Here is a 57,671-nt window from a genome sequence, read left to right on the forward strand (position 1 = left end):
CCTGGCCGCCGCCCTCCATGAGCGTGCCGTTCCAGGCGGTGCGTGCGGTGCGCGTGGGCATGCGGTCTCCTCGGTGTCGTGGCGGGGCGCGCCGGCCCGGCGCGCCGCGTCCCACGCTAGGAGGCCGGGCGACCCACCGCGCGCGCTCCCGCCCGCTGGGACGCCCGCGCAGGTCAGCGCGCGCGCTCGAGGTGCCCGGCGACGATCTGCGTCGGCGCCCCCGCCTCGCGCAGCGCCCACGCGGCGCGCGCGTGCATGGCCCGTCGGCGCGCCTCGTCGAGGCCCCCGTACAGCGCCGCGCGCACGACGTCGTGCCGGAAGACGAGGCGGTCCGCGCGCGCGTGCACGAGCCCCGCGGCGAGCGCGACGCGCAGCGTCCGCCAGCAGTCCGGCACCGGGCACCCGACGAGCGTCGCGAGGTCGGTGACCACGAACGACGTGCCGAGCACCGACGCGTGCGCGAGCAGGTCGAGGACGTCGGCGTCGAGGTACGCGAGCCGGGTGCGGACCACGGTGTCGAGCGCAGTGAGCCACGCCGCGCCCTGCACGTCGACGACGCCGTCGCGCGACTCCAGCGCGCCCGCGGACCGGGCGCAGCGCACGACGTCGGTGACGAACCGCGGGTTGCCGCCCGTCGTCGCGAGCGCGCCGCGCAGCGCGGGGCCGACCGACCCGCCCACGAGCCGTTGCGCGAGCTCGACGGTCGCCGCGGGGCCGAGCGGCCGCAGCTCGACGGAGCGGGCGCCGGCGCGGACCCACGCGTCGACGACGCGGGACAGGTCGGGCCGGCTCGGCACCGGGCGGAACGTGAGGACGACGAGCGCACCGGGCATCGGACCCTCGTGCGCGAGCGCGCGCAGGACGTCGAGCGAGGCGGGGTCGGCGTCGTGCACGTCCTCGAGCACGAGCACCCACGGGCCGCCGTCGCCCCGGCGGCGCAGCAGCGCGGCGAACAGCTCGACGGCTCGGGCCCGCCGCTCCTCGTCGAGCACGGCCCCGCGCAGGGTCGTCCGGCGGACGTCGGCGCGCAGGGCCTCAAGGAGGTCGGCGAGCTCGGACTCGACCGGTCCGCGCGCGACGCCGGGCGGGTGGACGAGCAGCGCGTCGTCGAGCAGGGCGTACGGCTCGGACCGCTCGGGGGTCGCACGCGCGGTCCGCAACGCGAGGCTGAGGAGGCGCGCGCTGGCCGAGAGCGCCTCGACGAGGCCCGTCCGGCCGATGCCGGCCTCCCCCTCGACGAGCACCGTGGCGCCGAGCCCGCCCGCCGCGGAGGACAGCAGGTCGTCGAGGTCGTCGAGCTCCGCGGCCCGCCCGACCAGTGGCCACGTGCGGCCAGGTTCGGCCGAGGTGCTCATGCGCCTGATCGTAGGGCGGGGTGGGCCGTCACGGCGGGACGGCGGCACGACGACGGCCCGGGTGCGCCAGGCGCCCGGGCCATCGTCGTGCGTGCTCGCGAGGGGGTCGGGGTCAGCCGACGTACTCCCAGTGCCACGCCTCGGGCTTGCTGCCACCGCGCTCGGCCCAGGACGGGTGCGTCCAGGAGAACTCGCCGGCGTTCGACTTCATCCAGGCGAACTGCTTGGTGCCGAAGGACTCGATGCCGCCACCGAAGTCGATCGCGACACCCGTGCCGTGGTTCGACGTGCCGGGCGCCGCGCAGAGCCAGCCCTTGGTGCGGCGGCACGCGACCTGGCCCGCGTAGGAGCGGTAGGAGTCGGAGATGCTGAGGTTGGTGCCGAACGCCGCGACGTAGGCGGTGTTGAGCTGCTCGAGCGCCTCCGCGGCGTCGCAGCGCAGCTGGACCGCGGAGTCCCACGAGACGCCGCACAGCGCCGACGCGGGGATCTTGCCGTTGGCGTAGCCGAGAAGCGACTGCTTCCACGCGGCGCGCTGGGCCGCCTGCTGGGCGGCCTGCTCGGCCGCGACGCGTGCCGCCTCGGCAGCGGCCGCGGCCTCGGCGTCGGCCTGCGCCTGCGCGGCGGCGGCGGCGGTGCGGTTGGCCTCGGCGGTCGCACGGATCTCGTCCGTCAGGGCCGCCACCTCGGCGGCTGCGTCCCGGATGGTCGCCGGGCTCGCGTCGTCGGGCTCGGCCCGCTCGACGGGGGCCGCGGTCGTGGGCTGCGGGGCGGGGCTCGCGGTGGTGCCCGGCGTGGCCTGCGCCGCGGGGTCGCTCGCGGTGGGCGTCGGCTCGGCGGCCTCGTCCGTCGTGGCGGGTGCCTCGGTCTCGGAGCGGTCCGCCGCGCGCGACGTGCGCTCCCGCTCGGGCCGGACGTCCTCCGGGAGCGCGTCCACGAGGGCCTCGAGGCGGTCGGTCGCGGCCTGGAGCGCGGCGATCCGCGCGGTGTCGACAGCGGCCTGCTGACCCTCCGTCTGCGCGACCGTGCTGGCCTCGATCGCGTCGTCCGCGACGTCGACGGCCTGCGTGACGGCCTTCGCGTGCGCGGCGGCCTGCGCCTGGTCGGCGGCCTGGGTCGCCTGGGCGGCCCGCTCCTCGCCCTGGGCGGACGCGGCGGCGGTCACCGTGCCGCCGAGCGCGATCGCGAGCACGGCGACGACAGCTCCCTGCGCGACGCGCGCCGACATGTGGCCGCCGCGCGGCAGCAGGTGCGCGCGGGTGCGGGAGGAGCGGTGCAGGACGGCGCGGGTCGCGCCGGTGTCCGCGGACACGCGCTCGGTCGTACCGGTGACGACGGGGGTGTGGTCGGTCCGGGCAGCGGTGCGGTCGTCCCGGGGACCGGAGGGGACGACGGGGGTCGCGGCAGTGCGCGGGGCGACATGCTTGCCTCCCCGCGACCGACGCGCCGGGATCGGCAATCTGTCACTCACGCGCTTCACGTTAAGTGAGTCGGACGGCCGCCCCGGACACTTGAGACGTAGATCATGTGGTGATCCCGTCACGCCTTCGTCACAGAATTCACAGGGAGGTCCTCGGGACGCATGTTCCCGCTGGTCAGAGCGTCGCCACACACCGTTCCGGACACTCCGGACACACCCGTTCGGCCGCTGTGCGGTTCGTCACGCAAGCGCGACACAAGTCCGCCGGGGCGCGACCGCTACGCTTCCGAGCGTGCCAGCCGACGACCACTCGACGACCCCCGCCCCGCGCGGGCTCGACGACCTCTACGACATCAGCCGGCTGGCCGCACGGCTCGGCGTCGAGCACTCCACGATCCGCGTCTGGCTGTCCCGCAAGGTGCCGTGGCTGCCCGCCCCCGACGGCCGCCTCAACGGGGGAGCCGTCTGGCGCGCGACCACCCTCGAGGGCATCGAGCAGCGCCGCACCCCGGGCCGCCCCGGCCGCAAGCCCGGCTTCGTGCCGTCGCGCGCCGCCGCCGACGTCGCCCGCACCAGCCCGTCCGTCCCGACCACGACGGGCGCGCTGCCCGTCGTCACCGGCACCAGCGAGCTGCCCGTCGTCGCCACCACGACCGGCGCCCTGCCGCTCGTCGCGACCGGCACGACCGCCGTCGTCGCCACCACGACCGGCCCGCTACCGGTCGTCGCCACGACCACGGGGGCGCTGCCGCTGCTCGTCACCGGCGCGCTGCCCGTCGTCGCACCCGCCGTCGACGCCCTCGCCGCCGCAGCCGTCACCGACGCCGCCCCGCACGCCCCCGCAGCGCCCGGCGAGCCCGCCGGGCGCGTGGACGCACCGGCCGTCGCGGCCGCGGCCGCCGCCCCCTCCGCGTAGCCGCCGCCGGTCCGCCGACGCGCCGGCCTCCCCCACGCGTCCGCAGCCACGACGCCGCCGCAGCCCGACGCCGCCGAGCCCGCCGCCGTAGGCTCGGACGATGGGCGCCACCACCGGCCCCGACCCCGAGCGCGCCGCCGACGTCGCCGAGGCGATGCAGACCGTCGCGCGCGTGCACTTCCTGCCGCCCGAGCAGCAGGCCCGCGCGGCCGAGGACCACCCGCTCCCCCTGTGGCACGGCCAGACCAGCTCGCAGCCCAGCACCGTCGCCGCCATGCTGCGGCTGCTCCAGGTGCCCGTCGGCGCACGCGTGCTCGACGTCGGCAGCGGGTCCGGGTGGACGACCGCGCTGCTCGGGCGGCTCGTCGGCCCCCAGGGCACCGTGCTCGGCCTCGAGCTCGACCCGCAGCTCGCGGACTGGGGCCGCGCCAACGTCGACGCGTACGGCATGCCGTGGGTCTCCGTCGAGCGCGCGGACCCGCACACCCTCGGGCGGCCCGTCGACGGCGGCTGGGACCGGGTGCTCGTGTCCGCGGCACCCCGCGCGCTCCCCCAGGCCCTCGTGGACCAGGTTGCGGAGGGGGGCCGCATGGTCATCCCCGTCCGCTCGACCATGCACCTCGTGCGTCGCGTGGACGGGCGCGTGCTCGTCACGACGCACGGCTCCTACACGTTCGTGCCGCTGCGCTGACGCAGGTCGTGAGCGCAGCCGACGTCGGGCACCGGGACGCGCGTCCGAATCCGGCGAAAAAGACGACCTGCACGGGGGTGACGAATGTCGTGACTCGTCAGTAACGTGCACGAGGCACCCGGGTGCGCGAGCCAGGAAGCGGCTCGTCGGCCGGGTGCACGCCGGTCCTCCTCAGTCAGGGATGTGCACATGTCACGTCGTCCGTTGCTCGCCGGGCTCACCGCCCTGTCCGTCACCCTCGGAACCGCCGTCCTCGGCGCGCAGCCCGCCACCGCGGCACCGCCCCCGGACACCCCGAGCGCCGCCGACCGCGGCACGCTCGACCCCCGCGCCGCCGCCCGCGTCTCCCGTGACCTGCAGGACGCCACCGGCCGCGTGACCGCGTTCGTCCAGCTCGACGCGAAGTCCGGCGCCGACGTCGTCGCCGACGGCGGCTCCCCCGCCCAGGTCCGCGCGCAGGCCGAGGTCACCGAGGACCTCGCCGAGGACGTCGTCCCGCAGGAGCAGACCGCCCGGACCGCCAAGGCCGCCGAGCCGCAGCGCATCGCCACCCTGACCAACCTCGTCGCGGGCACGCTCGTCACGGGTGACGCCGCCGAGGTCCGCGCGCTCGCGGAGAACCCCGACGTCGTGGCCGTCTACCGCGTCGCCCGCAAGACCGTCGACAACAGCCACCAGGTCGAGTTCACGCGCGCGCTCGCGACCTGGCAGAGCACCGGCCAGACCGGCGAGGGCGTCCGCGTGGGCGTCATCGACACGGGCCTCGACTACACGCACGCCGACTTCGGCGGCCCCGGCACCGTCGCGGCCTACGAGGAGGCGTACGGCGAGGACGGCACGCAGCCCGTCCCCGCCGGCCTGTTCGACCGCGAGAAGTTCCTCGGCGGGTACGACTTCGCCGGGCCGCTCTACGACGGCAGCACCGACGACCCGCTGCCCGGCTCGTCGCCCGTCCCGCAGCCCGACGAGAACCCGATCGACGCGACCTACCTGTCCGACAACGTCGGGCACGGCACGCACGTCGCCGGTACCGCCGCGGGCTACGGCGTCCTGCCCGACGGCACGACGTTCGAGGGCGACTACACGTCGCTGACGTCGGTCGCCGACTGGCAGGTCGGCCCGGGCACCGCACCCGAGGCGGGGCTGTACGCGTTCAAGGTGTTCGGCGACATCGGCGGCTCGACCGAGCTCACCGGTCTCGCGCTCGACCGCGCGGCCGACCCGAACGCCGACGGCGACTTCGGCGACCGGCTCGACGTCGTCAACCTGTCGCTCGGTGCCGCCGGTGCCCCCGCCGACGACCCCGACACGATGCTCGTCGACGCGCTCGTCGCGCTCGGCACGGTCGTCGTGAACTCCGCGGGCAACTCCGGCGACGTCACCGACATCGGCGGCTCCCCGGGCAACGCCGCGGGCGCGCTGACCGTCGCCAACTCCGTCGGCGCCCCGCAGACGTACGACGGCATCGAGGTCACCGCGGCGTCGAACGCCTCGCTCGTCGGCCTGCACTCCGGCCAGAACTCGATCGCGTACGCCGGAGCCGACGTGACCGCCCCGGTCGCGTACGTCGGCGCGACCTTCGACGGCTGCACCGCGTTCACCGCAGCGCAGGCCGCGACCGTGGCCGGCAAGATCGCCTACCTCTGGTGGGACGACGACGACGCGACCCGCCGCTGCGGCTCCGTCGCCCGGTTCACCAACGCCGCCGCCGCGGGCGCCGTCGGCGTCCTGCTGCCGACCGAGCAGACCGTCTTCTCCGCCGGCATCTCCGGCACCGCCACGATCCCCGGCGCGCAGATGACGGCCTCCACGACCGACGCGCTGCTGCCGGAGATCCAGGCCGGCACGCTCACGGTCCACATCGGCCCGTCGCTCGCCGGCGCGGTCGTCGCCGACCTCGCGGGCGACGCGCTCAACCCGGGCTCGTCGCGCGGCGAGCACGGCTCGCTCGGGCACGCCAAGCCCGACGTCGCCGCGCCCGGCACGCTGATCTTCTCGGCGGCGTCCGGCACCGGCAACGAGCCGCAGTCGCTGTCCGGCACGTCGATGGCGTCACCGCACGTCGCCGGCATCGCCGCCCTGGTCCGCAGCGCGCACCCGAGCTGGGACGCGACGCAGGTCAAGGCCGCCGTGGTCAACACCGCGACGCACGACGTGTGGACCGGTCAGAACCGCACGGGCGACGCCTACGGGCCGCGCCGGGTCGGCTCGGGCCGCGTCGACGCGCTCCAGGCCGTCAACACGAACGTGATCGCGTACAACACGCAGGACCCGAAGCAGACGTCGGTGTCCTTCGGCGTCGTCGAGGTCGGCGCGCAGCCCGTCGTGCAGAAGAAGACGGTCACCGTGAAGAACCTCGGCACGGCGAGCGCCCGCTACAGCACGTCGGTCACCACCTCGACGACCACCGGGGACGCGTCCATCACCGCGTCGCCCGCGTCGTTCACGCTGCCGGCCGGCGGCTCGGCGATCGTCACGCTGACGCTCACCGCCGACCCGTCGACCCTCAGCCGCGACCTCGACCCGACGTCCGAGGCCGTCACCGCGGGCGTCCCGCGTGAGTACGTCTCCGAGGTCTCGGGCCGGCTCGTGCTCACGTCGGGCTCGCAGGAGCTGCGCGTGCCCGTCCAGGCCGCGCCGCGCCTCGTCAGCGAGCTGACCGCGGCCCCGGTCGCGTTCGCCGACCCCGCCGCCACCACCGCACCGCTCACGCTCTCGGGCCGCGGCGTCGCAGAGGGCGGCTGGTACTCGCTCACGACCCCGCTCGTGCTCGGTGCGACCGACGCACGCCGTGAGGCCACGCCCGACGGCTTCCTCACCTCGGAGTCGACGCTGGCGGCCGGTGACATCCGGTACGTCGGCTGGGCGTCGGACGCGCCGCAGGTGGCCGCCGCCGGCGGTGACCCCGCCGCGGAGGGTGTGATCGGCCTCGGTCTGGCGACCGACGGGGAGTGGAACTCGCTCGGCCTCGCGTGGCTGCCGGTCTTCGACATCGACGTGGACGGCGACGGCGAGCTCGACTTCCAGACGGTGGTCCAGAAGCTGCCGGACACCGACATCACGCTCGCCACCACCTACGACGCCGAGACGGACGACGCGGTCTCGCAGTGGCCCGTCAACGGGTTCTTCGGCGACGTCGAGGCCGGTGTCTTCGACAGCAACGTCCTGGTCGCGCCGGTCGACATCGCCGGGCTCGGCCTCGAGCCCGGTGCGACGCCGAGCGTCCGGGCGTGGACGTACTCGCCCGACTACGCGGTCGCGCCGCCGGTCATCGACGAGGCCGACCCGTTCACGATCGACCCGTTCGACCCGCCGTTCTGGTTCGAGCCGGACATCGCGGGCTCGTTCTCCTCGCTCGGTGAGGACGGCACGCAGATCCCGGTCCACCGGTCCGCCGACGCGACGTCCGGCCGGCTGCTCGTCCTGCACCACCTCAACGCCGACCCGGCCGCTCGCGCGCAGGTCGTCGACGTCACGGTGCCGGAGCCGACGGCCACGACCACGACGCTCAAGGCGAGCGGCGCGTCGAAGGCCGGCCAGGAGCTCACGCTCACGGCCACGGTCGTCCCGGCCGAGGCGACGGGCACGGTGAGGTTCCTCGACGGTGAGACGGAGGTCGCCTCGGCGGCCGTGAGCGGTGGCACGGCCAGCGCCAAGGTCCGTCTCGGCGCCGGCTCGCACGCGCTCACGGCGGTGTTCACGCCCGACAGCGCGCTGTACGCGTCGTCGACGTCCGCCGTCGTCACGGTCGACCTGAAGAAGTCGGGGTCGTCCACGGCGCTCACGCTGTCGCGCAACTCCGGCCCCTACGGCGCCGCGGTCACCGCGACGGTGACCGTGACGGGTCAGACGGCGGCGCCTGCGGGCACCGTCGAGATCCGCGAGGGCAGCAAGGTCCTCGGCACGGGCACGCTCGCCGTGACGAACCTGGTCGGCACGGCGACGGTCGCCCTGCCGCGGGACCTCACCGTCGGGACGCACCAGCTCACGGCGGTGTACACGGGCAGCGCGGACGTCTCCTCGTCGAAGTCGCAGCGGTCCTACCGCGTGACGCCGGCGCTCGCCAAGGCGACGCTCTCGACCGGCTCGTGGACCGTCCCGGCGGGCGCGAAGCCGGCCGTCACCGTGACGGTCTCGGGCGCCGCGGGCGCCCCGGCCCCGACCGGCAAGGTGACGGTGCTGTACAACCTGCGCACCGTCGCCGTCACGCAGCTGAAGGACGGCACCGCGACGGTCACGCTCCCCGCCGTGAAGGTCGGTGGCTACGTCACCGCCCTGTACGCGGGCGACAAGGGGTACCTGCCCACGATCGCCACGCACGCCATCACGGTGACGCGGTCCTGACCCGGTCGCGACCGCCCACGCGGTCCCGACCGAGGCCCTGACCTGGGCTTCTCCTCACGAGGGCGGGTCTCCCGACCGGCACGACGCACGTCGTCCGGACGGGGGACCCGCCCTCGTCGTCCGTCAAGTCCTGTCCCGGACGCGTCGATCAGGTCCGTATGCCGCTGTTCCGTCGCACGCCCAGGCCCACGGACGGGTCCGTGGTGCCCACGCCGCACGGACCCGTCGGGGCCGAGCACGTGGACACCGAGCCGGACCTCGCGCCGCTCAACGCCGCCGAGCTCGTCTGGACCGCGCAGCAGCGTGCGCTCGTCGAGGAGCTGTGCGACGGGTCGCTCGACGCGCAGGCCGTCGGCGACCTGTTCGACCGCGTGCAGGCGACGTGGCGTGCGACCGAGGACCGCCCGGACCCGGAGCCGCTCGTCAACGCGTTCGGCGTCGCGCTCGGCGACCTGCTCGTGCAGCGGGTTCCCGGGCTCGCGTGGGCGTCGCACACCGACGCGTCGGGTACCCGCCTGGTGCTGACCCACCCGACCGGCGGCCTGCTGCTGTTCCCCATGGGGACCGTCGGCGAGGAGTGGGGCTCGGCGCCCGAGCGCTGGTTCGTCGCCACGGTGCACCGCACCGCCGGCACCGCGCTCGCCACGCTGGCCGCAGGCCAGCCGGAGGCTCCGGCGGGCACGGACACCGCGACGGCCTGACCGGCTCGAGCGGACCGTCGCCGGGCGTCGCACGTCCCTCGCGGCCCGGGCTCCCCTGCCGCCGCGCCGCCGCGGCTCGCCTGCCCGCAGCGCCGTGGCGCCTCAGAACAGCGTGTCGGCGACGACCGCCGGTGCACCACGCGTCACGGCCGGGGCCGACGCGCGCGCGGGTGCGGGCTCGGACGCCGCGGGGACGTCAGCCTCGGAGGCCCGGCCCGAACCGCCGAGCGCGTTCGCCGGCAGCGACGACTGCACCGACGACGCCCGCCCGTCGCGCGCCTCGCGTGCCGCGATCCCCGCGAGCTCGTCGGCCTGCTCGTTGAAGCGGTCGCCCCGGTGCCCGCGCACCCACGCGAACGCGACGGGCCCCGGCCGCTCGGCGATGGCCCGGTCGATCGCCTGGATCAGCGCGAGGTTCTGCACCGGGCCGCCGCTCGCGGTGCGCCACCCCTTGCGCTTCCAGCCGTGCACCCACTCCGAGGAGCACTTGATCGCGTACTGCGAGTCCGCCTCGATGCGCAGCGGCTCGTCGCCGGGGTGCGCGTGGATCGCCTCGAGGACCGCGGTGAGCTCGGCGATCTGGTTGGTGCCGGATGCGGCACCGCCACTCGCGTGCGTGCCGTCGTGGTTCGCCCACGCCCAGCCGATCGCGCCGCCGGGGTTGCGCAGGCAGGAGCCGTCCGTGCTGACCGTGATCACGAGCGTCGATTCTGCCGTGCCGGCAGGGCCGAACGGTGCACGTCGCTCAGGTCGGGCGCGCGGCGCGCCGATGAACTGCGCATGACGACGATCGACGACGTCGACCTCTTCGGTGAGGCGTTCGGTGGTTTCCGCTCGGTGGGCGTCGCGCGGCGACGTCATCCGGCGGTCCTGACCGTGCTGGCGCTGCTCGCGGCCGCGGGCGTCGTCGGCGCGGGCTTCGTGTGGGCGCGGGACAACGCCCGCGGCCCCCTCCTCGAGCACGTCGACGCGCGCACGCTCCTGCCGGTCTTCGCGACGGTGCAGGGCGCCGACGACGTGGTGGACCCGGCGCAGGTCGGCGGGCTGCTGGTCGACCGCGCATCGACGCGGTTCCTCGTCGAGACGGACACCGGCCGGCACTTCGCAGCGGTCGGCACGACGGGCGAGCTGTGCCTGCTGACGCTGCCGTCGGGCGACCTCGCGACGCTCGGCTGCGTGCCGTCGGTCGCGGGTGCGCAGCTCACGTCGGGCGACGTGTGGCTGGCCGCAGAGGGCGGACCCGCCCCCGCAGCCGACGACGGCTGGCGCGAGGCGGGTCCGAACCTGTGGGTGCGGGGCTGAGGGTCGCTCGCCCCTGAGGTCGCTCGCGGGTGAGGGTCACTCCCCCGGGAGCCGCAGGCGTGCGCCGAGCGCCACGGCCGCGATGACGGCGCCGGCCGCGGCGAGCACGACGTCCTTGAGGACGTACTGCGCGACGATCGTCGGTCCGCCCGCGGGGAAGAGCTCGTCGAAGAACAGCACGAGCGGCGACATGATGCCGACGAGCGCGCCCGCGAGCAGCACGAGCCCGGTCCGCAGGAAGCGTCCGGTCACGAGCGTGAGGCCGATGACGGTCTCGAGGACGGCGGTCAGCAGCAGCGCGGCCGTCGGGCCGACGAGCCCGAGGGTGAGCTCGCCGATCGTGCGCTGCGCGAGCTCGGCGGCCGGGCTGACGCCGGGGAAGAACTTGAGGACGCCGAAGCCGAGGAACACGAGGCCGAGGCTGATCCGCAGCACCGTGACCGAGTGCCTCGTGAGCACGCGGGCGAGGGCGGCGACCGCGTCGTCGGCGAGCGCCCGGGTGCGGGCGACGCGTCCGGCGGTGCGGGTGCGGGGCGGGGCCGGCCGGTCGGCGGCCGCGAGGGTGTTGTCCGGGACGGGCGAGCCCGTCGCGGTCACGACACGGTTCGTGGTGGTGGTCGAGGTCATGGTGGTGCCTTTCGGGGGCGGGCCCGCGTCGGGCCGTCGGGGTGCCGGCGTCTCCGGCGGGGTCCTGTCGCTACCGGTCGGTAGCTCACGACCCAGCAGGAGGGGCACCGCGCGATGTCTGATACGCCCGGTTCCACCTATCACCCGGACGAGCGACCAGGACCGCCCGCGCCGCAGCCGGTCAGTCCGCCGACGCGAGCGCGTCGACCACGCGCTTGACGCTCGACGCGAGCCCCCACCGCTCGGCGAGCGCCACCAGGCGCTCCGGGTCGGCCGCGACGCGTGGCAGCGCGTCGGGCACGTCCCCGACCGGCGCGTCGGGCGCGACCTGGACCACGCGCGGCGCCACGGCCAGGTAGTCCGCGGCCTCGGTGAGGCGTCGCCGCTGCGTCGCCGTCAGGCCCGGGTCGCCCGCGTCGCGCGCGGCGAGGATCCCCTCGAGCGACCCGTACCGGTGCACGAGCGTCGCCGCCGTCTTCTCGCCGATCCCCGGGACGCCCGGCAGGCCGTCGCTCGGGTCGCCGCGCAGCACCGCCATGTCGGCGTACGCCTGGCCCGACGCGACCGCGTAGCGCTCGGCGAGGCGGGCCGCGTCGACGACCTCGAGGTCCTTGATCCCGCGCACGGTGTAGAGCACCCGCACGTGCGCGTCGTCGTCGACGAGCTGGAACAGGTCCCGGTCCCCCGTGACGACGTCGACCGCGGCACGCTCGCCCGCCGGGCGCGCCTTCTCGCGCGCGACGAGCGTCCCGATCACGTCGTCCGCCTCGAACCCCGGCGCACCGACGCGCGCGATGCCGAACGCCTCGAGCACCTCGACGATGACGGGCACCTGCGGTGTCAGCAGGTCCGGCACCTCCTCGACGTCCGCACCGCCGGGCACCGGCTGCGCCACCCGGTGCGCCTTGTACGACGGGATCGCCTCGACACGGAACGCCGGCCGCCAGTCGTCGTCCCAGCACGCGACGAGCCGGGTCGGCCGCCGGTCGGTGACCAGGCGCGCGATCATGTCGAGCAGCCCGCGCACCGCGTTCACCGGCGTCCCGTCCGGCGCCTTGACCGAGTCGGGCACCCCGAAGAACGCGCGGAAGTACAGCGAGGCGGAGTCGAGCAGCAGCAGCCGTCCGTTCGTCATGCTCGGACGGTACCGGCGCCCGGCGACGCCCACCGGTGGCCGCGCCCGTGGGTGCGTCGTCTCAGGTGGTCGCGGGGGCCGGTGTGCGCGGCGGCAGGCCGAGCTGCTTGCGGAACAGCCGACGCTGCACGACCCAGCCGGCCGCGGCGAGCGCGACCCACGCGACGACCATGACCACCTGCTCGGCGCCCTCGTCGGGGCGGCGGAGCAGCCCGAAGACCTCCGGCCACAGCAGCGCGAGGCCGGTGAGCGTGACGCTCGCGCCCGCGAGCACGGTGAGCCACAGCAGCGCGCGGCGGTGGTACTTCTCGGCGAGCGTGGCGGACGCGACCGCGACGGCCAGCACCAGGACGCCGCCGAGGACGACGCTCGTGCCGCTGCCGCCGAACGCCGACCACAGCTTGGCGCCGATGACCGCACCCGCGGCGAGGCCCACGACGAAGGTCGCGAACCGGAAGACGAGCGACACGACCAGCCACAGCACGATCGCGACCCCGCCCGCGACCAGCAGCGCGGTCCCGGTCGACGCGCCCGTCGCGTCGGCCACGAAGAACCCGAGCCCGAACCCGGCCGCGAGCAGCGCGAGGTTCACCGACCGGATCCCGAAGAAGCAGAGCAGCAGCCCGACCACCAGGACGACCAGCCCTGTGCCCATCGCGCACCCCCTCGCGTCGCCCCCAGGCTAGCGAGCGACGTCTGCGGCGCACCCTCCTGCGCGGGTGAGACGAGCAGTCGGTGGCGGACTCCCTCCTCGTCGGCGCACCACGTCGCCACGAGAGAGGCCGGCCGGCGTCCCTCCACGCCGACCGGCCTTCGTCGCCCCCTGCTCCCCCTGCCCCGCCGGTCGCGCGGCGGACGCCTCAGCGCGCCGACGCCGTGAAGTCCAGGTCGGCGTCGGCGACCGCGACGACGGTCCACGTCCGGCCGTCCGACGACGACAGCTCGTAGGTCGGCAGCAGCACCGCGGCACCGTCCGGCAGCGTCGTGAGCGCGAGGCCCAGACGTGCCGACTCGATCGTCACGTCCTCGACCGGCCACGCGAGCGGCCCGAACTCCGGGGTCGCCGGGACCGTCGGCGCGTCCTGCGGCGCGGGCGCGATCTCGGCCCCGTCCGCACGCGCGACGTCGTCGACCGCGAGCGGCATGATCCCGCCCGAGGCCCCGAACCGCGGGTCGCCCAGGCGCTCGACCGCGGCGCGCGGGCTCACGACGTCGTAGTCACCGAGCTCGACGAGCGGCGCCAGCGACCCCCACAGCGACTGCACGCCGTCGCCCACGAGGGACACGTTCCACGCCAGGCCCGACCGCTGACCGTCGACCACCTGGTACGCCGTGACCTGCGTGACCACCGGCGAGCCCGCGTCCGCCACGACCTCGAGCTCGTACGCGTCCGGGTCGACGCCCAGCGCGCGGAGCAGGTCGGACGCCTTCGCCCGTGCCGCGTCACCGGTCGGGGCGGCGGGCTGGTCGGGGTCCTGGCAGTCCGGCCCGAGGCCCGGGTCGACCTGCGCCGCACCGGCCGACGACGACGTGCCCGCGCCGTCGGCCGTGCTGCCGCCGTCGAGCGTCTCCGGGGCCGACGCGACGCACGACCACGGGTCCTTCGACGGGTCGTAGTACGAGACGCTGCCGGTCCCGTCCGGGGACATCGACACGCTCGGACCGGTGCCGTCCGTCGAGCCGACGGTCCACGCGCCGTACTCCTCGCGCGGCTCACCCGTCACACCCAGCGCCGCCGCGACGCGCACGAGCGTCTCCCGCGAGAACACCGAGGCCGCGTCGAACGCCCACGCCGTGCCGGTGCCCGCCTCGTCCGACAGGCCGCTGCCCGCCGTGAACACGGTCCTGCCGCCGTACCAGGCGAGCTTCGACGTCGCCGCCGACTCGTCGGCCGCACCCGCCGACGCCATGTCGCGGGCGGCCGACGGCTGCTCGAGCGACATCGCGGGCGCCGCCGCGAGGTCCGCCGACGAGCCGCCGTCGCCCTGCGCCGCGACACCGGCCGCGAACCCGCCGCCGCCGACGACCGCGACACCCGCGACGGCCGCGGCCACCGCCAGCCAGCGCGTCCGGGACCGCCGGGCTCGCGCGGCCCCGAGCTCGTCGGGCACGGACACGACGTCGACGGTCTCCTCCGCAGTCCCACCCGACGCGTCCCCCACCGACGCGGCGACGGCGGCACGGATGCGGGCCGTGTCGGGCTCGACGCCCGCCGCCGGGTCCGCCGCGCGGAGGCGGGCGAACGCGACGTCGTCGCCGCTCACGTCGGGCCGCGGGCCATGGGTCGAAGCCCCGGCGGGCGGGGTGGACGACGTGGCCGACGACGGCTCGTCGGCGGGGACCGCCGGCTCGTCGGCCGGGGTGCTCGGGTGCTTCTCGTCGGACACGGTCTCTCCTGGGGCGCGTCGGGAACCTGCTCTGCCCTGCTTGTGTGCCGACCCGCCCGCCGCTTGCACCGGCCGTCCGCGGCTCACCCGCGGCGCGCGGCTCGCCCGGCGGGGGCGCGCGGACCTCGCCCGCACGGGTCAGAGGGTGGTCCGGTCGGTGCAGGGTCAGGCGTCGGCGGCGTCGAGCGCGTCCCACGCCTCCCGGAGGCGGGCGCGCGCGCGGCTCAGCGCCGCGTCCGCACCGCCGCGGGAGATGCCGAGCACGTCGGCGAGCGCCTGCCCGGCCAGCCCCTCCCACGCGTTCAGCAGCAGGATCTGCCGGTCGCGCGGCGCCAAGGCGCTCAGGACCGTGCGGACCTGCTCGTCCCGCACCGCGACGACGGCCGGGTCGGTGAGGTCCAGGGTGTCGGGCACGTCCTGCACGGGGACGGGCCGGGCCTTGCGGACGTGGTTCGCCAGCACGAAACCGGCGGTCCGGTACAGCCACGGCAGCTCGGCGCCGCGCGGCACGTCCGCCCGTCGCCGCCACGCCACGGTGAGGACGTCGGCGGTCAGGTCCTCGGCGTCCTGCCGCCCGACGCGTCGCACGACGAACCGGTGCACCGCCGTCGCGTGCGCGCGCACGACGCCGTCGAACCAGACGCGGTCAGCGGGGTCGACCGGCCCGGCCGGTCGATCGGCGTCGCGGTCGTGGTCCGTCGCCGGGCTGTCGGCCTCGGCCGCGCTCCCGTGGCCGGCCGCGCGGGCAGGACCGGCGCCGCTCACGGGGTCGTCGCCCGAGCGCGAGTCGTCGTCGCGCGGCACGGCGCCGCCCGCCGGCGGGTCGTCGGCGGTCACGTCGTCGACCGGTCGGCTCGGCGTCGGCGTCGGCACGGTGCTCCCGGGGGTCGTCGGAGGGTCCTCACCTGCTCTCTGTGCCAGGACCCGGCGATCTTGCACACCGCCGACGACGACTTCCGGGCGGAGCTACGCGACGGCGACCGCGACCGCCGCCCGGCGCGCCTCGTCGAGCGCGCCCGCGAGCGACCGCCGGGCGGCCACGGCGTCGAGCCGCACCAGCCCGGTGCGCCCGGACCGGCCGAACTCGTCGACGAGCTCCGCGAGCAGGTCGCGCTCGACGAGCGGCTCGTCGACCTCGAGGACGGTGCCGTCGGCGTCGTGGACGACGTACGTCACGTGCGGGACGAAGCCCTGCGCGGGTGCCACCCGGAACCACGTGCCCTCGACCACGACCGGTGCGGGCATCGTGCGGCCCGCGACCCGGATGCCGCGCAGCGCGGCGCGCACCGTGGCGGCGTCGTCGGCGTCGAGGCCCTCGCACGCGTCGAGCTCGTCGAGGTCGACCAGCACGACGCACGCCGCGCCGGGCTCCTCGGCGCCGGGGTGCCAGGCGCCGTCGAGCTCGAGGGTGAGGAAGCCGTCGTGCACCGCGAACGCCGAGCGGACCGCGTCGAGACGCGCCGCCACGTCGAGGCCGCGCAGCGGGTTGCGGCGCGAGTCGCACACCGACCCGCACGAGCAGGAGATCGTCACCATGCGCACCAGGGTGCCTCCGACCACCGACATCCGCGCGGACGACCGGCGGCGCGGCGCGGATCCCCGCCGCGACGGGTCCGACGTCGTCGGGTCGTCAGAGCCCGTCGGCGACGATCGCCGTCGCGCGCAGCCACGCGTCGCGCGTCGACGGGTTGAGCGCCTCGTAGTCGATGGGGCCGCCGGACACGAGCGCCTTGTCGTGCGGCACCTCGACGACCGCGCGGGTCAGCGCGCCGAAGTGGCCACGCAGCCGCGTGCGCAGGTCCTTGTCGACCTTCGGCGACGGTGCGGACAGGATCGTCACGGCCTTGCGGACGGCCTCCTCGTGGCCCTTGGCACGCAGGGCGTCGAGCGCCCACGCGGCCGACTGCGCGGTGTCCTCGCGGATCGTCGAGACGACGACGATCTGGTCGGCCGCGTCGACGGACGCCTGCCAGTTGGAGGCACGCATGTTGTTGCCCGTGTCGATGACGAGCACGCGGTAGAAGCGCGAGAGCACCTGGTGCAGCGCGACGAACGAGGCGGCGTCGACGGACGACAGCGACGCCGAGCTCTCGTCGGACGCGAGCACGTCGAACTGCTCGGCCGCCTGCGTGCGCACGAACCCGTCGAGGTCGCCGATCCGGACGGTCGCGCGCCCGCCGAGCCGTGGCAGGGCGTTGAGCAGGTCGACCGCGGTGCGCTGGTGCTCGGTGTGCGCGGACCGCCAGCCGAGCGTGCCGCGCGTCTCGTTGTTGTCCCACGCGAGCGTGTAACCGCCGCGCTGGATGCCGAACGTCGCGGCGAGCAGCATCGTCGCGGTCGTCTTGTGCGCGCCGCCCTTGGGGTTGACGACGACGATCGTCTTGGGCCCGTCGAACGTGCGGCGCACGGACGCGGACTGGGACCGACGGTTGCGCTCGGCCCGGCCCGGTCCGGGCGACACCAGGCCGAACGTCGCGCGCCGGACGCCGCCGCGCCAGCCGTGCTCCGCCGGACCGTCGGACGCGGGGTGCCGGGCGGCGAGCAGGTCGTCGAGCGTGGGCAGCGACGTCGCGTTCGACGCCGTCTCACGGGTCGCCGCCGCACCGCCGCGCGAGGCGGCGGACCGGCTCGTGGCGCCGGACGAGGTCGCGGTGCCGGGCGAGGTCGGGTCGGACGGCGCGGTCTCGGTGACCGCCCCGGTCGGCGCGAGCGGCTCGGGGGGCGTGGCCGTCGTCGTCGGCGGGTCGACGGTCACGGCGCCCTCGGCAGGGGTGGGCGGCGGACCGACCGGCGGCGTGATCGCGGTCGAGGTGAGGTCGGCGGCGGCGACCCCCTCGGGAGGCGTGGGCGTGCCTGCCTCGTCGACCAGGCCGTCCGGGTGGATCAGCAGCGACCACACCCCGTCGGGGTCGCGCACCTGCACGGGCAGCGGCGACCCGACCGAGCCGGCCAGGACCGCGATGCGCTGCGTGATCGCCGCGCCCGCCTCCTGGAGGTTCGCGGTCTGCACCTGCTCGACGACCCCGTCGACGGAGATCTCGCCCGTGCCGTCCTCGCGCACCTCGGCGCGGATCTCCGGCAGGCGCGTGGCGGCCGGTGCCTGTCCCTCGGTGTCGGTCATCAGTCGCCCTTCGCTGGCTGGTCGCACGTCCCAGAAACTACGCGCACCGGGCGTACCCCGCATCGCCGAGCCGCAGGCCAGACCCGGTGCCGACGTCCCGAGGGGCGGTCAGTCGGCGATGTCGAGCTCGAACCAGACCGTCTTGCCGGGGTGACCGTCGGCCCGCGCGGTGGTCCCCCACGACTCCGCGAGCGCCTCGACGAGCGCCAGACCGCGGCCGCTCGGAGCCGTCGGCTCGGGGTGCGACACGGTGGGGTGGCCGCCGCCGTCGTCGGTCACGCCGACCCGCACGGTGCGCTGCCCGACGCTCACGTGCACGTGCACGAGACCCTCGGACGGCCCGTGCAGCACCGCGTTCGACACGAGCTCGCCCGTCAGCAGCTCGACCACCTGGTTGACCGCACCGGTCACGCCGGCGTCGGCCACGGTCCGCATGACCCAGTGCCGCGCGGCTCGCGGCGCGGAGCGCTCGGCGCGCACGACGACCTCGTCGTCCACCCGCCACTCCCGCCGGAGGCTCGCGGCGCTCCTCAGGTCTCGCACGTCACCCACCCGTCAAGGGTGCCCGAACGTCCGCCGTCGCGCCGGGCGGACGCCGACGCGTCCGGGTGACGTGCACATGACCTGCACAACGACGCTGGTCAGGAGCGGTGCTCGACGAGGCCCACGAGGTTGCCGTCGGGGTCGCGGACGAACGCCTGCCACTCGTCGGTGCCGGCCGGCCCGAGGGTGCCGTCGTCGTGCCGGAAGATGACGTGGGGCTCGCCCTCGACGGGGACGCCCGCGGCCCGGAGCCGCTCGACGGTGGCCGCCACGTCGTCGACGCGCAGGTACAGCAGCGCCGAGGGCGCCCCGGTGTCGAGCAGCAGGCGGACGCCGTCGAGGTCGAAGAACAGCAGGCCGGGCGGGTCGAACCGTGCGGTCGGTCCGCGCCCGAGCAGGTCGGTGTAGAAGGCCGCGGCGCGGTCGAGGTCCGTGGCGCGCTGCGCCACCTGCACGAGGCTCATGGGCCCATGCTCCCGCGCGCCGCGCGCACTGGACAGACCCCGACGTCGCCGCTGGTCACGCGGCGTCTGAGGTACCTCAGACGCGCCTCACCCCGATCCGGTCGCCAGGACCCGTCGACCGACCGATCCGGACCGGGGGGCCTCACGAGCATCGTCAAGGTCGTCGGAGAAGGCATCGCGAGGAGGAGGACACCATGACCGAGCTCTGGGGACCGGCGCTCGACGCCGAGCTCGCGTTCCGCCGCGAGCAGCTCGTGCAGGCCGCGCGTCCGCGGGAGGCGGCGCGCGGCACGACCCGTCCCGTGGTCGCCGACCGGCGCACCGCCCGCCCCGGCCACCGCCGGGGGGAAGCGGTGCGTGGGTGGCTGCTGCGAGGATCGGGGGCGTGGCACGTGGCCCGATGAGCACACCGTTCGTCGCCCGCGCGGCGCAGGTCTCCGAGCTGACGGAGGGCCTGCGCCGCGCGGCTGCGGGCGACCCCGCAGCCGTCCTGCTGGCGGCCGACGCCGGGGTCGGCAAGTCGCGGCTGCTGCGGCACGTCGCCGACCTGGCCGCGGCCGACGGCGCGCGCGTCGTGCTGGCGCACTGCGTCGACCTCGGCGAGATGGGTCTGCCGTACCTGCCGTTCACCGAGGCGCTGGTCCAGCTGCGCGAGCTCGACCCGGAGGCCGTCGACGCGGTCGTGGCGCAGCGACCGGCGCTGCGCCGGCTGCTGCCCGGCGCCGAGGTCGTCGACGGCCCTGCGGACGACGCCTCCGGTCGCCTGCAGCTGTTCGACGGCGTCGTGGAGGTGCTCGCCGCCGTCGGGTCGGCCGAGCACCCGCTGCTCCTCGTCCTCGAGGACCTGCACTGGGCGGACGCGTCGTCGCGCGACGTGCTGCGGTTCGCGGTGTCCCGGCTGCGCGACCAGCACGTGCTGATCGTCGGCTCGTACCGGACGGACGACCTGCACCGCCGCCACCCCTGGCGCCCCGTCGCGGCGGAGCTCGTGCGGCACCCGCGGGTGTCCCGGCTCGACCTGCCGCCGTTCGACGAGGACGAGCTGCGCGAGTTCGCCGCCGCGGTCGCGGGCGGCCCGCTGCCGGACGCGACGCTGCGCAGCGTGCTCGACCGCTCGGAGGGCAACGCGTACTTCGCGGAGGAGCTCGTGGAGGCGGGCGCGGACGGCGACACGCTGCCGTGGTCGCTCGCCGACGTCCTGCGCACGCGTCTGGAGGTGCTGGACCCCGCCGTGCAGCACCTCGCCCGCGTCGCGGCGGCCGCGGGCCGGCGCGTCACGGAGCCGCTGCTGCGCGCTGCGGTCGCGGCGAACGGCCACCCCGACCTCGCGCCGCCGGGCGCGCTCGACGCCGCGCTGCGGGAGGCGGTCGCGCACCACGTGCTGGTCGGCGACGGCTGGCACATCGCGTTCCGGCACGCGCTGCTCGCCGAGGCCGTGTACGCGGACCTGCTGCCGGGCGAGCAGTCCGCGCTGCACCGCGCCTACCTGCGCGCGCTGCACGACGACCCGTCGCTCGGGACGGCGTCGCAGCTCGCCTGGCACGCGCTGCGCGCGCCCGACCTGCCGACCGCGCTCACGGCGTCGCGCGAGGCAGCCCGGCAGGCGCACGACCTGCTCGCGCCCGTCGAGGAGCTGCGCCACCTCGAGGTCGTGCTGCGCCTGTGGCAGGCGGTGCCGGAGACGACCGCGACGCTCGACGACGACCACGTCGCGGTGCTCGACGCGGCCGCGACGGCCGCCGGCAAGGCCGGACAGCTCGACCGCGCCATCCAGCTGACGCGCGCGGCGGTCGACGAGGCCGCGGGTGACCCGACCCGGCAGGCCGCGCTGCGCACGTGCCTCGCGCGTCACCTCACGAGCGCCGAGCGAGGCCGCGAGGCGATGGGCGTCGCGCGGCTGGCGGTCGAGCGGCTGCCGGAGCCGTCCGCGCAGCGCGCGTGGGCGCTCGCGACGTACGCGCGCGCGGCGCTCAACTGCGACGAGGACGACGAGGCGGAGCAGGCCGCCGGCGAGGCGGTCGCCGTCGCGCGGGACGCCGGCGCGGTCGACGCGGAGGCGGACGCGCTCACGACGCTCGCCGTGCTCGTGGTGGACGACAAGGACCGCGCCGCCGGGCTGCTCGCGGACGCGCTCGTGCTCGCTCGCCGGTCGGGCGACCTGTCGACCGAGCTGCGGACCATGTACAACCTCGCGAACAACCGCTACTACGCGGGCGACGTCGCGCGCGCGACGGAGATCGGCGACGAGGCAGTCGAGCGCGCCCGGTCGTCGGGGATGCTGTGGAGCACGTACGCGATCGAGATGCTCATGCTCGGGCACCTGTTCCGGTTCGTGCAGGGCGACCTGTCGCCGGGGCCGGTGCGGACCGACATCCCCGAGCCGCTGGCGCCGACCGAGCGGCTCATGACGCTCTACGCGGCGGTCGCGCGCGGTGACGACGACGCGGTCGAGCGCGGACGGGCCCTGGAGGCGCACTGGTCGCGCGACGGGATCGTCGCGCTCGTCGGCGGCGGCTGCACGGTCGACGCCCTCACGTGGCGGGGCGAGCTCGACGAGGCGGTCGACCTCGCGCTGCGCGTCATCGAGCACCTCGGCCGGGAGTGGAGCGACTACTTCCTCGGCGGCATCTGGCTGTCCGCGCTCGCGCTGTCGGCGCTTGCCGACGCCGCCGCGCAGGAGCGCCTGCTCGGGCGCGACGTGACCGCGCGCGTCGCGCTCGGCGACCGGCTGCTCGACCGCGCCCGCACGACGGCCGACCGCGGCCGCCCGCGCGGTGGCGTGCTGGGGCCCGAGGGGCGCGCGTGGCTGCTGCGCGCGCACGCGGAGCACGGCCGGCTGGTCGGCACGAACGACCCGCAGACGTGGCGCGCGACGCTCGAGGAGTTCGGGTACGGCCACCGCTACGAGACGGCGCGCACGCGCTGGCGGCTCGCGGAGGCGCTGCTCGAGCACGGCGACCGCGACGCGGCACGTGACGAGGCGGCCACCGCGCTCGCCGAGGCGGACGCGATGGGCGCGGTCCCGTTGGCGACCGCCGTGCGTGGGCTCGCGCGGCGCGGGCGGCTCGACCTGCCGGGCGTCCGGGTCGCGGGCGCCGACGTCCTGACCGCGCGCGAGGTCGAGGTGCTCGGGCTCGTCGCGCAGGGCCTGTCGAACCGGCAGATCGGCGAGAAGCTCTTCATCTCCGGCAAGACGGTGTCGGTGCACATCTCGAACCTGCTCGCGAAGCTCGGGGTGTCCGGGCGCGCCGAGGCCGTGTCGGTCGCGCACCAGCGAGGGCTCATCGGTTCCGACGTGTGACGGGACGCTACGGTCGGTCCTCGTGATCGTGTGGCTCAACGGCACCCACGGCGTCGGCAAGACGACGACCGCCGCACTCGTGCAGCAGCTCCTGCCGGACTCCCACGTGCTCGACGCGGAGAAGGTCGGCGAGACCCTCATGGACGTCTCGCCTGGCCTCCCCGCGACGGACAACTTCCAGCACTGGGACCCGTGGCGCCCGCTCGTCGTGGACACCGCCCGACGCGTGCTGGACTACACGGGCGGGACGCTCGTGATGCCGATGACGGTCCTGGTCGAGGCCTACTGGCGCGAGATCGCCGACGGGCTCGCGGAGCACGGCATCCCGGTCCGGCACGTCGTGCTGCACGCCGATCGCGAGACGCTGCTCGCGCGCATCGCGGGTGAGCACGCCGTGCCGTCGCCGTTCCGCCTGCAGTACGTCGACGCCTACGCGGAGGCCGCCCGCACCTGGCTGCACGCCGCGGCGGAGGTCGTCGACACGACGCACCTCACCCCGGCGCAGGCCGCCCGGCAGGTGGTGGACGGTCGGGGGGTGCCGGCACCGGGCGACGCGCCCGCGTCGGCGGCGACCGCCTGAGACCTCCCCGTCGCGCGGTCGCGGTCCGGCGACGCGCCGACCTGCACGGGCGCGTGTCGGGGGGCGGCCCTACCGTGGGGCGCATGTCACCGTCGAAGACGCCCGCGGTCGAGCTCGACGTGCGCGGCCGCACGGTCCGCGTGAGCAGCCCCGACAAGGTGTACTTCCCCGAGCGGGGCCTGACGAAGCTCGACGTCGTGCAGTACTTCGTGTCCGTGGGCGACGGGATCCTCGGCGCGCTGCTCGACCGCCCGACGACGCTCGAGCGCTGGCCGAAGGGCGTGTTCGAGGGGGCCAAGCTCGCGACCCGCATGGACTCGACGGGAGACGCGTTCTACCAGAAGCGCGTCCCGCAGGGTGCCCCGGACTACGTGCGGACCGCCCGCATCGCGTTCCCGAGCGGCCGGACCGCCGACGAGGTCGCCCCGAGCGAGCTCGCGGTCGTCGCGTGGGCCGCGAACCTCGGGACGCTCACGTTCCACCCCTGGCCGGTGCTCGGCGACGACGTCGACTCCCCCGACCAGATCCGCATCGACCTCGACCCGCAGCCCGGCACCGACTTCTCCGACGCCGCGCGCGTCGCACCGCACGTGCGCGAGCTCCTCGCCGAGCACGGCATGGAGGGCACGCCCAAGACGTCCGGCGGGCGCGGCATCCACGTCTTCGTGCCGATCGAGCCGCGCTGGTCGTTCACCGATGCACGCCGCGCGACCATCGCGTTCGGCCGCGAGCTCGAACGCCGCATGCCCGAGCAGGTCACGATGAAGTGGTGGAAGGAGGAGCGCGGCCAGAAGATCTTCGTCGACTACAACCAGATGGCCCGCGACCGCACGATCGCCTCCGCCTACTCGATCCGCACGAACCCGCGCGCGACCGTGTCCGCACCGCTGCGCTGGGACGAGGTCGGCGACGTGCACCCCGACGACTTCGACGTCACGACGATGCCCGCGCGGTTCGCCGAGGTCGGCGACCTGTTCGCGCCGCTCGTCGCCCGGGCCGCCCCGCGCTGGTCGATCGAGTCGCTGCTCGAGCTCGCCGACAAGCAGGAGCGCGACGAGGGCCACGGAGACCTCCCCTACCCGCCCGAGTACCCGAAGATGCCCGGTGAGCCGAAGCGGGTCCAGCCCAGCCGCGACCGTGACAGGCCCCGCTGACGACTCCGGGGCCAGGCGGCCCGACGCGGGCACGGGACCTGGCGGCGGCGCGGGCGCGTCGACGGTCGTCGAGTACCGGTCGGCACGCGGGCGGTGGGTGCTCGTCGCGACGGTGCTCGGGTCGGCGATCGCGTTCATCGACGCGACCGTCGTCACGATCGCCCTGCCGCGCATCGCGGACGAGCTCGACGCGACGACCGCCGACCTGCAGTGGACCGTCAACGGCTATGCGTTGACGCTCGCGGCGTTCCTGCTGCTCGGAGGCTCGTTGGGCGACCGGTTCGGGCGGCGGCGGGTGTTCCTCGTCGGCGTCGTCTGGTTCGCGGTCGCGTCGCTCGCGTGCGCGCTCGCGCCGACCGTCGGGCTGCTCGTCGCGGCCCGCGCGCTACAGGGCGTCGGCGGGGCGCTGCTCACACCCGGCTCGCTCGCGATCATCCAGTCGACGTTCGCGGGCGAGGACCGGGGCCGGGCCATCGGCGCGTGGTCCGGGCTGGGCGGCATCGCGGGTGCGGTCGCACCGTTCCTCGGCGGCTGGATCGTGGAGGTCACGTCGTGGCGGTGGGTGTTCGGCATCAACCTGCCGATCGCGGCGGTCGTCGTGGTCGTCGCGCTGCGGGCCGTCCCCGAGACCCTCGACCCGGGTGCCGTGCGACGGCTCGACGTCGCGGGGACGGCGCTCGCCGCGCTCGGGCTGGCGGCGCTGACGTGGGCCTTCACGGCGTGGACGGAGGACGGCGCCCTGCGCCCCGGGGTCGCTGCGGTGCTCGCCGCCGGCGTGCTGGCGCTCGTCGCCTTCGTCGTCGTCGAGTCCCGCGCGGCCGCGCCCCTCGTGCCGCCGCGCCTGTTCCGCTGGCGCCCGTTCGCCGGCACGAACGCGGCGACGCTCGTCGTGTACGCGGCGCTGTCAGGCGTCTTCTTCTTCCTGGTCGTCACGCTCCAGGTGGTGTCGGGTTACTCGCCGCTCGCCGCGGGGCTCGCCCCGGTGCCGGTCACGCTGCTCCTCCTGCTGCTGTCGTCGACGTCGGGGGCGCTCGGCGTGCGGCTCGGGCCGCGACTGCCGATGACCGTCGGCCCGCTCGTCTGCGCCGTCGCGACCGTGCTGCTCGCCGGGATCGGCCCGTCGGCGCCCTACCTGACGGCGGTCCTGCCGGGCGTCCTGCTGTTCGGCCTCGGCCTCGCGGTCGTCGTCGCACCGCTCACGACGACCGCGCTCGCGTCGGCGCCCGACCGTCTGGCGGGGGTCGCGTCGGGGGTCAACAACGCGGTCGCGCGCGTCGCCGGCCTCCTCGGGATCGCCGTCCTGCCGCTGGTCGCGGGCGTCGGCAGCGCCGGGCTCACCGACCCCGCGACGCTCGTCGACGCGCACCGCGTGGCGATGCTCGTGTGCGCCGGGCTCCTCGCCGCGGGGGGCGTCGTCTCCTGGTGCACGGTGCCGTCGTCCGCCGACGCGGTCCGCCCGCCCGCCGACCGCGACGCCGGCTGACCGGCGCCTCAGCCGCGGTACTCGAAGTGCCAGTACTCAGGGTTCGAGCCGTTCTGCCGCGCCCAGGACGGCACGACCCACCCGTACGACGGCCCGTTCGCGACCAGCCAGTCCCGCTGCGGCGTGCCCCAGCCGTACTCGCACGGCAGCTCGGGGACGTCCATCGCGAGGCCCGTCCCGTGCGACGACGTGCCCGGCACCGCCGCGACCGTGCCGAGGGCCTCGCGCATCGCGACCTGCGTCGCGTAGTCGCGGTAGGTGAGGTCCAGGTCGAGGTCGTGCCCGAACCGCGCACGGAACGCGACGTTGAGGCGCTCGAGCGCGGCCGTCGCGTCATTGCGCAGGTAGTACGGCGTGCCGCGCGGGTCGACGTCCCACGACACCGCGGTGAGCGCCGACGGCGGCAGCTTCCCGTTGGACCCGTCGCCGCCGTCGGTCGCGGGCGACGTGTAGAACGGCGGACCGTTGTACGTGGTCTCGCACGACGGGGGCGCCTTCCCGCCGCCGGGGCCGCTGCCGCTCGCGCTCCCGCCGGACGGCGCCGCCGGACGGGCCGCGCGTGCCGCGGCCGCGTCCTGCGCCTGCTGCCACTGCGTGTGCGCCTGCGCGACGGTCGCGTCCGCGGCCGCGAGGCTCGCCGCGACCCGACGGGCCGTCGCGACGGACGCACCGGGCGCCGCGGAGGCCGCGTCCGCCTCGGCGAGCACCGCCGCGAGCGCCTGGCGGACCGCGTCGTCCTCGACCTTCCCCTCCGTCGCCGCGAGCGTCGACCGGGCCTGCTCGGCGACCGCCGCGAGCGCCGCACCCGCCGCGTCGCGCGTCGTCACCGTGACCGCGCGCCCGACCGCCGCGTCCGACGCGCCCCACAGGCTGACGTCCCCGTCCCACGACCCGACGGCGTCGTCGACACGGACCACCGCCGCCTGCTCGTCGCGCTCGCGCTCCCGCCGGTCGACGTGCGCCCACGCGCCCGCACCGCCGCCGACGAGGACGACGGCGGCCACCGCGGCGGCGACGAGACGGACCTGGATGCTGGCTCCCGGGGACGAGGACGGCGGTACGTGCGCCGTCGTTCGGCGGCCAGGCTAACCACGCCCGCGCGGCCTCGCCCACCGGCCGCGCGTCACCGAGCGCAAGCACGCAGGTCACGCCCGCCATACGGAGGAACCGCCGGCCGCCGTCTCAAGAGCCCGCGCCCGGCCGACGATCCACCCGGTATGAGCGAGGACCGGACGTCCCCCGCGCAGGCCGCGACCATGCCCGGCCTGCGCCCTCTCACGGTCGGCGAGCAGGGCCACCTGGACAGCCTCCGCGCCCACGTCCAGCGCAGCCGCACCGACGTCACGGACGTCGCCGCGGTGTCCCGTCTGGTGCACGAGACGTACACGGGGTGGGCGGACGACGCGCGTGCCACCGTGCCCGAGGGCGTCGTCGCCGCGCTGGGCGTCGTCGTCGGTGACCTCGTCGTCGCGCGCGCACCGGGTGCCCACTGGGTGCTGCGGACCGCCGGCCCCGCGCCGACGCCGTGCGTCGTGTCGCCCGACGGCGAGGCGGCCGTGCTCCCGCTCGACGACATCCGCGCACGGTGGGACATCGGCGTCACACCCGACTGGGCGTCCGGCTACGTCACCGCGGCCGCCGCGCACCTCGCGGTCTCCGGTCTGCACGCGGACGACGCCGCCGACCCCACGCCCGCCTTCGAGGTGCCGCAGCAGCGCACCCCGGCCCCCGCGCCCGCACTCCCCCGCCGCACCGCGCCGCAGCCCGACGCCGACGCGGCGGCCACCGAGCCGTCCAGCGGGTACCGCACGCCGGGCGACCTGCCCGAGCCGCCGTCGCCCGCGACCCAGGACCTCGGGCTGCGGGCGCTCGAGCACGCGCTCGACGCCGTCCTCGGCGGCGAGTGCCCGCTCGTGACGTTCGCGATGACCCACGACGGCGTGCACCGCGTCGTCCAGACGTTCCCCGGCGACTCCCGGGAGTCCGCCGACCGGGCGCGCGCCTGGGTCCGGGCGTCGGGCGCCGTCTCCGCCGTCGTCGCGTGGGAGGACCAGCTGCCGGGCGACGAGCCGGGCACGCACGCCGTCGTCGTCGAGGCGTCGGGCCCCGGCCGGCCGAGCATGGTCGTCGGTCACCGCTACGCCCCCGCGAAGACCGGCGGCGAGGGGCGGGCGCGCGCACCGCGTGCCGTCGGCGAGCCGATGATCGTGGGCCAGGGCGACCCGCTCCTCTGACCCGGCGCGCCGGGCCCGACGGCCGCTCGGCGATCGTCCTCGTCCGGCGCTGGCTGCACCGTCGGCCCCGCTCCGTGCGCGCGACCGGTCGGGTGAGCGGGGCGACAATGAGGGCGACACTCCCGGACCCCGCTGCCAGGATCGCCGACCATGACACGCCAGCACCTCACGAAGACGCTGGTCTCCTGGGCCTCGATCCTCGACGACAAGGCCCGCGACCAGGCCGTCGCCACGTCCACCATGCCGTTCGTCTACCCGCACGTCGCGCTCATGCCCGACGCGCACCTCGGCAAGGGCGCCACCGTCGGCTCGGTGATCCCGACCCTCGGCGCGCTCATCCCCGCGGCCGTCGGCGTCGACATCGGCTGCGGCATGATCGCCGTCCGCACGCAGTGGACGGTCGAGCAGGTCCGCGCCGCCGGGTCCCTCACGCCGCTGCGGCAGCGGATCGAGCGGACCGTCCCGCTGTCGGCGGGTGCCGCGAACCAGCGCCTGACGCCCAGCGCAGAGGCGCGCGTCGCGACGCTCGAGGCCGCCGCGGAGAAGGCGGGCTTCGACCCCGGCGCGTACGCGGGCCGGTGGGCGCTGCAGCTCGGGTCGCTCGGCTCCGGCAACCACTTCATCGAGGTGACCGCCGACGAGACCGGCACCGTCTGGCTGTTCCTCCACTCGGGGTCCCGGGGCGTCGGCAACAAGATCGCGCAGCACCACATCCGCGTCGCCGCCGAGCTGTGCCAGAAGTGGTGGATCCCCCTGCCCGACCGCGACCTCGCCTACCTCGTCGAGGGGACGCCCGAGTTCTGGGCCTACGTGCGTGAGCTGCGGTGGGCGCAGGAGTTCGCGCGGCTCAACCGCGAGGAGATGATGGACCGGGTCGTCGCCGCGATCGCCGAGCACATGGGCGAGGACGTCGCCGAGGCGGAGCGCGTCAACTGCCACCACAACTTCACGGAGCAGGAGACGCACTTCGGCAAGTCCGTGTGGGTGTCCCGCAAGGGCGCCATCCGGGCCCGCGCCGGCGACCCCGGGCTCATCCCCGGGTCGATGGGCACGGCGTCGTACGTCGTCGTCGGCAAGGGCGACCCGCTGTCGCTCTGCTCGTCGCCGCACGGCGCCGGGCGTGAGCACTCCCGGACCGCGGCGCGGAAGCTGTTCACGCGCGACCAGCTCCGCGCGGCCATGGCCGGGATCGAGTACCGCGACACCGACGCGTTCCTCGACGAGATCCCGGCCGCCTACAAGGACATCGACCGGGTCATGGCCGACGCCGCCGACCTCGTCGAGGTCCGGCACGTCCTGCGTCAGCTCGTCAACGTCAAGGGCGACTGACCCGGAGGTGCGGTTCCGTCCCCCACGGCGTCGAACCAGCCCCGCGGGGCACGGGCGGGCCCTACGCTCCTGCTCGTGCCCCGCCGTCGCGCCACCGCGTTCGCCCCCGTGCTCGTGTCCGTGCTCCTCGCGGGCGCGCTCGGCCCCGCTGCTGCCGCGTCCGCGTCGGTGCCCCCCGACGACGTGCTCGCGGTGCAGAGCCAGACCGGCGGGTCGCTCGCCTGGTGGTGGCACGAGCAGGCGACGGCGCAGACGGGTCTCACCATCGGGGCGGGGGCAGCCGGGCGCGACGAGGTGGTGGCCGCACGGACGGACCCCGACCGTCCGGTGGAGCTGCGGATCGTCGCGCCGCCCTCCGCGCCGCGACTGACGCCGGGCCGTTACGCCATCGGTGACGCCGACGTCCCGGGCACGGTGCACGTGGCCCTCACCCGCAGCTACGCGGAGTGCGACCCGGCCGGGACGGTCGACGTGCTGGCGGTCTCCCGTGACGCCGCCGGAGAGCTCACCGGGGCCGCGGTCGACCTTGCGGTGACGAGGTGCGAGGGCGCGGCCGCGGACCTGCACGCGGCGCTGCGGTGGCGCAGCGACGTGCCCTACGCGTTCACCCGCACGGAGGGGTTCGACGCTGGGGACACGCCGGCCGGACGGATGGCGCAGGGGCAGGTCACCGTGACGAACGCCGGGACGGCCGCACAGACGTACGGCGCGACGTTCCTTCCCGACAGGGCCACGACCAATCCAGCGACGCCGGTCGTCACGCGCGACGGGTGCGCCGGGCGGACGCTCGCCGCGGGCGAGCAGTGCACGGTCGACGTCCAGATCCCGTCCGACGGCGTGAGCTCCTTCTACGGCGTCCTGCAGACCCCGGACCAGTCCCCGCTCGGCTACGCGCGGACCCGGATCGGCATGCGCGCCGTGCCCGTGCCGCTGACCCCGAGCATCCGCGCGACGCCCCAGCGCGGCGGCATCGTGGTGTCGCTGCGCGAGCCGTCGACGAGCCCGCGGTTCCGGGTGCTGCGGTCCGCCGACGGCGTGGCCGAGGCCGAGGTCGCGCACGACGTCGCCATGCCGTGGACGGACACCGGCGTCGTCGAGGGCACCACCTACACGTACCGGGCCGTCGCCGTCACCGCGGACCTCGTGACCGCTCCGTCCGCACCGGCGACCGGGCGCGCGCTGCCCGTCCCCGTCGGGGCCGACGGCGAGCTCGTCCCGATCGACCCGGTGCGCGTCCTCGACACCCGGTCCGGCGTCGGCGGACGCAGCGGCCCGCTCGGACCGCGGGGCACGCTCACGTTCGACCCGACCGCCGGCGGGCACGTACCGCGGACCGGCGTCAGCGCGGTCATCCTCAACGTGACGGGCACGGAGGCGACCGAGCCGACCCACGTGCGCGTCTGGCCCGCGGGCGACCCGCTGCCGGGCACCTCCTCGCTCAACCTCGTTCGGGGGCAGACCCGGCCCAACCAGGTGATCGTCCCGCTCGGCGAGGACGGCCGCGTCGCGCTGTACAACGACGCCGGGCGCACGCACCTGATCGTCGACGTCCAGGGCTACTACTCGACGAGCGACGGCGTGGATGGCGCGCTGTACCACCCGATCGCCCCGACGCGGGAGCTCGACACCCGGGTCGACAGGCGCGCGTGGTATCCGGAGCCGGTGTTCTCCGGGGAGACCATCAGGGTCTACGTGGACGTCCCCCAGTGGTGGCCGGAGCGGGAGCTCACGGCCGTCGACGTGAACATCACCGTGACGGAGCCTCAGGCTGCCGGCCACCTCGTCGTGTGGGACGGCACCGGGACGGTGCCCGGCGTGTCCAACGTGAACTTCGCCGCCGGCCAGACGGTCGCGAACCACGCCGTCGTGCCGGTGAGGGACGCACCACGCACGTCGCCCTCGTTCGCGATCCACAACGGCAGCGAGCGATCGGTGCACGTCATCGTCGACGTCCAGGGCTGGTACGACGACGGGACGCTGGCCGACGGGCTGCGCTTCCGCCCGAGCCCGACCGCGCGGGTCGCGGACACACGCACCACGGGCTCGGCGGTGGCCGTCGGCAGCACGCTGCGGCTGTCCGGCGACGACCTGCCGCCGGCCGTCGCGCACGTCGTCAACGTGACGGCGACACGCGCGCCGGGGCCGGGACAGCTCGTCACCTGGTCCGGAGCAGGCACGATCCCGACGACGTCCGCCGTCAACTACGCCCGTGACGAGGACTCCCCGAACATCGCGACGATCGGCGTCGACCCGGACGGCAGGATCGCGCTCACGGCGCAGTCGTCACCGGCGCACGTGGTCGTCGACCACCTGGGCTACTTCTACTGACGGGCGACGCCGGGACGCGCCGCCGTCGCCGTCGCCGCGCGGTGACGGTCGTCAGACCCGGTACCAGCGGGCGCCGTAGCGGCGCGTGACCGAGCGACCGCTGATGTCGGCGAGCTCGTCGAGCCGCGCGAGGACAGCCCACCCGATCTGTCGCGCGGACTGGTCGTCGTCGGCCTCGTACCGCACGGTGACGCGGGCCTCGCCGCGCACGACCTCCACGTCGTGCGCCTCGACCGCCGTCCGGGCCCGCGCCACGGCGACGGCCCCGGGCAGCACGTCGGGGGCCGCGACGCCGGGCCGGAGCGTGCCGACGGCGGCACGGACGCGGTACGACGGCACGGCAGCCCTCCCGGCTGGTCACGACGACGTCCGCCCTCAGGTCGGGCGGACGCCCCAGGGTCGCACGCGCGGGCCGCAGGGACGGCTCCCGAGCGCCCGCACCGTCGAGGCGAGGGGGCGCTCAGGGCGCCGGACCCGTCAGGGCGCGCGGACCGTCAGGGCATCGGGACCGTCCGGGCGCCGGGGCCGTCAGGGCGTCGGCACCTGGACGAGCTGCCACGACCCCGCGCCGACGAGCAGGCCGCGGCCGGGGACGCCCGCACCCAGCGCGGACCGCGGCAGACGCAGCCCGAACAGGTCGCCGTCGTTGGGCGACGACGGCGCGAGCAGCAGGCCGTTGCGCGACTTCTTCATGGTGGCGGCCGGCCCGCGGTAGCCGCTGGACAGCTCGTCGGCCGACCCGGCCGCGACCACCAGACCCGGCCGGTCCCGCAGCGCGCCCAGGTGCGCGACGATCGCGTCCGCGAGGGGTCCGTCGGTGCCGACCAGCTCGAGGTCGTCCACGAGCAGCACCGTCGGGGTGTCCCCGGCGGGCACGAGACCGGCGAGCAGCGCGGTGATGTCGTCCCGCGACGCGTCGAGGTCGAGCGACCCGAGGACGCCGGGGTGGCCGGCGAGGTCGCGCAGCGGACTGCGGCGCGGCGTGACGATCCCGACGGTCCAGCCCCGCTCGAGCGCGGACGTCCCCATCGTCAGCAGCGTGGTGCTGCGCCCGGACCGGCGCGGCCCGACGACGAGGACCCCGGGCCCGTGCTCCTCGGTGTCGAGCCCGAACAGCGTGAGCGAGTCCCCTCCGACGCCGGCCGGCAGCGTCGTGCGGCCGAGCGGGTCGCCGCCGAGCGCGAGCGCCTCGGCGAGCGTCAGGCGCGCGGGCAGCGGGTCGACCCGGAACGGGACGTGCGCGGCGGGCGTCGACGCGGTGCGGCGGTCGGCGGCGTGCCGCGCCGTGGCCTCACGGGCGAGGCGCTGCAGCTCGGCGACCTGGGCGGGACCCGACGCGTCCTCCACCAGCAGGGCGACCTGCAGCTCCTGGCTGCCCTGCGAGCGGAACGCGCGGCCGTCGGGCAGGTTCGCCGGGACCTCGCGCGGGGCCAGCCCGACGGCGCCGTAGTCCCCGACGTCGGACATCGGAAGCATGACGCGGTCCTCGGTGAGCGTCGACACACGGCCCGCGAGCAGCGACCGGTCACCGCTCACGACGACCTTGACGCCCGCGCCCGGCCCCTCCTGGAGGATCTGCGTCCAGAGGTCGACGAGCGCCCCCGCGTCGTAGTCCTCGAACGCCTGGATGAACCCCTCCCACCGGTCGAGCAGGACCAGCACGTACGGCAACCGGTCGTCGGGCGCGACGCCGGCGCGCTGCTCGGCGACGTCGGCGAACGACTGCTCGGCGAGGATCTGCTGGCGGCGCGAGATCTCGGCACGCAGCCGCCGGGTGAGCCGGGCGACGCGGTCGGGCTGGTCGCGCGGCACGACCGCGCCGGTGTGCGGCAGGGCCACGAGCGGGAGCAGCGCGTTGTTCCCGAAGTCGAGGCCGTACAGGTGCACGTCCCGCGGCGACACGCGCTCGGCGACGGCCGCCGCGAGGGCGCGCAGCGCGGTGGACCGGCCGGTGCGCGGGGCACCGACGACGGCCAGGTTGCCGGCGCTCTCCAGGTCGTAGCCGGCGACGTCCCGGCGCTGCTCGGCGGGCAGGTCGACCAGGCCGTACGGCAGGTGCAGCGGTCGCGCGGCGAGCGCGGCGCCGCCCTGCGCGGCCAGGTCGGCGGTCGTCACCGTCGTGGACAGGGCGGGCAGCCACGGCGGAGGAGGCGCGGCGACGTGGGCGAGCTCGGCGGCGCCGCGCACGGCCTCGACGAGCGCCGCCAGGTCCGTGGGCGCGTCGTCGTCGTCCCGCTCGACGCGCGGCGGGACGGCGGGCGGGCGGCCCACGTCAGCCCACGTCAGCGGTGCGAGCGTCACCGTGTCCGCCGGGCCGGACGCGCCCGGCGGGCGCCCCCCGACCCGCGACGACTGGAAGGCGACGAGGCTCGCGTGCCCCAGCCGTGCGTACGCGCGGCCGGGCAGGCTCGGGGGGATCTCGGCGGCGTCGCCCGACTCGATGACGTCCTGGCTGTCGTTCTTGTCGGTGACCCGCAGCGCGATGCGCAGGTTGGTGTTCGACTTGATCTCGGCGCTCACGACGCCCGCGGGACGCTGCGTCGCGAGCAGCAGGTGCACGCCGAGCGACCGGCCCCGGCGCGCGATGTCGACGAGGCCGGTGACGAAGTCGGGCAGCTCCGCGACGAGCGCGGCGAACTCGTCGATGACGATCATGAGCCGCGGCATCGGCGCGTCGTCGGGACCGCGCCCCGCGAGGTAGTCCTCGATGTCCTTCGCGCCCGCGCCGGCGAGCTGGTGCTCACGTCGGCGCAGCTCGGCGGCGAGGCTGTCGAGCGCGCGCCGCGTCAGGTGCTCGTCGAGGTCGGTGACCATCCCGACGGTGTGCGGCAGGTGGTGGCAGTCCTTGAACGCCGCGCCGCCCTTGTAGTCGACGAGCACGAACGTCATCTCGTCCGGGCGGTTCGCCACCGCGAGGGACGCGATGAGCGTCTGCAGCAGCTCCGACTTGCCCGAGCCCGTGGTGCCCGCGACGAGGCCGTGCGGGCCGTCGGCGCGCACGTCGACGGTGAACGGCCCGTCGGTCGTCTCGCCGATCACCGCGCGCGTCGTGCGGCCGCCGCGCGCCCACACCTGCGCGACCGCCTCGGCGCGCGGCGGGTCCAGCTCGAGCACGTCGAGCAGGCGGGACGACGTCACGAGCGTCGCGGTCAGGTCCTCCCCGCCGATGTCGCGGATCGGGGCGAGCGACCGGCCGAGCCGCTCGAACCAGCCGAGCGGGACGACGTCGGCGCGGACGCCGTCGACGGGCTGCCGACCGGCGACCGACACCGTCGTCCGCGGCCCGTCGACCACGACGACCGCCTGGCACTCCTCGGGGAGCTGGCGTTCCTGCTCGTCGATACAGAGGAACATCACGCCGACCGACGGCCCCTCGCGCAGCAGCGTCACGAGTCCCGGGAGCAGCCGGATCCGCCGGGCCCCGTCGAGCACGACGAGGACGGGGGCCCCCACCGGCTCGCTCCGCGTCCCGTGACCGCGTGCGGCCGCCCGGCGACGCTCGACCAGGTCGAGCAGCTCGGCGACCCGGCGGGCGGTCGTCTCCTCGTCGTTGCCGACCGACGCGACAGGGCCCGCGTCCCGGCGGGCGTGCGGCAGCCAGCGCACCCAGCTCCACGCGTCGTCGCCCTGGCCGTCGGTCAGCACGACGACCGAGACGTCGGCGGGCGAGTGCGCGGTCACGACCTGCGCGAGCATCCACGCGGCGACCGCCCGGCGCTCCTCGGCCGGACCTGCGACGCCCGTGACACCGGCACCGGCGAGCGGGACCGCCACGGGCACGTCGGCGGCGCTCCAGTGCCGCTCGCGCTCGTGGTCCTCGCGCGCCGGGTCGTGCAGCGACACCTCGCTCTGCACGTCCGCGGTGCCGATCCGCGCGAGCATCCAGTCGGGGTCGGTCCGTCGCCGCTCCCACAGCCGGGCGCGCGGGCCCGTCGCGAACAGCAGGACCGACGCAGGGTCGGGGAGCTCGCGGCGACGCGCGGCGCTCTCCTCACCGAGGGCGTCGTAGGCCTGCCGCTCGATGCGGGCCGTGCGCTCCGCGTAGGTGCGGACGGCCTCGACGTGCTGCGTGCGACGCGTGCCCCGCGAGGAGACGTAGTTCGACACGGCCATCATGGGCGACAGCACCATGATCACCAGGCCGTACGGCGACTTCGTGAACAGGTACATCGCGACGCCCATGACGAGCGGCAGGACCATCATCGCCAGCGGGAAACGCAGCTTGTCGGGCGTCTTCGGCTCGGCCGGCAGGCGGAAGTCGGTGGGGCGCAGCGGCGGCAGGAGCCGGGGCGGCCGGTTGTAGTCGAGCGTCGCACCCGCGGGCGACGGCGACAGCGACGCGTCGGCGGGCAGCACGTCGGCGGTCTCCAGGACGACGTCGCCCAGGACGAGCGACTCGCCGGGCCGCCAGGGCCGCGGGCCGTCGAGCGCGGTGCGGTCGACGTGCACCAGCGGGCGGTCGAGCTCCGGGTCGACCTCGACGACGCCGTCGAGCCCGCGGCGGGCGTCGGCGAGGCGGCGCGCGTACCGCTTCGACGCCTTGCGCGGCGCCGCGTCCGCGTCGGGGCGGCGCACCACGATCGGTCCGTCGAGCGGACGCCGTCGCGCCGGGGCGGGACGGGTGACGCCGAGGACCGACGGCTCGGGGTGCAGCGTCCGCGACCCGTCGAGCCCGACCTCGAGCACGACCGCGCACGACGGGACGTCCCCGTCGACGGGCACGGACGCCGACGCGCCGGTGCCGATCTCGTGACGTCCCACGCCGAGCCGGTGCACGCGGCCGGCGCCGAAGCCGGACACGATCCGCACCTCGCAGGCGCCGAGCGGCTCGTCCCACGGGTCCCCGGGGTCCGCACCGACGCCCACGACCGCGCCGTGCCGCAGCGGGCAGGTCTCCACCGGCTCGTCGGGGTCGAGCTCACGTCCCCGCCACCACAGCGGGGGTGCGTCCTGACCCCACGGCTGGACCTCGACGACGCCGAGGTGGCCCGAGCCCCGCGGCACCACGCGGGCGTGCACCCCCGACGTGTGCTGCGCGACCGCGCGGGCGATATCCCGCACGCGTGCGCCGGGCGCGCAGTCGAGCACGACGTCGACCGGCTCGGACGCCGCGTCGAGCGCAGCACTGAGGATCAGTCGCACTCCCATGCCCTTCTCGCCGCGGACCTCGCCGCAGACACGTCCGGCCCGCCGCGAGGGGCGGGCCGGACGTGACGTCGATCAGATGCGGTCGCCCTCGCCCGTGGCCGCCGCGATGTTGTTGTGGTTGGTCCGCACGTCGCTCGCCGCGCCGTCGAGCGCCTCCTGGAGACGGTCGAGGTTCGTGCGGTAGTCCTGCCACAGCGCGCGGAAGTCGTCGGCGTACTTGCCGGTCCACTCCGTGGCGTTCAGGCCCTGGTCGACGTGCGACTTGATGTCTGCGGCCTGCTGCGCGTTCTGCTGGAACGTCTTGAACAGCGCCTGGAGAGTGCTGAGCTCGGCACCAACTGCCACGGTGGTTCCTCCTCGGTACGAGCGCCGCCCGGTCGGGCGGCGCGACATGCGGACATTACCGGCAAACCCCACCGCGCCGGGCAGGGCCGTTCGTGCTACGCGCCCGACCCCCTGGCCTCGGACGACTGCGGCGCGAGGTCCTCGACGACCGCGAGGGTCGCCGGGCTCATCGCGTGGGCGCCCGCCGCGCGCAGGGTCGCGGCGAGGTCGCCCGCTGCCTGACGGACGGCGTCAGGCCCGCCGACGAGCGACGCGGCGCGCATGAGGTCGCGCCACAGCAGCTCCTCGGTGGGCGCGAGGCGCAGCCCGGCCCAGGCGGCGGCCTGCGCGGCACCCGGGTCGTCGTCGTGGTGGCACAGCACCACGAGCCGGTGCACCGCGTCGACCAGCAGCGCGCGCGACGCCCGCTCGAGCCGCACGCGCGCGAGCCACGCGTAGCGCCCCGGCGGCCGCACCGAGAGCACCGTGCCGCTCGCCAGCTCGAGGGCGGCGGCGAGGTCGGCCCGCTCGGCCTGGGGGCTCGCGGCGCCGCGCGACCGCGCGAGCAGGGTCGTGACGACGTCCCAGTCGACGACCGCCTCCGGTCCGAGCGCGACGCGGCCGTCCGCGCCGCGGACCAGCCGGGGGCGGCCGGTGGCGTCGGTGCCGAGCCAGCGCGCCGCCCGCTCGAGCGTCCCCTCGCGCACCTCCGCGGTCACCCCACCCGGCCACAGCGCGGCGGCGAGCACGTTCGCGTGGACGCCCTCCGGGTGCAGCGCGAGGAAGACGACCAGCTCGGTCAGCAGCGCGCGCCGGCTCTCGTCGACGACGCCGGGGGCCTCGACCGAGGGCTCGCCCAGCACCAGGACACGCACCGGCGCTGCCGCGAGGTCGGCCGGGGTCCGCGGCCGCACGGGCGCCGCGACGTCGGGCCGGTCCACGGCCCCCTCGTGCGCGACCGCGCCGTGCCGCGCGTCGACGGCCGGGGCGGGCTCGGGCGCCTCGGTGAACAGCTCGCCGAGGGCCGCCACCTGCCGCGACGTGAGGCGGTTCGACTGCACGTCGACCCCCAGCAGTCGCGCGACGAGCCGACCGTCGGGCTCCGCGACGAGCTGCCAGCGCGCGCCGGGCAGGTCGCCGACGCACACGACGCCGAGCGGCGACCGCCGGTCCGTCGTGGCGAGCGCGACGACCTGGTCGGCGAGCGCACCCGCCGGCGCGGCACCGAGCACGAGGTACTCGGGCAGCCAGGCCGTCGAACCGTCCGGGCGCACGCGACCGGAGAGCACGTCGGCGTCGGGCGTGCCGATGCGGCGTCCGCCGAGCCGGTCCAGCACGTCGGCCGCGGACGCGGCGCGGGCGTACCGGCCACCGGGCAGCGCGTCGAGGCCGTCGGGCAGGTCGACACCGGTGACCCGCAGCCCGTCGGACCAGCGGTTCGTCGCGAGCTCGGCGGCGAGCGCGGTCGCCACCTCGCGCGCCACGGACGGGTCGCCGACGACGCAGACGGGTCCCTGCGCGCTCTCGAGGTCGAGCAGGACGTCCCGGCCGTGCGCGTCCCGGCCCAGCGAGACGAGGCCGGGGAACGGGGCAGGACCGCCCGCGTGCGCCGCGTCGACGTCGTCGGCGGCGAGCCGCCATGTCGAGCCGTCGGCCGCCGCCTGCCACGGCGCCGGCGCGTCGGGCGCCGACGGCGACAGGCGCAGCTCGAGCGCGTCGTCGGACACGACCGCGGCGACGACGCCGGGCAGGGGCCGGCCGGTCGCGCGGCGGGCGGCCGCGAGCTGGCGCAGGCCACGGTCGAGCAGCAGCGCGCGGCGGGGGTCGGCGCCGACCCGCAGCGCGACCTCGAGCTCGACGGCGTCGTCCGACGGCTCGCCCGTGCGGTTGCGGCGGCGCAGGCGGTCCAGCGCGGCGAGCAGCCCGACGGCGAGCAGACCGCCGCCGACGAGGAGCGCGGTGCTCGACGAGGACTCGTGCACCGCGTCCGCGACGGGCGCGGCCTGGGTGGCGTCGGCCGGGGGCGCCTCCTCGGGAACCGGTGCGACGGGGGCCGGGGCCTCGGGTGCGGCCGCGACGGGCGTGACGACTGCGGTGACGCGCTCGACGCCGGTCGCGTCCTCCGGCATGACGAGCAGCCAGTTCGGGTAGATGAGCCGCTCGAGCGTGAGCTCGTGCCCGTCGGGCTGGTCGCGCCCCTTGTTGAGCTCGAACACCTCGCTGTACCGGCGTCCGTCGCCGAGGGTCCGCTCGGCGATGTCCCAGAGGTTGTCGTGGTAGCGCCCGTCGGGCACCTTGACCACGTAGACGCGCTTGCCGAGCAGCTCGGCGCCCTCCTCGGGGCTGAGCTGGACGTCGCCGAGCCAGTACGTCGTCTCCCCCTGCGCGGCCTGCGCCTCCGCGGGTGCCTCCACTGCGGCCGCGACCTCGCCCGCGACGGCGGGCGCCGTGATCGCGACGCCGACCTCGCTGTGCACGGGCGCCGACGGTGCCACGGCGGCGGACGCCTGACCGGCCGCGCTCGCGAGGAGCAGCACCGACACGACGAGCGTGCGGGCCAGCCGCTGGCTCGGCCCGGCGAGCGGGACGCGCGCGGGCAGCCCGACGCCCGAGAGCGCGGACCGCAGCTCGACCACGGTGCAGATCGTGAACTGCAGCCAGGCGAGCCAGACGATCCACACGAGCACCGCGAGGAGCTGCTCGACACCGATCGTGCCGGTCAGCGCGTCGAGCGACGGCAGCGAGCGCGGGATCGCCGGGGCGGCGTCGAGCGCCAGCAGCCCGGCGGGCACGCCCACCACGAGCAGGAGCAGCAGCACGCCGGACAGGACCGACGACGCGACGTGGCGCGGCCGCTGCTGGACGTCGTCCTGCAGGAACCTGGCCGGCCCCGTCTCGCGGTCCGACCGCAGCTCGGTCTCGTTCACGGTGCTCCCCCGATCTCGGTGACGATGCCGACCGCCGCGCGCGCGGTCGCGCTGCCCTCGACGGTGAACGTGTCGACCCCCGCGAGCTGCAGCAGGACCGTGGGCACGACGTCCTCGACCTCGACGGTCACCTGGTCCTCGGCGGCGCTCACGCTCATCCGCCCCGGTGCGTACCCGCGCACGGACAGGAAGTCGACGGCCGCGTCGCGGGCGGCGGCGGGGTCGATCCGCGCCTCGCCCGTCGCGCGCAGGTGGTCGACGTCGAGCTGGTTGGCCGCGGCGCGCGCCGCCTGCTCGGCGTCGTCGACGATCGCGACGCGCGCGTTCACCGCACGGCCGCCGTCCGTGACGAGGCCGACCACGGCGAACAGGACGAGCACGATCCCGATCACGAAGACGGAGGCCGACCCCTCGTCGGACGGGGCGCGGAACGGGAGCCGGTCGCGCACGGTCACGCCCCCGTCCTGCGGTACCGGTCCAGGGGCGCGGCCGACGACGCCTCGACCTCGACCGTCCCGGGGAGCCCGAGCATGCCGAGGTCCGACCACGACACGGTGCAGGCGACGTCGACGCGCACGACCTGGCCGGCCGCGAACGTGCCGCCGAGGTCGACGGGGTCGCACGTGAGCGACGCCGGGGTGCCGGCGACCGCCGTCGCGCGCGCGGCGGCGAGCGCGCTCGCGCTGTCGCGCTCGAGCGTCGCGGCGCGCACCGCGTCCCGCGCGATCGCCTCGGCCTCCCCCTCGGCGGACACGTACCGGCCGGCGGCGACGACGAGCAGCGCCACGAGCAGCAGCACGGGGACCAGCACGACGACCTCGACGGCCATCGACCCGCGGTCGTCGCCGCGCACGGTCCGTCCCACCGTCGTCCACCTCCGTCCGTCCGTCGAGCGCGTCACTGGTCCGCCCGGAACCGCTCGACGGGCCCCTGGACGAGCGCGCTCACCCGCGGCGCCATGCCCTGCACGATCTCCTTCGAGCGGGCCGAGACCTCGACGCGCACGGTGTCGGGGGTCGGCCGGCTGATCTCGACGTCGAGGTCCTGCAGGTTCTGGCCGCCGATCAGCTCGGCGAACTCGACCGCACGGGCGCGGGCGGCCGTCTCCGACGCCGGCGTGCCGCCGCCGGTCCGCACGACGCGCGCGGTCTCCCGCGCGACGGCACCCACGAGCTGGTTGCCGTGCCACGTGAGCGCGAACTGCACCGTCACGAGGATCACGAGCATCAGCAGGGGCGTGTAGACGGCGAGCTCGATCGAGCTCGCGCCACGGTCGCGCTCGCCGGACGCGTGCAGCCGTCGGCGGATCGGGGTCAGGAGCGGAGCGGTCACGGTCCGCCCGGGGCGTCGGGCATCTCGATGGCGTCGGCGGCGTCGTTGGCGAGGTTGTAGATCACCGTGCCGACCACGCCCGCGAGCAGCACGAGGACGCCCGTGATGATGACCCACTCGATGACCGACGCGCCGACGTCCTCCGCGAGGCGGGCACGCTGGTAGCGGCGTCGCAGCTCCATGACGAGGTAGTCCCAGACTCCCCGGTGGGGAACGCTCATGTCAGCACCGTCCTTTGTCGAGTGTCGTCTCGTGCGGTTCGCGGCCCGCCCGGCCGTGCGGGGGGCGGGTCATGTCTGGCCCAGCACGCTCTGCAGCGCCGGGTAGATGAGGAAGACGAGGAAGCCGACGGCGAGCAGGAGCTGGGCGACGAGCATCGACTCCGAGCTCTCGCCCGCCTTCCCCTCGGCCTCCGCGAGCTCGCGTCGACGCATCGAGCCCGCGCGTGCCGCGAGCGAGTCGCGCACCTTCGCGCCGTCCTCGGCGACGAGCGCGAGCGCGGCCGCGAGGTCCCGCAGCTCGTCGACGCGCAGCTCCGTGCCGAGCCCGCCGAGCGCGGACCACGGCGTCTCGCCGCGCAGCCGGGCGCCGCCGAGCGCGTCCCGGATCCGGACCATCGCCCACCCGTCGCTCAGCTCGGACGCACCCTGCAGGGCCTCGGGGACGCCGCGCCCGGCCGCGAGGCTCATCGAGACGAGGTCGAGGAACGACCCGACGACGTGCCGGAAGTCGCGGCGCCGCGCCGCGGCCTGCGACCGCACCGCGAGCCACGGGACCGCCGCGGCGCCGACGCCGACGAGGAGCGAGACGAGCAGCGGAACGGACAGGTTCACGTCGACGTGCAGCGCCACGAGCACCGCACCCGTGACGAGCGGTGCGAGGAAGCCCCCTACGAACGCGAGCACCGTGCGCGCGAGGAACGCGTCGAGCGTGAGCCCGGTCATCGCGAGGTCCGCACGGAGGGCGTCGAGCGGCAGACCGGTCGCCGTGACACGGCGCGCAGCCTCGCGGCCGAGGGCGAGGCGCCACCGGGCCCCCTCCCCGGCGCGCGGGTCGACGCCGACCGCGCGCGCGTACGCGCGGCTCTGCCGGCGCTCCTCGTCGAGCCGTGCCAGGGCGCTGCCGGCGTGCGTCGGCGGGGGTGCCAGCACGACGACGAGCAGGAGCACGCCCAGGCCGACGACGGCCCCCGCGACGAGCACGAGCGTCACGACGCACCCCCCACCGGCGTCGTCGCGTCGACCTGCGGCTGCCCGTGACGGTCGGGGGTCGCGACGAGGAATCGGGCCGGGACGTCGACGCCCGAGAGGCGCTTCATCCACCAGAACCCGGCGGCGAACAGCGCGATGACGACCACCAGCACGGCCTGCCCGGTCGGTGTGCCGTACGGCGCGACGTACGTCGGGTTCAGGATCGCCAGGCCGAAGATCATGAGCGTCGAGAAGCCCATGACGATCTGCGCGGACCTGCGGGTCGAGGACCGGCCCGCCGACACGCGCTGGCGCATGTCGAGCTCGGCGCGCGCGGACTCCGAGACCGACGTGAGCACCTGCCGCAGGCCCGGGCCGCGCAGGCGCGAGTTGAGGATCAGCGCCGCGACGACGAGGTCGGCGCTCGGGTCGTCGAGGTCGTCCGCGAACCGCTGGAGGGCCGTGCCGAGCGGGACGCGCACCCGCAGCCGGTCGACGAGCATGCGGAGCTGCGGCTGGATGGTCGGCGACGCCGCGTAGACGGTCGCGGGGATCGCCTGCTCGAGGCCGACCGCGCCGGCGATCGTGTCGCGCAGCGACTCGGCCCACGACGCGAGGCCCTCGAGCCGGGCCATCGCCTGCCGCTCCGCTTTCGCCCCGCCGAAGAGCGACGTCCACGACAGGACGAGCGCCGCGGCGGCGACGGCCGCGACCGGCCACCGCGTCAGGACGAGCACCACGACGGCCGCGACGGCCGCGAGGAGCGCCCGGCGGCCGAGCCGGTCGACGAGCGACGGCCCGCCGTGCACGACGCCTGCGTCCCGGGTGCGCGGTCGCAGCGACTCGACGAGCAGCGCGATGCCGAGGCCGACGACGGCCCCCGCGAGGACGATGAAGATCGTGGACGGCGCCATCACAGGCCCCGCATCGCGTAGCCGGGCGAGTAGCCCACGGCGACGAGCTCGTCGAGGCAGGCGATCGGCGCGGACGCGACCGCGACGCCGTCCGGCCCCGGCGCGAACACCTCGCTGGACAGCACGCGGCCGTCGATGCCGTTGACCTCGCGGATGCTCGCGACGAACCGGCGCAGCCGCCCCCCGTGCAGGTAGTCGTTCTGCTTCTGCACGAACACGACGAAGTCGATCGCGCCGGCGATGAGCATCATCGTGGCCTCGACGGGCAGGCGCTCCTGCGACTGGATCGCGTAGGTCGAGATGCGGTTGAAGACCTCGATCGACGAGTTCGCGTGGATCGTGGACAGCGACCCGTCGTTGCCCTGGCTCATCGCGTTGAGCATCGTGACGATCTCGTCGCCGAGCACCTCGCCGACGATGACGCGGCTGGGGTTCATGCGCAGGCTGCGGCGCACGAGCTCGGCCATGCTGATCGCGCCGTTGCCCTCGGAGTTGGGCAGCCGCTCCTCGAACGCGACGACGTTCGGGTGCAGGTCGGGGAACTCCCCGAGGCCGAGCTCGAGCGCGCGCTCGACGGTGATGAGGCGCTCGTGCGGGCCGATCTCGTTGGCCAGCGCGCGGAGCATCGTCGTCTTCCCGGCGTTCGTCGCGCCCGCGATCATGATGTTCTTGCGCGCCGCGACGGCCGCCGACAGGAACGCCGCGATCTCGTTGGTCACCGAGCCGAGCCGCACGAGGTCGTCGAGGTGCACGCGGGACAGGCGCGCCCGCCGGATCGAGATCGAGGGCCGTGCGCACACGTCCATCACGGCCGACATGCGGCTGCCGTCGGGCAGACGGATGTCGAGCTGCGGGTTCGCCGAGTCGAACGGGCGGCTCGACAGGCCCGAGTAGGCGCCGAGGATCTGGATGAGCTCGACGAGCTCGTCGTCGGAGTCCGCGACGGGCGGCATCCGCGCCTCGCGGCCGTCCGCGTACTGCACGAAGACGTTGTCGCAGCCGTTGATGTCGACGTTCTCGACGTCCCGGTCGTCGAGCAGCGGCTGGAGGCGGCCGACGCCGTACAGCGCCGCGTGGATCCCGGACGCGAGCTCGCTCTCCTCGACCGGCGACGGCGGCGTGCGACCGGCGGCGATCTCCGCCCGCGCGTAGGCGTCGAGCACCCGATTGACGACGGCGCGGGCGAACTGCCGCTCGTCCTGCCCCGACATCTGGGCCACGCCCGCCGCGGCGTCGTCACGGCGCTGCCGCGCGAGGATGTCCGCGACCTCCTCGCGGAGCCGGCGCACCAGCGCCTGGTCGACCGCCATGCGCGCCCCCTCAGATCCCGGCCCGCACGGCGCCCTGCGACGCGCCGAGGTCGGCGACGGGCGCGACGAGCTGACGCGCCGAGCGCACGAGCAGCGAGCGCTCGACCCCGCGGTCGAGCCGCCCGGCGACGACGTCGGCGGCGCGCTGGTCCTCGGCGACCTGCCCCAGGACGGTCACGGGCAGCCCTTCGTGCGCGAGGAGCTGCGCGAGCTCGCCGAGCGACCGGCGGTCCCGGCTGTCCGCCACGAGGGCGACGCCCACGGCGGGCAACCGGCGGGTCGAGGTCGCGCGCATCTGCGCGAGCCAGCGCAGGCGCTCCCGCAGGTGCGCGTACGACTCCAGGCGCGGGCGCGCGAGCAGCACGAGCACGTCGGCCGCCGCGACGACGGGCATGACCGGGCTGCCGGCGTGGATCCGCCCGCAGTCGACGACGACGTCCCGGGTCGGGTGGTGCGCCAACGCCGCCGCGAGCGCCGGCACCGCCGGCGCGATGCCCGTCATCTGCTCGGGGCTCGTCACGCCGCACAGCACGTCGAGGCCGCCCTCGAGCTGCTGCAGGTGGTCGTCGAGGCTGTCGTTCGCGAGCCCGCGACGCGCGTCGGCCGCGAGCGACAGGATCCCGCGCTCCGGGTCGAGCGGCCCTCGCGAGGCCGTCCGGCCCAGCAGCGACACGTCGCCGCCGGCGGGGTCCGCGTCGGCGAGGACGACGTCCGAGGGCCACACGCCGGCGAGGACGCGCGCGGTCGTGCTGACCCCGGGCGATCCCTTCGCGGAGCCGATCGCGACCAGCACGGTCAGCCCTCCTGACCCACGACCGGCGTCCCGCGGCTCACGAGGACGGCCGAGAGCGACGCCTCGGCTGCCGCCGCGGCCAGCTCGGCGCCGTCGGACTCGTCGACGATGAACGTCGCGGTCACCTGACCGCCGTTCGCCCCCTCCGTCGGGGTGGTCGCCGAGCTCACGAGCGCGTCGGCCACGAGCACGGTGCCCTTGCCGTCCACGACCCGGACGAGCTGGACGACGTCACCCGCGACCAGGCCGGACGCGGGCGCACGCCCCTCCTCGAACGACGCACCGACCGCGACCTTGCCGTCCTGCAGCGTGCGGGTCGCGGTGAGCATCGAGGTGTCGACGAGCTGGCCCTTCGTGACGGCGATCCGCGCGAACTGCCCCACGACGAGGTCCTGCTGCGACGCGGGCACCAGGAGGGTGCCCTCGGACGCGACGGGCGTGGTGGCGAGCGCGTCGGCGGTGATCTCCTCGCCGACCGCGATGTCGCGGGCGGCGACCAGCACGGGGACGCGCTCGTCGGCGCGCAGGGCGAGCAGGCCGGCCGCCGCGGCACCTCCGACGATGAGCAGCACCGCGAACGCGGCGAGCAGCGGGCGCCGCTCGCGCGGTGCGTGCGGGAGCCGGTCGGCGCGCGCGGCTCCCGCCGACCTCATCCCGCGCTCGTCACGGGCGCGGCGGCGGTCCTGCGCGGCCACGCCTCCGGGCGTGCTCGTGTTCACCGTCATCGATGGGGGTCCAACCTCACGCTGCGAGCGGTTCGTGCAAGGACTGCATGACTATATGGGCAAATCGGACGGTCACGATCCCGACCGCGCACGGTCGCGACCGGTCCCGGCGCGTCTACCATGGCCGCCGACCACAGCCCGAGGAGGCCTTCCATGGCGGCGAGCGCGCACTTGCCTGCGGCGACATCCCCCGCGCGACGAGGCACCGCCCGTCGGCACGCAGGCGGTGTCCGGTGACCGGGCGCCCGCACGCTTCACCTGATCGGGTGGCGGCCGTCCCGGCGACGTGGCCGCTCGTCCGGGCCCGGCTCGCACCGGACGGCACGGGGACCGTGCACGTGAACGAGCACGCCTCCGCGTGCGCGGCCCCCTCGACGGCCCGCCTGCGGGCCGGTGCGCTCGCGCGGGCCGTCGCGGTGGCCCGCACCGTGGGGCGGCCGGTCCGCGTCGTGCTCGCCGACGCGGCCGGCGCGTCGCTGCTGGCCGCGCACCCCGACGGCACGCTGCGCACCCTCCCGGCCGACGGACCGGGTGTGCTCGTCGACGTCCCACCGGCGCCCTGCCGCCGGTGCGGGTCCGACCAGCCGGTCGCGGCGCTCGCGTGCGGTGCGTGCGGCACGCTCGAGCCGCTGCGCGTCGAGACCGACCCCGTCGCCGTGCTCGACGCGGCGACGCTCAGCCAGCCCGACGAGGGCCTGCTCGCGTCGCTCCCGGCACCGCGCCCCGTCCCCGCGCTGCCGACCGTGCCGGGCGACCTGCCGGACGGCCTCGCGCGGGCGTCCGTCCCGGCCCTGCCGGACGGCGTCGCTGCTGCGGCCGTCCTGGCCCTGCCGGATGGCCTCTCGCCGGTGTCCGTCCCGGTGCTGCCGCCCGAGCCCGCAGCGGCCGGGGCGGTGCGCGGCGCGGCCGTGACGTCGCCCGAGCGCGCCCTGGTCCTGACGGTCGACGGTGGTGCGCCCGTGCGCGTGCCCGGCGGCGCGTCGCTCGGTCGCGACCCGGTGGCCCCGACCGGGCGGACGCCGGTGCGCGTGGTCGGGGCGACGGTGTCGAAGACGCACGCGCTCGTCGACGTCGAGCCCGACGGGACGATCCTGGTCACCGACTTCAGCTCGACGAACGGCACCCACGTGCTGCTCGACGCTCCCGTGCGGCTCGTGCCGCACACGCCCGTCGCCGTGCCGGCCGGCACGGTGGTGCTGCTCGGCGAGGTGCGCTGCACGCTCGGCCTGAGCGCCTGAGCGCCTGAGCGCGTGAGCGCCTGACCGACATCGGGCGCCTCAGCACGTGACCGGCTGAGCACCCGACGCGGCACCCACCGCAGACGCCGGCGTGGCCACGCCCGCGGGTCGGTGGTTCTAGCGCGAGACGACGCTCTGGATCTCGGCGACCGGGACCTCAGCGGTCGCGGAGATCGTCTGCGCGGGCAGCGCGGTGGGGTTCGGGTCCTCCGACGAGACCCACGACGCGGTCCAGGTCGCCTGCGCGGTCAGCGTCGCGGTGGGCTGCGACTGCCCCGCCTTGACGGGCTGGTTCGCGCTGGACCGGACGAACCGCAGCGCGCACGTCGTGGTCGCCGCACCGCCGCCCCACGGGGTGCCCGTGTCGGGGCAGGTCACGGACTCGGCCCCGGGGGCGCTGACCTGCAGGGCGGACAGGGCGGCATCGACGCGCGCCCACGTGCCCGACGGGATCTGCGCGGTCACCGACACCGTGGTGGCAGCGTCCTCGACCCACACCCAGGTGTCGGTGCCGACGACCGTGGCCCCGGTCCCCGACAGGCTCGGGTTCCAGCGGATGGTCCCGCGGGGCAGGTCCATCGACTCCGACGCGATCTGCGCGAGCACCTCGGGGTCGACCTCCGCGTCCTGCGGAGGCACCGGGTCGGTCGGTCCGACCCAGACCGCCGGGTGGGACAGGTAGTACTCGGTCGCGACCTCTCCGGGAGCGGCAGCGCTGCACGTCGCCTCGTACCAGTGGCCTTCGGTGTCGGTCGCGTGCTCCTCCCAGCCCTGGTGCAGCAGGCCCTGGTTGGCGAAGTCGTCGAGGGTGTCGGACTCGCGAGCCGGTCCGCCGAGCTTCCAGTACTCGTAGTACTCGGCCCCCGTCGGCCCCCGGCCCATCCAGCACAGCGGCGCGACCGTGCGCGTCGTGGTGCTCGTGAACGTCCGGCCGCCCGACGTCGACCCGGACTGCGAGACCGTCACCTGGATCGACCCGCCCGACGACCCGCCGCTCGTGCCGGTGCCGGGGCCGCTCGAGTCGCCGGGCCCCGCGGTCTCCTCCTGGCCGAACGGCGGGTCGTCCGCCACAGCGGCCGTGAGCGGGACCAGGACCAGCGCGACGGACAGGCCGAGAACGGCGGCGGGCCGCCTCAGCATGTCCCGGACACCTCGTTGGTGGCGACCAGCCAGCGGTCCTCGCCCGGCACGCGGGTCAGCGTGTAGGCCTTGTGCTTCTTCTCGCCGAACCCCGCCTCGGCGGGCGTGTAGGTGCGGGTCGCGTCCGCGAAGGTGGCCTTCGAGAAGTCCTCGCAGATCTCGCCGGTCGCCTGGTCCCCCGTGACGGCGACGTTGCTCACGCGCGTCTCGAGCACGCCGCCGATGGACGCCTGGATCGCGACGTTCTTGTCGACCACCTTCTGCATGGCCCCCTGCAGCTCGGGCGACGCGATGAGGGAGAAGGCGGGGCTCACCGTGTTGGTCCGCAGGGTCCGCCAGTACTCCTTCTCGTACGTGGCGAGCCAGTTGTGGACGTCGGCCTCGTCGCCCGTGAGCGCCGGCACGTCCGTGAACACGATCCCGAGCTCGGGGTCGGACAGGTCGTCCACCTCGGGCTCCGGGGTCGGGGTGGCGCTCGGCGTCGGCGTCGTGGTCGGCGCCGCGGTGAGACCCGCGGGCTCCTCGGCCCCGCCGCACCCCGCCAGCAGGCCCACGACCAGCGTCGACACCACGACCACGACCCAGCGGCTCATCTGCGCCCTTCCTGCGACCCTCGGCCCGGTCGACCGAACCGACCGATACCGTACCGAATGCCCCGAGAGGCCGCGGCGTGGCCGTCGGCAGGACGCCCGGTCGTGCGGCCGTCCGGGGGGTGCGGTGGACGAGCGGTCACGCACTCCCGGGGGTCGCCACTAGGGTGCTGTCCGAAATCGCCGGATTCGAAGGGTGGACGTGAGCATGGCTCGTCTGGACGTCGTGCGGCGCAGGGTCGCCCTCAGTGAGGACGAGCTCGAGACGCTCCGTCTGCTCCACAACGGGGAGCCCGCTCCCGAGGAGGCACGCGCCGCGCTCGTGCGTGCCGGCGTCGTCGATGACGACGGCGCCGTGCACCCGCTCGTCGTCGACCTGGTCCGGACCGTGACGGAGCCGATGATCCAGGCGTCGGTCGAGACCGCGGGGCCGCAGGGACCCACGCTCGCCGTGCTCGCGGTGCGCGAGGAGACGGTCTGGTACACGGACCCGTGGCCCCAGGGCGGCGACGACGCCGGGGCGGTCTACTGCCAGGACGAGCTGCCGCAGGTCCTGTGGATCCTCGCCCGGCTCGCCGGGCTGCGCCGCCGCGAGGTGCCGAAGATCGCGACGCCGTTCACGGTCCCGCTGCGGGCGGTCGACGCGGTGGTCCAGACGATGAGCCTGACCGACGACACGTGGGAGCCGGCCAAGGTCGTCGCCACGGCGCAGCTCGAGCGCTTCTTCGGCGAGGTCGCCGAGGCGGACCGGTCGATGCTCCTGGCGACGCTGTCCTTCCTCGAGTCGACCGCCCGCGTGAGCCTCGTGTGGGGCCCGGACGCCGCGACCGACGCCCGGGGCCTCGCGCTGTGGGACTGCGGGCCCGGCGGCTACTGGGTGCGCGAGCAGCCCGCCGAGCCGCTGCGTCCCGAGGACGTCACGCCGGACACGCTCGCGATGTTCCGCCCGGTGTCCGGCGGCGAGGTGTGGGGGCTCCTCGCGGGCCTCCTCCCGTCGTCGGCCGACCTGCGGTCGGTGCTGGCCCGGGTCGGCGCGTCGTGACGGTCAAGATCGACAAGGAGGTCCTCGCCGCGACCGTCGTCGCGCTCGAGGACCTCGCCGAGGACCTGCCGGAGCTCTTCTCCCGCGCCTCCGCGCTCGACGCGCGGGTCGACCTCGCGGGACTCAACGGTGCCGAGCAGTGGGCGCGCGACGTCTCCCGGGACCTGCGTCAGCGGATCGGCGTGCTCGAGCACATGGCGCAGGCCAACCCGACGTTCGGGGGCGTGAGCATGACCGCCGACCAGGCGGCCGCGATCGCGGGCCAGTCGATGTCCGTCGAGGACGCGCTGATCGCGGTGCGCGCCACGAACACGGCCCCGAACGCCTGGAACGACACGGACCCCGCCAACCTCGCCGAGTGGTTCGAGCAGCTCCAGGCCGAGGCGCTCGAGAAGCTCGCCGGCATGTCCGACAGCGAGCAGGCCACGGCCCTCGTCGACGCCTACCACGACATCCAGAACTTCGTCGTCGGCGGCGGTGCGGCGGTCGCGGCCGCCGGGACGCTGATCTTCCAGGGCGGTCCTGCCCTCGCGCGCTGGCTCGCCGACCGCAAGATCATCCAGCCGGGTCTCGCGTCGCTCGCCGAGTCCGACGCGGCCTGGGCGAACCGGCTGTCCGCGGCCCTCACGGCGGCGGACCGCCGGGGTCTCGCCGGCAAGGTGCCGTTCAAGTACCCGGGCTCGTTCGTCCCCAACACCGTCGGCAACTACCTGCTCAAGCTCGCGCCGACCGTCGAGGACTTCGACGCGTGGGTGACCCGCATGTCCTCCGCGACGCAGACGTACGCGGTGAACGGCGAGATGCAGCCGACGCTGCTGGCGAAGCTCCTGCAGAGCGAGAAGGGCGTCCAGGCGACGACCTGGGTCTCCCGGATGCTCGGCGAGACACGGACCGGGCAGCTCGCGACCCGGCTCGCCACGTGGGGCAACGCGATCGTCGGCAAGCCGTGGATCAACCCGACCACGGGGGTCGTCGTCGCGCGCGGCGCCGGCAACCTCCTCACGATGGCGAACCAGTCGGGCGTCACGACGATGCTCAGGTCCGCGGGTGCGCTGCGGGTCCTCGGCGTCGCGGGCAGCGCGTTCGCGACGGTCGACGGCGTCGTCGGGCTCGTCAACAACTTCGACGAGAACAACCGGCTCTGGTCCGAGGGGGGCACGGAGGGCAAGGCGCACGTCATCGGCGAGTACGCCGAGACCGCGTTCAACGCGTCGATGACCGCGGCCCTCATCGCGCCCAACCCGGTCACGCTCGGCCTGGTCGCCGTCACCGGTGTCGTGTGGGCGGGGGCGGAGGTCGTCGAGCACTGGGACGACATCACCGCCGCGGCCGACCAGGCCGTCGACTGGGCGGGCGACCGGGCCGAGGAGGCCGGCGAGTGGGTCGGCGACCGCCTGGACGACATCAAGGAGTCCGACCTCAACCCCATGAACTGGTTCTGAGAGGGCGCGATGACATCGACCGAGCTCTTCGCCAAGGCGCAGGCCCTCGACGCCCTCGCGGCCGACGTCGAGATCGCGATCGACCCCGCGAAGTCCATCGCCGACTCCCCCGACTGGGAGTGCGCGAACGCGACCGACGTCCGTGGCGCCCTCAACGGCTGGCGGTCGGCCGCGCAGTCGGCCGCCCGCAACCTGCGCGACGAGGCGTCCCGTGTGCGCGGCGAGGCCCGCCGGGCCGAGGAGCGTGAGGAGCAGGAGGAGCGCGACGCGCGCCGCGAGAGGCAGCCCCAGTGACCGTCGACGTCTGGGCGCCGCTGGGCGTCGCGGGCGTCGTGCCGGTCGTCGACGAGCTGAGCATCCCGGACTTCCACCACATGCCGAAGTCCGTCCCGTTCGCCGCGCGTACGCAGGTCGACGTCGCCGGCCACCGGGTCACGGTCGTCTGGCGGCACCGCGTGCTCGTCGCGTCGCTCGCCGACGACGCGGCCCCGGGTGGCGCACGGGAGATCGCCAGCGGCTTCCGACAGCCCGCCACCGGCGGTCCGGACAGCATCCTGTGGAACTTCGTCCTCATGCCCGTCGACGTGCTCGGCGAGACCGTCGCGCTCGACCGCGAGCGCAGCGGGCGCGACCGGTGGCAGCTCCGGGTGTCGGGTCCGGCCGGACGCTCCTGGCAGTGGCGGCCGGCGGGCCGGATCTTCGCCGACCGGATGGAGCTGACGCGATCGGACGAGTCCGCACCCGTCGTCACGCACCTGCTGCGCCCCGTCCCGGGCCGTCCGGGTCCGGCGTCCGGGCCGCCCGAGGTGCGCTGGGAGGCGTCCGCGAGCCTCGCCGAGGTGCTGCTGCCGCTGCTGTGGGTGCTCGACCGGGCGCACACGTGCCTGCTCCCGAAGACGCAGCGCGTCCTGCGCGGGGAGTTCCTGTGACCGCCGCGGGCGGCGACCGGCCGGACCCTAGGATGGCCCGGTGATCCGGTACGAGGAGCGCGCGTCGCGACGCCGTTCGACCCTGACCCTGGTCGTCGTGTGCGCCGTCCTGTGGGTCGGCCTGGCGCTGACCGATGGCGGCTGGGTCCTCGCGACCATCCTCGTGAGCATCGTCGCCGTGCTGGGCGGGGTCCTCGTCTGGAGCGTGGGCCGCTACACGAACATCCGCGTCACCGACACCGAGCTCCGCGTGGGCCGCCTCAAGGTCCGGCTCGCCGACCTGTACCCGGGCGTCTCGCAGCCCGGCGAGATCGTCGAGGGCAAGCTCGCCGGCGGGCAGTGGGGCGCGACCGCGTCGACCGCGCACCCACGCATCGTCGCCCTGACCCGGCGCAACGGCGAACGCGTCATCGTCTCGACGAAGGACCCCGACGCCTTCCGCGCCGCGCTCGACGCCGTGCTGGCCGAGCACGCGTAGCACCGGGCACCGCCGGCGGCGGAGCTCACGGCTCCCGGATCGGCCGCAGGACCCTCCTGCCCCGACGGTCAACGCCCGCCTGGTCAACGGCCGCGACGCCGCTCCCGGGACCTAGGTCCGGCATCCGTGCCGCCGCGAGCAGCGATGCTGCCGGGAGTGCCCCACGACGGCGCACGCCGTCCTCCGGCGGCCAGGCGACGTGGGGTCCGACGGAGGTCGGGCGACGTGGCTGTGGCGACCGCGACCCGTGAGCCTCCGGTGGGCGGCCCCTCCCCCTCGGGGCCGCCCACCCCCGTCGGACGTCCCGCTCACGCGCACCCGCGACCGCGCCCGCGCCCGCCTGCGCTCCGCCGCGTTGGCCGCGCGCGGCGCGTCGGCTCCCCCACCGCCGGGACGGTGGATGATGCTGGGTCGTGCCCCACAGCCACCTCCCGCCCATGACCGCGCCCGACGAGGCCGCGGCGGTGGACGCCGACGCCGTGCGCGTGACGGCCGCGCGCGCCCGCGTCTGGCTCGCGGCGGTGCTGGGGCCGGTGCTGCTGCTGACGCTGGTCGGTGCGTGGTGGCTGTGGCCGTCGGCGGACGCACGCCCTCCCGTGCTCGACACGACCGGACCGGGCGTCACGTACACCACGGGCGAGGTCACGGAGGTCCGGCCCGACGCGACGGGGATGGACCAGGCGGCCGTACGCCTGGCCGACGGTGAGGTCGTGGACCTGCACGTGCCGCCCGAGTACGTGCCCGAGGTCGTGGTGGGTGACCGGGTCCGGGTCGCGGCGATGTCCACGGCCGACGTCGGGGACCTCACGGACGTGACCGCCGAGCCGACGCTCACGACGACGTACGTGTTCGTCGACTTCGAGCGCGGGCCGCCGATGCTGCTGCTGGCCGCGGTGTTCGCGGGGCTCGTGGTGCTGGTGGCGCGCTGGCGCGGGCTCGCGGCGCTCGGCGGGATGGTCGTCGGTCTTCTCGTCGTCGGCGTGTTCACGCTGCCCGCGCTGCTCCAGGGGCAGCCGGCCGTGCCGGTCGCGCTCGTGACGAGCGTCGTCATCATGTACGCCGTGCTCTACCTGGCCCACGGCGTCTCGGTGCGGACGTCGACCGCGCTCGCGGGCACGCTGGTCGGGCTGGCGGCGACCGCCGCGATCGCGTCGTGGGCGAGCGGGTCCGCGCACCTCACCGGCCTGTCGGGCGAGTACGCGCTCGACCTCATGTCGGCGGCCCCCGAGGTGCGGCTGCGGTCGGTCCTGCTGTGCGGCATGGTCCTGGCCGGGCTGGGCGTGCTCAACGACGTGACGATCACGCAGGCGTCGGCGGTGTGGGAGCTGCACGCCGCACGACCGGGCAGCACGTGGCGCGAGCTCGTGGGGCGCGGGATGCGGATCGGACGCGACCACATCGCGTCGACGGTGTACACGATCGTGTTCGCCTACGTCGGCGCGGCGCTGCCGCTCGTGCTGCTCGTCAGCCTCACCGACCGGGGGCTGCTGGGCGTGCTGAGCAGCGGGGACATCGCCGAGGAGGTCGTGCGCACGCTCGTCGGGTCGATCGGGCTGGTGCTCGCGATCCCGGTGACGACGGTCCTCGCGGCGCTGCTCGTGCGAGGCAGCGCGACCGGTACGAGCGCACGGCCCGACGACGAGCCGGGCGACGACGCCGCGGACGGGTCCGCCCCCGGTCCCGACGGCCCCGACCGCGCGCACCACCCGCGCTCCGACGGGGACGCGGCGGACGACGGCCACGCGGCGGTGGCGTCATGACCCTCGACGCGCCTCCCACGGCGCGGACCCGCCGCACGGGGTCGCCGCGCACCGCCGTCGCCCTGGTCGTCCTCGTCGTGCTCGCGACGCTCGCGGCGCTCGTCGGGACGCTCGCGACGTGGCCCACCGAGGCGAGCCGCCCGGAGACGGGCTTCGTCGACGTCGACGTCGAGCGCGTCTCCGCGACCGTCACCGGCTCGCGCTGGGACACGTGCGACGGCACGGTCGAGGACATGGCTCCCGACGGGTCGGTGCCGTCGACCGTGCGCTGCCTGCACGTCACCGCGGAGGTCGACAGCGGCAGCGCGGCGGGCACGAGCGTCGAGGTCATCGCCACGTCGGGGCTCACGCGCGCCGACGTCCCGCCCGGCACCGCCGTCGTCCTCGAGCACTACCCCTCCGACGAGAACGGCGACGAGGTCTGGGCGTGGGGCGACTTCCGCCGCGGCGTGCCGCTCGCGACCTTCGCGCTCGCGTTCGCCCTCGTCACGGTCCTCGTCGCCGGGATGCGCGGGTTCCGAGCACTCGTCGGGCTCGCGATCGCGTTCGTCGTGCTCGCCGTGCACCTCGTGCCCGCGCTGGTCCAGGGTCAGCCCGCGCTCGTCGCGACGCTGTCGGCCGCGACGCTCGTCGTGGTCGCCGTGCTGTACCTCGCGCACGGGTTCTCCCTGCGGACCACGACCGCGCTGCTCGGCACCCTCGGCGGGCTGCTCATGGTCACGGTCCTCGGGGTCGTCGGCGCCCGCATGGCGCACCTGCACCCCGGTTCGACCGAGGACACCTACCAGCTCGCGCGGCTCCTCGGCGACGACGGCGTGCGCATCCTGCAGGGCGTGTTCCTCAGCGGCGTCGTGCTCGCGGGGATCGGCGTGCTCAACGACGTCACGATCACGCAGGCGTCCGCCGTGTTCGAGCTGCGCGCGTCCGACCCGACGGCGTCGTGGCGCGGGCTGTTCGCGCGCGGCATGCGGATCGGCCGCGACCACATCGCGTCGACCGTCTACACGATCGCGTTCGCGTACGCGGGTGCCTCGCTGCCCGTCCTGCTGCTCCTGGAGCTCTACGACCAGCCGCTCGGCATGACGCTCACGTCGGGTGCGTTCGCCGAGCAGATCGTCAGCACGCTCGCGGGGTCGATCGGCCTGGTCCTCGCGATCCCCCTCACGACGGCCGTCGCCGCGGTCGTGGCCGCCCGGCTGGCCCCGTCGCACGTGTCCGGCGGCGGCCACCGGCACTGACCCGACGCCCGACGGTCCGCGCCCGTCCGCCACACCTCCTGGTGCCCGGGCGACGACGACGGACGTCCGGCCGCGGTGCCCGCGCGCGGACGGTCGAACGGGCTCACCCGAACGAGTCTGACGAGGGGATGCCGCCCGCGAGCCGTGGCCCGCTTCCGGTACGGTCCGACCCGGACCATTCGGACAGGGGGTGCTCGTGAGCGTGACCGGGACGACCGGCGACCTCCGGACGAACGTGTACCGGCGCGCGCTCGGCGAGGTGTGCGTGCAGGCGGAGGACCTGCTGCACGACGCGGGCGCAGGACGTGGCAACCCCGTCGGCGGCGTCGCCGCGGTGATCGCGGACGCGTGGACGGCGTCGGGCAGCACGGCGCGCGCGGCGTTCCTGGCCGACCTGGCCGAGGCGGGTCTGGCGTGGCGGGCTGCCGTCGCCGGGCTCCGCGACGACGCGGACGCGAGGCGCGACGACGAGCCCGTGCAGATCGACGTGCAGGCGCAGCCACACCTGCGGTGGAAGACCGAGCCGGCGTCCCTGTCCGCACGCTCCCGGGCGGTGTGATGGGCCTCGTCTCGATGGACCTCGGCGTGCTGCGCGAGGCGCTGGACGAGCTGGACACGTTCACCCGGCAGGCCCGAGGCGGCTGGCCGCGAGTCGAGCAGGCGGCGCGGCGGGCGCAGCTGTCCCCCTCGCGGTCGACGCTCGAGCTCGAGCGGAACCTCGACACGATCGTGCGGCTGCGCGGCGACCTGCGCGCCCGCGTCGACCTCATGGAGCTCGCCGACCAGGCCGAGGCGGGCCGGTCGTTGCACGGGTCGACGAGCGGCGTGGTGACGACGTCGATGCCCGGCGGGGACTCGATCGAGGAGGTCCGACGGCTGCTCGGCGCGCAGCTCGCGACACGCCTGACCGGGTTGGATCCCTACTCCCAGCACGTCGACCGCAGCGACGTCGAGCAGCTCGACCGGCTGGCGGCGCTGCTGCGCACGTACAGCCAGGACGCGCTCGTCATGCAGGGCGTGCTCGACACGCTCGGGCCGCGCGGGACCCTGGAGGTCCCGATCGTGCTCAAGGACCTGCTGGCCGCCTACGAGCGCGACGCGGCGTCCGCCGTCGACGACGGCGTCTGGCGGGGCAGCACCTCGACGGTCGAGCACCTGCGGGTCCTGCAGGACGACGTCGTCGGCGCCCTCGGACGTGGGCTCGGGGTGTACTCGACGAGCGACGCGTTCCCCCGCGAGTACGCCGACGGCCTGCTCGAGGCCGCCGCCGGGCAGACCGGCGAAGGCTGGGCGCTGTCGCAGGTCCTGAGCCACGGCCGCTACGGCGGGACGTTCCTCGTCGACCTGGCCGGCGGGCTCGTCGCCCTCGAGCGCACCAGGACCGAGAACCACTGGATCGAGCAGCCCGGCGTCCTCGACTGGCGTCTGGGCGCCGGGCACGAGCCGCGCTACGACCCGCTCGCCACCGTGCTCGAGCAGCTCGCACGCGACCCGCAGGCCACCCTGGCGTTCTTCGCCCCCGACGGCGGCGGACCCGGGACGACGGCCCGTGTCGAGCACGTCGTGCGCCGGTCCTGGTACACCGACGACGGCGACGCCGCAGGCCGCGCGCTCGACGTCGCCGCCACCGCCCTGCACACCCACGGCGACCCGCGCGCCGCGGACGCCGCCGCGGTCGCGTCCGCGACCGTGCACGCCCTGGCCGAGGCGGGCAGCTTCGGCGACGCCGGCAAGGA

51 protein-coding genes (1 of these 51 running past the window's edge) are annotated in these 57,671 nt (G+C 75.8%); 23 read left to right on the forward strand and 28 right to left on the reverse strand.

Translation table 11 applies throughout. The annotated features are described in order from the left end of the window. Positions 1-173: 173 nt before the first annotated feature. On the reverse strand, positions 174-1,355 hold the full coding sequence (locus tag OMK64_RS01990) for an AAA family ATPase (protein ID WP_272726294.1): 1,182 nt from the start codon (positions 1,353-1,355) through the stop codon (positions 174-176). A 112-nt stretch (positions 1,356-1,467) separates the two neighbouring features. Next, positions 1,468-2,667 carry a D-alanyl-D-alanine carboxypeptidase family protein gene (locus OMK64_RS01995; protein WP_272726295.1) on the reverse strand — a complete coding sequence of 400 codons (1,200 nt, stop codon included), beginning with the start codon at positions 2,665-2,667 and terminating at the stop codon, positions 1,468-1,470. A gap of 400 nt (positions 2,668-3,067) precedes the next feature. On the opposite strand from OMK64_RS01995, the gene OMK64_RS02000 reads away from it, so the two are divergent. The 4 genes from OMK64_RS02000 to OMK64_RS02015 all read left to right on the forward strand — a co-directional run bounded on the left by OMK64_RS02000 (position 3,068) and on the right by OMK64_RS02015 (position 9,427). Further along, positions 3,068-3,691 (forward strand): hypothetical protein, encoded by a 624-nt coding sequence (locus OMK64_RS02000; RefSeq protein WP_272726296.1) that lies wholly within the window; start codon positions 3,068-3,070, stop codon positions 3,689-3,691. Between the two features lie 100 nt (positions 3,692-3,791). Then, on the forward strand, positions 3,792-4,382 hold the full coding sequence (locus tag OMK64_RS02005; protein WP_272726297.1) for a protein-L-isoaspartate O-methyltransferase family protein: 591 nt from the start codon (positions 3,792-3,794) through the stop codon (positions 4,380-4,382). Positions 4,383-4,571: 189 nt separating this feature from the next. Next, on the forward strand, positions 4,572-8,726 hold the full coding sequence (locus OMK64_RS02010) for a S8 family serine peptidase (protein ID WP_272726298.1): 4,155 nt from the start codon (positions 4,572-4,574) through the stop codon (positions 8,724-8,726). Between the two features lie 200 nt (positions 8,727-8,926). Then, on the forward strand, positions 8,927-9,427 hold the full coding sequence (locus OMK64_RS02015) for a DUF3806 domain-containing protein (protein ID WP_272726299.1): 501 nt from the start codon (positions 8,927-8,929) through the stop codon (positions 9,425-9,427). A 102-nt stretch (positions 9,428-9,529) separates the two neighbouring features. Here OMK64_RS02015 and OMK64_RS02020 read toward each other — a convergent pair whose 3' ends face one another. Beyond that, on the reverse strand, positions 9,530-10,126 hold the full coding sequence (locus OMK64_RS02020) for a ribonuclease H family protein (protein ID WP_272726300.1): 597 nt from the start codon (positions 10,124-10,126) through the stop codon (positions 9,530-9,532). Between the two features lie 81 nt (positions 10,127-10,207). On the opposite strand from OMK64_RS02020, the gene OMK64_RS02025 reads away from it, so the two are divergent. Further along, a complete protein-coding gene (locus tag OMK64_RS02025; RefSeq protein WP_272726301.1) occupies positions 10,208-10,729 on the forward strand; it encodes a hypothetical protein in 522 nt (173 codons plus the stop codon). 36 nt (positions 10,730-10,765) lie between these two features. On the opposite strand, the gene OMK64_RS02030 is transcribed toward OMK64_RS02025, so the two are convergent. The 9 genes from OMK64_RS02030 to OMK64_RS02070 all read right to left on the reverse strand — a co-directional run bounded on the left by OMK64_RS02030 (position 10,766) and on the right by OMK64_RS02070 (position 19,006). After that, positions 10,766-11,356, reverse strand: a complete 591-nt coding sequence (locus tag OMK64_RS02030; protein ID WP_272726302.1) for a DoxX family protein — start codon at positions 11,354-11,356, stop codon at positions 10,766-10,768. 181 nt (positions 11,357-11,537) lie between these two features. Continuing rightward, positions 11,538-12,491 (reverse strand): 5'-3' exonuclease, encoded by a 954-nt coding sequence (locus tag OMK64_RS02035; protein WP_272726303.1) that lies wholly within the window; start codon positions 12,489-12,491, stop codon positions 11,538-11,540. A 61-nt stretch (positions 12,492-12,552) separates the two neighbouring features. After that, positions 12,553-13,146 (reverse strand): DUF4203 domain-containing protein, encoded by a 594-nt coding sequence (locus tag OMK64_RS02040; RefSeq protein ID WP_272726304.1) that lies wholly within the window; start codon positions 13,144-13,146, stop codon positions 12,553-12,555. A gap of 205 nt (positions 13,147-13,351) precedes the next feature. Continuing rightward, the gene (locus OMK64_RS02045) at positions 13,352-14,878 is read right to left on the reverse strand and encodes a hypothetical protein (RefSeq protein ID WP_272726305.1); all 1,527 of its coding nucleotides are present in this window, start codon (positions 14,876-14,878) and stop codon (positions 13,352-13,354) included. A gap of 165 nt (positions 14,879-15,043) precedes the next feature. Next, a complete protein-coding gene (locus OMK64_RS02050) occupies positions 15,044-15,751 on the reverse strand; it encodes an RNA polymerase sigma factor (RefSeq protein WP_272726306.1) in 708 nt (235 codons plus the stop codon). 93 nt (positions 15,752-15,844) lie between these two features. Continuing rightward, the gene (locus tag OMK64_RS02055) at positions 15,845-16,414 is read right to left on the reverse strand and encodes a hypothetical protein (protein WP_272726307.1); all 570 of its coding nucleotides are present in this window, start codon (positions 16,412-16,414) and stop codon (positions 15,845-15,847) included. 94 nt (positions 16,415-16,508) lie between these two features. Next, positions 16,509-17,999 (reverse strand): MinD/ParA family ATP-binding protein, encoded by a 1,491-nt coding sequence (locus OMK64_RS02060; protein WP_272726308.1) that lies wholly within the window; start codon positions 17,997-17,999, stop codon positions 16,509-16,511. Between the two features lie 108 nt (positions 18,000-18,107). Beyond that, positions 18,108-18,497 (reverse strand): ATP-binding protein, encoded by a 390-nt coding sequence (locus OMK64_RS02065; RefSeq protein ID WP_272726309.1) that lies wholly within the window; start codon positions 18,495-18,497, stop codon positions 18,108-18,110. A gap of 143 nt (positions 18,498-18,640) precedes the next feature. Then, entirely contained in the window at positions 18,641-19,006 is a 366-nt protein-coding gene (locus OMK64_RS02070) for a VOC family protein (RefSeq protein ID WP_272726310.1), read from the reverse strand. 194 nt (positions 19,007-19,200) lie between these two features. On the opposite strand from OMK64_RS02070, the gene OMK64_RS02075 reads away from it, so the two are divergent. The 5 genes from OMK64_RS02075 (at position 19,201) to OMK64_RS02095 (ending at position 25,524) form a co-directional block, all read left to right on the forward strand. Further along, the gene (locus OMK64_RS02075) at positions 19,201-19,410 is read left to right on the forward strand and encodes a hypothetical protein (protein WP_272726311.1); all 210 of its coding nucleotides are present in this window, start codon (positions 19,201-19,203) and stop codon (positions 19,408-19,410) included. Then, a complete protein-coding gene (locus OMK64_RS02080; RefSeq protein WP_272726312.1) occupies positions 19,407-22,307 on the forward strand; it encodes a helix-turn-helix transcriptional regulator in 2,901 nt (966 codons plus the stop codon). The genes OMK64_RS02075 and OMK64_RS02080 overlap by 4 nt, the downstream gene beginning before the upstream one ends. Positions 22,308-22,329: 22 nt before the next feature. Then, the gene (locus tag OMK64_RS02085; protein WP_272726313.1) at positions 22,330-22,887 is read left to right on the forward strand and encodes an AAA family ATPase; all 558 of its coding nucleotides are present in this window, start codon (positions 22,330-22,332) and stop codon (positions 22,885-22,887) included. Between the two features lie 83 nt (positions 22,888-22,970). Next, entirely contained in the window at positions 22,971-24,041 is a 1,071-nt protein-coding gene (ligD, locus tag OMK64_RS02090) for a non-homologous end-joining DNA ligase (RefSeq protein ID WP_272726314.1), read from the forward strand. After that, a complete protein-coding gene (locus OMK64_RS02095; RefSeq protein WP_308201772.1) occupies positions 24,025-25,524 on the forward strand; it encodes an MFS transporter in 1,500 nt (499 codons plus the stop codon). Before ligD ends, OMK64_RS02095 begins: the two co-directional genes overlap by 17 nt. Before the next feature lie 8 nt (positions 25,525-25,532). Here OMK64_RS02095 and OMK64_RS20820 read toward each other — a convergent pair whose 3' ends face one another. Then, complete coding sequence (locus OMK64_RS20820; protein WP_272726315.1) at positions 25,533-26,528, reverse strand: M15 family metallopeptidase; 996 nt, start codon at positions 26,526-26,528, stop codon at positions 25,533-25,535. 213 nt (positions 26,529-26,741) lie between these two features. Here OMK64_RS20820 and OMK64_RS02105 point away from each other — a divergent pair, with 213 nt between their 5' ends. The 3 genes from OMK64_RS02105 to OMK64_RS02115 all read left to right on the forward strand — a co-directional run bounded on the left by OMK64_RS02105 (position 26,742) and on the right by OMK64_RS02115 (position 31,415). Next, the gene (locus OMK64_RS02105; RefSeq protein ID WP_272726316.1) at positions 26,742-27,758 is read left to right on the forward strand and encodes a DUF3806 domain-containing protein; all 1,017 of its coding nucleotides are present in this window, start codon (positions 26,742-26,744) and stop codon (positions 27,756-27,758) included. Between the two features lie 150 nt (positions 27,759-27,908). Then, complete coding sequence (locus OMK64_RS02110; RefSeq protein WP_272726317.1) at positions 27,909-29,087, forward strand: RtcB family protein; 1,179 nt, start codon at positions 27,909-27,911, stop codon at positions 29,085-29,087. Positions 29,088-29,162: 75 nt separating this feature from the next. After that, complete coding sequence (locus tag OMK64_RS02115) at positions 29,163-31,415, forward strand: hypothetical protein (protein ID WP_272726318.1); 2,253 nt, start codon at positions 29,163-29,165, stop codon at positions 31,413-31,415. Positions 31,416-31,466: 51 nt separating this feature from the next. Here the strand turns inward: OMK64_RS02115 and OMK64_RS02120 are convergent, their stop codons facing one another. From OMK64_RS02120 to OMK64_RS02180, 13 genes are all read right to left on the reverse strand, one after another. Beyond that, positions 31,467-31,754, reverse strand: coding sequence for a hypothetical protein (locus OMK64_RS02120; RefSeq protein ID WP_272726319.1), 288 nt, complete (start codon positions 31,752-31,754; stop codon positions 31,467-31,469). A gap of 189 nt (positions 31,755-31,943) precedes the next feature. Then, the gene (locus tag OMK64_RS02125; RefSeq protein WP_272726320.1) at positions 31,944-36,563 is read right to left on the reverse strand and encodes an FtsK/SpoIIIE domain-containing protein; all 4,620 of its coding nucleotides are present in this window, start codon (positions 36,561-36,563) and stop codon (positions 31,944-31,946) included. Between the two features lie 72 nt (positions 36,564-36,635). Beyond that, a complete protein-coding gene (locus OMK64_RS02130) occupies positions 36,636-36,908 on the reverse strand; it encodes a WXG100 family type VII secretion target (RefSeq protein ID WP_272726321.1) in 273 nt (90 codons plus the stop codon). 95 nt (positions 36,909-37,003) lie between these two features. Then, on the reverse strand, positions 37,004-39,814 hold the full coding sequence (locus tag OMK64_RS02135; protein WP_272726322.1) for a LysM peptidoglycan-binding domain-containing protein: 2,811 nt from the start codon (positions 39,812-39,814) through the stop codon (positions 37,004-37,006). Further along, positions 39,811-40,269 (reverse strand): pilus assembly protein TadG-related protein, encoded by a 459-nt coding sequence (locus tag OMK64_RS02140; protein WP_272726323.1) that lies wholly within the window; start codon positions 40,267-40,269, stop codon positions 39,811-39,813. The genes OMK64_RS02135 and OMK64_RS02140 overlap by 4 nt, the downstream gene beginning before the upstream one ends. Further along, positions 40,266-40,679 (reverse strand): TadE/TadG family type IV pilus assembly protein, encoded by a 414-nt coding sequence (locus tag OMK64_RS02145; RefSeq protein WP_272726324.1) that lies wholly within the window; start codon positions 40,677-40,679, stop codon positions 40,266-40,268. The genes OMK64_RS02140 and OMK64_RS02145 overlap by 4 nt, the downstream gene beginning before the upstream one ends. A 32-nt stretch (positions 40,680-40,711) precedes the next feature. After that, positions 40,712-41,146 carry a TadE/TadG family type IV pilus assembly protein gene (locus OMK64_RS02150; RefSeq protein ID WP_272726325.1) on the reverse strand — a complete coding sequence of 145 codons (435 nt, stop codon included), beginning with the start codon at positions 41,144-41,146 and terminating at the stop codon, positions 40,712-40,714. Beyond that, positions 41,143-41,367 carry a hypothetical protein gene (locus tag OMK64_RS02155; RefSeq protein WP_272726326.1) on the reverse strand — a complete coding sequence of 75 codons (225 nt, stop codon included), beginning with the start codon at positions 41,365-41,367 and terminating at the stop codon, positions 41,143-41,145. Before OMK64_RS02155 ends, OMK64_RS02150 begins: the two co-directional genes overlap by 4 nt. Before the next feature lie 69 nt (positions 41,368-41,436). Beyond that, the gene (locus OMK64_RS02160) at positions 41,437-42,357 is read right to left on the reverse strand and encodes a type II secretion system F family protein (RefSeq protein ID WP_272726327.1); all 921 of its coding nucleotides are present in this window, start codon (positions 42,355-42,357) and stop codon (positions 41,437-41,439) included. Further along, entirely contained in the window at positions 42,354-43,250 is an 897-nt protein-coding gene (locus OMK64_RS02165; RefSeq protein WP_272726328.1) for a type II secretion system F family protein, read from the reverse strand. The genes OMK64_RS02160 and OMK64_RS02165 overlap by 4 nt, the downstream gene beginning before the upstream one ends. Then, on the reverse strand, positions 43,250-44,560 hold the full coding sequence (locus OMK64_RS02170; RefSeq protein ID WP_272726329.1) for a TadA family conjugal transfer-associated ATPase: 1,311 nt from the start codon (positions 44,558-44,560) through the stop codon (positions 43,250-43,252). Before OMK64_RS02170 ends, OMK64_RS02165 begins: the two co-directional genes overlap by 1 nt. 10 nt (positions 44,561-44,570) lie before the next feature. Then, positions 44,571-45,353: a CpaE/TadZ family protein gene (locus OMK64_RS02175; RefSeq protein WP_272726330.1), complete on the reverse strand. Its 783-nt coding sequence runs from the start codon at positions 45,351-45,353 to the stop codon at positions 44,571-44,573. A 2-nt stretch (positions 45,354-45,355) separates the two neighbouring features. Further along, on the reverse strand, positions 45,356-46,078 hold the full coding sequence (locus OMK64_RS02180) for an SAF domain-containing protein (RefSeq protein ID WP_272726331.1): 723 nt from the start codon (positions 46,076-46,078) through the stop codon (positions 45,356-45,358). A 266-nt stretch (positions 46,079-46,344) separates the two neighbouring features. Here OMK64_RS02180 and OMK64_RS02185 point away from each other — a divergent pair, with 266 nt between their 5' ends. After that, positions 46,345-47,316 (forward strand): FHA domain-containing protein, encoded by a 972-nt coding sequence (locus OMK64_RS02185; protein WP_272726332.1) that lies wholly within the window; start codon positions 46,345-46,347, stop codon positions 47,314-47,316. Between the two features lie 117 nt (positions 47,317-47,433). On the opposite strand, the gene OMK64_RS02190 is transcribed toward OMK64_RS02185, so the two are convergent. After that, a complete protein-coding gene (locus tag OMK64_RS02190; RefSeq protein WP_272726333.1) occupies positions 47,434-48,456 on the reverse strand; it encodes a hypothetical protein in 1,023 nt (340 codons plus the stop codon). Then, positions 48,450-49,049 (reverse strand): hypothetical protein, encoded by a 600-nt coding sequence (locus OMK64_RS02195; RefSeq protein ID WP_272726334.1) that lies wholly within the window; start codon positions 49,047-49,049, stop codon positions 48,450-48,452. The genes OMK64_RS02190 and OMK64_RS02195 overlap by 7 nt, the downstream gene beginning before the upstream one ends. A gap of 205 nt (positions 49,050-49,254) precedes the next feature. Here OMK64_RS02195 and OMK64_RS02200 point away from each other — a divergent pair, with 205 nt between their 5' ends. The 9 genes from OMK64_RS02200 to OMK64_RS02240 form a co-directional block, all read left to right on the forward strand. Continuing rightward, the gene (locus OMK64_RS02200) at positions 49,255-50,088 is read left to right on the forward strand and encodes a hypothetical protein (RefSeq protein ID WP_272726335.1); all 834 of its coding nucleotides are present in this window, start codon (positions 49,255-49,257) and stop codon (positions 50,086-50,088) included. Further along, positions 50,085-51,530, forward strand: coding sequence for a hypothetical protein (locus tag OMK64_RS02205; RefSeq protein WP_272726336.1), 1,446 nt, complete (start codon positions 50,085-50,087; stop codon positions 51,528-51,530). The genes OMK64_RS02200 and OMK64_RS02205 overlap by 4 nt, the downstream gene beginning before the upstream one ends. A 9-nt stretch (positions 51,531-51,539) precedes the next feature. After that, positions 51,540-51,824, forward strand: a complete 285-nt coding sequence (locus OMK64_RS02210; protein ID WP_272726337.1) for a hypothetical protein — start codon at positions 51,540-51,542, stop codon at positions 51,822-51,824. Continuing rightward, the gene (locus tag OMK64_RS02215; protein WP_272726338.1) at positions 51,821-52,459 is read left to right on the forward strand and encodes a hypothetical protein; all 639 of its coding nucleotides are present in this window, start codon (positions 51,821-51,823) and stop codon (positions 52,457-52,459) included. The genes OMK64_RS02210 and OMK64_RS02215 overlap by 4 nt, the downstream gene beginning before the upstream one ends. A 40-nt stretch (positions 52,460-52,499) precedes the next feature. Then, complete coding sequence (locus OMK64_RS02220) at positions 52,500-52,937, forward strand: hypothetical protein (RefSeq protein ID WP_272726339.1); 438 nt, start codon at positions 52,500-52,502, stop codon at positions 52,935-52,937. Between the two features lie 413 nt (positions 52,938-53,350). Beyond that, positions 53,351-54,697 carry a YibE/F family protein gene (locus OMK64_RS02225; protein WP_272726340.1) on the forward strand — a complete coding sequence of 449 codons (1,347 nt, stop codon included), beginning with the start codon at positions 53,351-53,353 and terminating at the stop codon, positions 54,695-54,697. Beyond that, positions 54,694-55,935: a YibE/F family protein gene (locus OMK64_RS02230; protein ID WP_272726341.1), complete on the forward strand. Its 1,242-nt coding sequence runs from the start codon at positions 54,694-54,696 to the stop codon at positions 55,933-55,935. Before OMK64_RS02225 ends, OMK64_RS02230 begins: the two co-directional genes overlap by 4 nt. Before the next feature lie 202 nt (positions 55,936-56,137). Next, complete coding sequence (locus tag OMK64_RS02235) at positions 56,138-56,494, forward strand: hypothetical protein (protein ID WP_272726342.1); 357 nt, start codon at positions 56,138-56,140, stop codon at positions 56,492-56,494. After that, positions 56,494-57,671, forward strand: partial view of a DUF6571 family protein gene (locus OMK64_RS02240; RefSeq protein ID WP_272726343.1) — the 5' portion only. It continues 811 nt past the right edge of the window; only the first 1,178 of its 1,989 coding nucleotides appear in the window; it begins with the start codon at positions 56,494-56,496; its stop codon lies beyond the right edge, outside the window. Before OMK64_RS02235 ends, OMK64_RS02240 begins: the two co-directional genes overlap by 1 nt.

The sequence above is a fragment of the Cellulomonas fimi genome, assembly GCF_028527925.1.
Classification (GTDB): domain Bacteria; phylum Actinomycetota; class Actinomycetes; order Actinomycetales; family Cellulomonadaceae; genus Cellulomonas; species Cellulomonas fimi_C.

Excerpts from the sequence above, each read along its gene's own strand:
- OMK64_RS01990 (WP_272726294.1), bottom strand. The coding sequence starts at position 1,355 with ATGAGCACCTCGGCCGAACCTGGCCGCACGTGGCCACTGGTCGGGCGG.
- OMK64_RS02005 (WP_272726297.1), top strand. The coding sequence starts at position 3,792 with ATGGGCGCCACCACCGGCCCCGACCCCGAGCGCGCCGCCGACGTCGCC.
- OMK64_RS02010 (WP_272726298.1), top strand. The coding sequence starts at position 4,572 with ATGTCACGTCGTCCGTTGCTCGCCGGGCTCACCGCCCTGTCCGTCACC.
- OMK64_RS02025 (WP_272726301.1), top strand. The coding sequence starts at position 10,208 with ATGACGACGATCGACGACGTCGACCTCTTCGGTGAGGCGTTCGGTGGT.
- OMK64_RS02030 (WP_272726302.1), bottom strand. The coding sequence starts at position 11,356 with ATGACCTCGACCACCACCACGAACCGTGTCGTGACCGCGACGGGCTCG.
- OMK64_RS02035 (WP_272726303.1), bottom strand. The coding sequence starts at position 12,491 with ATGACGAACGGACGGCTGCTGCTGCTCGACTCCGCCTCGCTGTACTTC.
- OMK64_RS02040 (WP_272726304.1), bottom strand. The coding sequence starts at position 13,146 with ATGGGCACAGGGCTGGTCGTCCTGGTGGTCGGGCTGCTGCTCTGCTTC.
- OMK64_RS02055 (WP_272726307.1), bottom strand. The coding sequence starts at position 16,414 with ATGGTGACGATCTCCTGCTCGTGCGGGTCGGTGTGCGACTCGCGCCGC.
- OMK64_RS02060 (WP_272726308.1), bottom strand. The coding sequence starts at position 17,999 with ATGACCGACACCGAGGGACAGGCACCGGCCGCCACGCGCCTGCCGGAG.
- OMK64_RS02070 (WP_272726310.1), bottom strand. The coding sequence starts at position 19,006 with ATGAGCCTCGTGCAGGTGGCGCAGCGCGCCACGGACCTCGACCGCGCC.
- OMK64_RS02075 (WP_272726311.1), top strand. The coding sequence starts at position 19,201 with ATGACCGAGCTCTGGGGACCGGCGCTCGACGCCGAGCTCGCGTTCCGC.
- OMK64_RS02080 (WP_272726312.1), top strand. The coding sequence starts at position 19,407 with ATGAGCACACCGTTCGTCGCCCGCGCGGCGCAGGTCTCCGAGCTGACG.
- ligD (WP_272726314.1), top strand. The coding sequence starts at position 22,971 with ATGTCACCGTCGAAGACGCCCGCGGTCGAGCTCGACGTGCGCGGCCGC.
- OMK64_RS02105 (WP_272726316.1), top strand. The coding sequence starts at position 26,742 with ATGAGCGAGGACCGGACGTCCCCCGCGCAGGCCGCGACCATGCCCGGC.
- OMK64_RS02110 (WP_272726317.1), top strand. The coding sequence starts at position 27,909 with ATGACACGCCAGCACCTCACGAAGACGCTGGTCTCCTGGGCCTCGATC.
- OMK64_RS02125 (WP_272726320.1), bottom strand. The coding sequence starts at position 36,563 with ATGGGAGTGCGACTGATCCTCAGTGCTGCGCTCGACGCGGCGTCCGAG.
- OMK64_RS02155 (WP_272726326.1), bottom strand. The coding sequence starts at position 41,367 with ATGAGCGTTCCCCACCGGGGAGTCTGGGACTACCTCGTCATGGAGCTG.
- OMK64_RS02165 (WP_272726328.1), bottom strand. The coding sequence starts at position 43,250 with ATGGCGCCGTCCACGATCTTCATCGTCCTCGCGGGGGCCGTCGTCGGC.
- OMK64_RS02170 (WP_272726329.1), bottom strand. The coding sequence starts at position 44,560 with ATGGCGGTCGACCAGGCGCTGGTGCGCCGGCTCCGCGAGGAGGTCGCG.
- OMK64_RS02180 (WP_272726331.1), bottom strand. The coding sequence starts at position 46,078 with ATGACGGTGAACACGAGCACGCCCGGAGGCGTGGCCGCGCAGGACCGC.
- OMK64_RS02190 (WP_272726333.1), bottom strand. The coding sequence starts at position 48,456 with ATGCTGAGGCGGCCCGCCGCCGTTCTCGGCCTGTCCGTCGCGCTGGTC.
- OMK64_RS02195 (WP_272726334.1), bottom strand. The coding sequence starts at position 49,049 with ATGAGCCGCTGGGTCGTGGTCGTGGTGTCGACGCTGGTCGTGGGCCTG.
- OMK64_RS02200 (WP_272726335.1), top strand. The coding sequence starts at position 49,255 with ATGGCTCGTCTGGACGTCGTGCGGCGCAGGGTCGCCCTCAGTGAGGAC.
- OMK64_RS02210 (WP_272726337.1), top strand. The coding sequence starts at position 51,540 with ATGACATCGACCGAGCTCTTCGCCAAGGCGCAGGCCCTCGACGCCCTC.
- OMK64_RS02230 (WP_272726341.1), top strand. The coding sequence starts at position 54,694 with ATGACCCTCGACGCGCCTCCCACGGCGCGGACCCGCCGCACGGGGTCG.